General features: G+C 52.6%; 53 protein-coding genes, 2 tRNA genes, 1 rRNA gene and 1 pseudogene (1 of these 57 only partly in view). 29 read left to right on the top strand and 28 right to left on the bottom strand.

Going from position 1 to position 53,053, the window contains the following annotated elements:
• From WCV85_05595 to WCV85_05570, 6 genes are all read right to left on the bottom strand, one after another.
• Positions 1–588, bottom strand: a 16S ribosomal RNA gene (locus WCV85_05595); the annotation flags it as partial.
• 507 nt (positions 589–1,095) lie between these two features.
• Positions 1,096–2,379, bottom strand: a complete 1,284-nt coding sequence (locus WCV85_05590; GenBank protein ID MFA6474322.1) for an MFS transporter — start codon at positions 2,377–2,379, stop codon at positions 1,096–1,098.
• The gene (gene trmD, locus WCV85_05585; protein ID MFA6474321.1) at positions 2,376–3,023 is read right to left on the bottom strand and encodes a tRNA (guanosine(37)-N1)-methyltransferase TrmD; all 648 of its coding nucleotides are present in this window, start codon (positions 3,021–3,023) and stop codon (positions 2,376–2,378) included. The genes WCV85_05590 and trmD overlap by 4 nt, the downstream gene beginning before the upstream one ends.
• A 181-nt stretch (positions 3,024–3,204) precedes the next feature.
• Positions 3,205–3,564, bottom strand: coding sequence for an STAS domain-containing protein (locus WCV85_05580; GenBank protein ID MFA6474320.1), 360 nt, complete (start codon positions 3,562–3,564; stop codon positions 3,205–3,207).
• Positions 3,565–3,844: 280 nt separating this feature from the next.
• Positions 3,845–4,267 (bottom strand): hypothetical protein, encoded by a 423-nt coding sequence (locus WCV85_05575; GenBank protein ID MFA6474319.1) that lies wholly within the window; start codon positions 4,265–4,267, stop codon positions 3,845–3,847.
• Between the two features lie 792 nt (positions 4,268–5,059).
• Complete coding sequence (locus WCV85_05570; protein ID MFA6474318.1) at positions 5,060–5,422, bottom strand: KH domain-containing protein; 363 nt, start codon at positions 5,420–5,422, stop codon at positions 5,060–5,062.
• 376 nt (positions 5,423–5,798) lie between these two features.
• Here WCV85_05570 and WCV85_05565 point away from each other — a divergent pair, with 376 nt between their 5' ends.
• Positions 5,799–6,029 (top strand): hypothetical protein, encoded by a 231-nt coding sequence (locus WCV85_05565; GenBank protein ID MFA6474317.1) that lies wholly within the window; start codon positions 5,799–5,801, stop codon positions 6,027–6,029.
• Between the two features lie 436 nt (positions 6,030–6,465).
• Here WCV85_05565 and WCV85_05560 read toward each other — a convergent pair whose 3' ends face one another.
• The 7 genes from WCV85_05560 to WCV85_05530 form a co-directional block, all read right to left on the bottom strand.
• Entirely contained in the window at positions 6,466–7,002 is a 537-nt protein-coding gene (locus WCV85_05560) for a hypothetical protein (GenBank protein ID MFA6474316.1), read from the bottom strand.
• A gap of 197 nt (positions 7,003–7,199) precedes the next feature.
• Positions 7,200–7,790 (bottom strand): hypothetical protein, encoded by a 591-nt coding sequence (locus tag WCV85_05555; GenBank protein MFA6474315.1) that lies wholly within the window; start codon positions 7,788–7,790, stop codon positions 7,200–7,202.
• Positions 7,791–7,956: 166 nt separating this feature from the next.
• Positions 7,957–8,553: a hypothetical protein gene (locus tag WCV85_05550; protein ID MFA6474314.1), complete on the bottom strand. Its 597-nt coding sequence runs from the start codon at positions 8,551–8,553 to the stop codon at positions 7,957–7,959.
• A 91-nt stretch (positions 8,554–8,644) separates the two neighbouring features.
• Positions 8,645–9,073: a hypothetical protein gene (locus WCV85_05545; protein MFA6474313.1), complete on the bottom strand. Its 429-nt coding sequence runs from the start codon at positions 9,071–9,073 to the stop codon at positions 8,645–8,647.
• A gap of 211 nt (positions 9,074–9,284) precedes the next feature.
• Entirely contained in the window at positions 9,285–9,773 is a 489-nt protein-coding gene (gene rpsP / locus WCV85_05540) for a 30S ribosomal protein S16 (protein ID MFA6474312.1), read from the bottom strand.
• A 198-nt stretch (positions 9,774–9,971) separates the two neighbouring features.
• The gene (locus WCV85_05535; protein ID MFA6474311.1) at positions 9,972–12,635 is read right to left on the bottom strand and encodes a chromosome segregation SMC family protein; all 2,664 of its coding nucleotides are present in this window, start codon (positions 12,633–12,635) and stop codon (positions 9,972–9,974) included.
• A gap of 103 nt (positions 12,636–12,738) precedes the next feature.
• A complete protein-coding gene (locus WCV85_05530; protein MFA6474310.1) occupies positions 12,739–13,386 on the bottom strand; it encodes a hypothetical protein in 648 nt (215 codons plus the stop codon).
• 171 nt (positions 13,387–13,557) lie between these two features.
• Here WCV85_05530 and WCV85_05525 point away from each other — a divergent pair, with 171 nt between their 5' ends.
• Both WCV85_05525 and WCV85_05520 read left to right on the top strand, forming a co-directional pair.
• Entirely contained in the window at positions 13,558–13,707 is a 150-nt protein-coding gene (locus WCV85_05525; protein MFA6474309.1) for a hypothetical protein, read from the top strand.
• A 146-nt stretch (positions 13,708–13,853) separates the two neighbouring features.
• The gene (locus WCV85_05520; protein MFA6474308.1) at positions 13,854–14,135 is read left to right on the top strand and encodes a hypothetical protein; all 282 of its coding nucleotides are present in this window, start codon (positions 13,854–13,856) and stop codon (positions 14,133–14,135) included.
• Positions 14,136–14,225: 90 nt separating this feature from the next.
• Here the strand turns inward: WCV85_05520 and WCV85_05515 are convergent, their stop codons facing one another.
• The 5 genes and pseudogenes from WCV85_05515 to rpmF form a co-directional block, all read right to left on the bottom strand.
• Complete coding sequence (locus WCV85_05515) at positions 14,226–14,588, bottom strand: anti-sigma factor antagonist (GenBank protein MFA6474307.1); 363 nt, start codon at positions 14,586–14,588, stop codon at positions 14,226–14,228.
• Positions 14,589–14,954: 366 nt separating this feature from the next.
• Complete coding sequence (locus tag WCV85_05510) at positions 14,955–15,317, bottom strand: hypothetical protein (protein MFA6474306.1); 363 nt, start codon at positions 15,315–15,317, stop codon at positions 14,955–14,957.
• 485 nt (positions 15,318–15,802) lie between these two features.
• The gene (gene rnc, locus WCV85_05505) at positions 15,803–16,492 is read right to left on the bottom strand and encodes a ribonuclease III (GenBank protein ID MFA6474305.1); all 690 of its coding nucleotides are present in this window, start codon (positions 16,490–16,492) and stop codon (positions 15,803–15,805) included.
• Between the two features lie 6 nt (positions 16,493–16,498).
• Positions 16,499–17,023, bottom strand: coding sequence for a transcription antitermination factor NusB (gene nusB, locus WCV85_05500; protein ID MFA6474304.1), 525 nt, complete (start codon positions 17,021–17,023; stop codon positions 16,499–16,501).
• 60 nt (positions 17,024–17,083) lie between these two features.
• A pseudogene (rpmF, locus tag WCV85_05495) lies at positions 17,084–17,260 on the bottom strand (50S ribosomal protein L32).
• 138 nt (positions 17,261–17,398) lie between these two features.
• Here rpmF and WCV85_05490 point away from each other — a divergent pair.
• The 4 genes from WCV85_05490 to WCV85_05475 all read left to right on the top strand — a co-directional run bounded on the left by WCV85_05490 (position 17,399) and on the right by WCV85_05475 (position 19,556).
• Complete coding sequence (locus tag WCV85_05490) at positions 17,399–17,635, top strand: hypothetical protein (GenBank protein MFA6474303.1); 237 nt, start codon at positions 17,399–17,401, stop codon at positions 17,633–17,635.
• A complete protein-coding gene (locus WCV85_05485; GenBank protein ID MFA6474302.1) occupies positions 17,605–18,030 on the top strand; it encodes a hypothetical protein in 426 nt (141 codons plus the stop codon). The genes WCV85_05490 and WCV85_05485 overlap by 31 nt, the downstream gene beginning before the upstream one ends.
• Before the next feature lie 110 nt (positions 18,031–18,140).
• Entirely contained in the window at positions 18,141–19,133 is a 993-nt protein-coding gene (locus tag WCV85_05480) for a hypothetical protein (protein ID MFA6474301.1), read from the top strand.
• A gap of 120 nt (positions 19,134–19,253) precedes the next feature.
• Positions 19,254–19,556 carry a hypothetical protein gene (locus tag WCV85_05475; protein MFA6474300.1) on the top strand — a complete coding sequence of 101 codons (303 nt, stop codon included), beginning with the start codon at positions 19,254–19,256 and terminating at the stop codon, positions 19,554–19,556.
• A 113-nt stretch (positions 19,557–19,669) separates the two neighbouring features.
• Here WCV85_05475 and gyrA read toward each other — a convergent pair whose 3' ends face one another.
• The 4 genes from gyrA to WCV85_05455 form a co-directional block, all read right to left on the bottom strand.
• Positions 19,670–22,174 (bottom strand): DNA gyrase subunit A, encoded by a 2,505-nt coding sequence (gene gyrA / locus WCV85_05470; GenBank protein ID MFA6474299.1) that lies wholly within the window; start codon positions 22,172–22,174, stop codon positions 19,670–19,672.
• Entirely contained in the window at positions 22,164–22,568 is a 405-nt protein-coding gene (locus WCV85_05465) for a hypothetical protein (GenBank protein MFA6474298.1), read from the bottom strand. The genes gyrA and WCV85_05465 overlap by 11 nt, the downstream gene beginning before the upstream one ends.
• A 3-nt stretch (positions 22,569–22,571) precedes the next feature.
• Positions 22,572–23,222 carry an MBL fold metallo-hydrolase gene (locus tag WCV85_05460; GenBank protein MFA6474297.1) on the bottom strand — a complete coding sequence of 217 codons (651 nt, stop codon included), beginning with the start codon at positions 23,220–23,222 and terminating at the stop codon, positions 22,572–22,574.
• A gap of 90 nt (positions 23,223–23,312) precedes the next feature.
• A complete protein-coding gene (locus WCV85_05455; protein ID MFA6474296.1) occupies positions 23,313–24,185 on the bottom strand; it encodes a hypothetical protein in 873 nt (290 codons plus the stop codon).
• 178 nt (positions 24,186–24,363) lie between these two features.
• Between WCV85_05455 and WCV85_05450 the strand changes: the two genes are divergently transcribed.
• From WCV85_05450 to WCV85_05440, 3 genes are all read left to right on the top strand, one after another.
• Positions 24,364–25,566 carry a S1 RNA-binding domain-containing protein gene (locus tag WCV85_05450; GenBank protein ID MFA6474295.1) on the top strand — a complete coding sequence of 401 codons (1,203 nt, stop codon included), beginning with the start codon at positions 24,364–24,366 and terminating at the stop codon, positions 25,564–25,566.
• A gap of 49 nt (positions 25,567–25,615) precedes the next feature.
• Positions 25,616–27,466, top strand: a complete 1,851-nt coding sequence (ftsH, locus tag WCV85_05445) for an ATP-dependent zinc metalloprotease FtsH (protein ID MFA6474294.1) — start codon at positions 25,616–25,618, stop codon at positions 27,464–27,466.
• A gap of 305 nt (positions 27,467–27,771) precedes the next feature.
• Positions 27,772–28,806, top strand: a complete 1,035-nt coding sequence (locus WCV85_05440) for a hypothetical protein (protein MFA6474293.1) — start codon at positions 27,772–27,774, stop codon at positions 28,804–28,806.
• A gap of 364 nt (positions 28,807–29,170) precedes the next feature.
• On the opposite strand, the gene WCV85_05435 is transcribed toward WCV85_05440, so the two are convergent.
• Positions 29,171–29,247: transfer RNA gene (locus WCV85_05435), tRNA-Ile, on the bottom strand.
• Between the two features lie 159 nt (positions 29,248–29,406).
• Between WCV85_05435 and WCV85_05430 the strand changes: the two genes are divergently transcribed.
• From WCV85_05430 to WCV85_05420, 3 genes are read left to right on the top strand one after another with little or no spacing between them, the layout of a single operon-like run.
• Entirely contained in the window at positions 29,407–30,120 is a 714-nt protein-coding gene (locus WCV85_05430; GenBank protein MFA6474292.1) for a PIG-L deacetylase family protein, read from the top strand.
• Complete coding sequence (locus WCV85_05425) at positions 30,105–30,839, top strand: hypothetical protein (protein ID MFA6474291.1); 735 nt, start codon at positions 30,105–30,107, stop codon at positions 30,837–30,839. The genes WCV85_05430 and WCV85_05425 overlap by 16 nt, the downstream gene beginning before the upstream one ends.
• A complete protein-coding gene (locus WCV85_05420; protein ID MFA6474290.1) occupies positions 30,826–31,566 on the top strand; it encodes an RluA family pseudouridine synthase in 741 nt (246 codons plus the stop codon). Before WCV85_05425 ends, WCV85_05420 begins: the two co-directional genes overlap by 14 nt.
• A 20-nt stretch (positions 31,567–31,586) precedes the next feature.
• Here the strand turns inward: WCV85_05420 and WCV85_05415 are convergent, their stop codons facing one another.
• Positions 31,587–31,814: a hypothetical protein gene (locus WCV85_05415; GenBank protein ID MFA6474289.1), complete on the bottom strand. Its 228-nt coding sequence runs from the start codon at positions 31,812–31,814 to the stop codon at positions 31,587–31,589.
• 324 nt (positions 31,815–32,138) lie between these two features.
• Between WCV85_05415 and rplS the strand changes: the two genes are divergently transcribed.
• From rplS to WCV85_05395, 4 genes are all read left to right on the top strand, one after another.
• Positions 32,139–32,507: a 50S ribosomal protein L19 gene (rplS, locus tag WCV85_05410; GenBank protein ID MFA6474288.1), complete on the top strand. Its 369-nt coding sequence runs from the start codon at positions 32,139–32,141 to the stop codon at positions 32,505–32,507.
• A tRNA-Leu gene (locus tag WCV85_05405) sits at positions 32,508–32,594 on the top strand.
• A gap of 259 nt (positions 32,595–32,853) precedes the next feature.
• A complete protein-coding gene (locus tag WCV85_05400; GenBank protein ID MFA6474287.1) occupies positions 32,854–35,940 on the top strand; it encodes a hypothetical protein in 3,087 nt (1,028 codons plus the stop codon).
• A 227-nt stretch (positions 35,941–36,167) separates the two neighbouring features.
• A complete protein-coding gene (locus WCV85_05395; protein ID MFA6474286.1) occupies positions 36,168–36,584 on the top strand; it encodes a hypothetical protein in 417 nt (138 codons plus the stop codon).
• A 34-nt stretch (positions 36,585–36,618) separates the two neighbouring features.
• On the opposite strand, the gene WCV85_05390 is transcribed toward WCV85_05395, so the two are convergent.
• Together WCV85_05390 and WCV85_05385 are read right to left on the bottom strand one after the other, a co-directional pair.
• Positions 36,619–37,164, bottom strand: a complete 546-nt coding sequence (locus tag WCV85_05390) for a hypothetical protein (GenBank protein MFA6474285.1) — start codon at positions 37,162–37,164, stop codon at positions 36,619–36,621.
• Between the two features lie 54 nt (positions 37,165–37,218).
• A complete protein-coding gene (locus WCV85_05385; GenBank protein ID MFA6474284.1) occupies positions 37,219–37,614 on the bottom strand; it encodes a 4a-hydroxytetrahydrobiopterin dehydratase in 396 nt (131 codons plus the stop codon).
• A 41-nt stretch (positions 37,615–37,655) separates the two neighbouring features.
• On the opposite strand from WCV85_05385, the gene WCV85_05380 reads away from it, so the two are divergent.
• The 8 genes from WCV85_05380 to tgt all read left to right on the top strand — a co-directional run bounded on the left by WCV85_05380 (position 37,656) and on the right by tgt (position 41,827).
• Positions 37,656–38,024 carry a cupin domain-containing protein gene (locus tag WCV85_05380; GenBank protein ID MFA6474283.1) on the top strand — a complete coding sequence of 123 codons (369 nt, stop codon included), beginning with the start codon at positions 37,656–37,658 and terminating at the stop codon, positions 38,022–38,024.
• Positions 37,999–38,409, top strand: a complete 411-nt coding sequence (locus WCV85_05375; GenBank protein ID MFA6474282.1) for an SRPBCC domain-containing protein — start codon at positions 37,999–38,001, stop codon at positions 38,407–38,409. The genes WCV85_05380 and WCV85_05375 overlap by 26 nt, the downstream gene beginning before the upstream one ends.
• On the top strand, positions 38,406–38,825 hold the full coding sequence (locus WCV85_05370; GenBank protein MFA6474281.1) for a nucleoside 2-deoxyribosyltransferase: 420 nt from the start codon (positions 38,406–38,408) through the stop codon (positions 38,823–38,825). Before WCV85_05375 ends, WCV85_05370 begins: the two co-directional genes overlap by 4 nt.
• Positions 38,826–38,872: 47 nt before the next feature.
• On the top strand, positions 38,873–39,358 hold the full coding sequence (locus WCV85_05365; protein MFA6474280.1) for a hypothetical protein: 486 nt from the start codon (positions 38,873–38,875) through the stop codon (positions 39,356–39,358).
• Between the two features lie 66 nt (positions 39,359–39,424).
• A complete protein-coding gene (locus WCV85_05360; GenBank protein MFA6474279.1) occupies positions 39,425–39,847 on the top strand; it encodes an NUDIX domain-containing protein in 423 nt (140 codons plus the stop codon).
• Between the two features lie 4 nt (positions 39,848–39,851).
• Positions 39,852–40,268 (top strand): NUDIX hydrolase, encoded by a 417-nt coding sequence (locus tag WCV85_05355; GenBank protein MFA6474278.1) that lies wholly within the window; start codon positions 39,852–39,854, stop codon positions 40,266–40,268.
• Positions 40,269–40,279: 11 nt separating this feature from the next.
• Entirely contained in the window at positions 40,280–40,606 is a 327-nt protein-coding gene (locus WCV85_05350) for a hypothetical protein (GenBank protein ID MFA6474277.1), read from the top strand.
• Between the two features lie 87 nt (positions 40,607–40,693).
• Entirely contained in the window at positions 40,694–41,827 is a 1,134-nt protein-coding gene (gene tgt, locus WCV85_05345; protein ID MFA6474276.1) for a tRNA guanosine(34) transglycosylase Tgt, read from the top strand.
• Between the two features lie 43 nt (positions 41,828–41,870).
• Here tgt and WCV85_05340 read toward each other — a convergent pair whose 3' ends face one another.
• Positions 41,871–42,098, bottom strand: a complete 228-nt coding sequence (locus tag WCV85_05340; GenBank protein ID MFA6474275.1) for a hypothetical protein — start codon at positions 42,096–42,098, stop codon at positions 41,871–41,873.
• Between the two features lie 530 nt (positions 42,099–42,628).
• The gene (locus WCV85_05335) at positions 42,629–42,841 is read right to left on the bottom strand and encodes a hypothetical protein (protein ID MFA6474274.1); all 213 of its coding nucleotides are present in this window, start codon (positions 42,839–42,841) and stop codon (positions 42,629–42,631) included.
• A gap of 35 nt (positions 42,842–42,876) precedes the next feature.
• Between WCV85_05335 and queA the strand changes: the two genes are divergently transcribed.
• The 4 genes from queA to WCV85_05315 all read left to right on the top strand — a co-directional run.
• A complete protein-coding gene (gene queA / locus WCV85_05330; protein ID MFA6474273.1) occupies positions 42,877–43,971 on the top strand; it encodes a tRNA preQ1(34) S-adenosylmethionine ribosyltransferase-isomerase QueA in 1,095 nt (364 codons plus the stop codon).
• Positions 43,972–44,251: 280 nt separating this feature from the next.
• Entirely contained in the window at positions 44,252–52,030 is a 7,779-nt protein-coding gene (locus WCV85_05325) for a fibronectin type III domain-containing protein (protein ID MFA6474272.1), read from the top strand.
• Positions 52,031–52,053: 23 nt separating this feature from the next.
• A complete protein-coding gene (locus tag WCV85_05320; GenBank protein MFA6474271.1) occupies positions 52,054–52,755 on the top strand; it encodes an ABC transporter ATP-binding protein in 702 nt (233 codons plus the stop codon).
• 5 nt (positions 52,756–52,760) lie between these two features.
• Positions 52,761–53,053, top strand: the 5' portion of a protein-coding gene (locus WCV85_05315; protein ID MFA6474270.1) for an FtsX-like permease family protein. It continues 967 nt past the right edge of the window; the window shows 293 of its 1,260 coding nt (coding positions 1–293); the start codon lies at positions 52,761–52,763; its stop codon lies beyond the right edge, outside the window.

The following is a 53,053-nucleotide window of genomic DNA, read 5'->3' as shown; positions in this document are numbered from 1 at the left end:
GGCCTTCGTATTACCGCTGCTGCTGGCACGAAGTTAGCAGCCCCTTATTCCTCTGGTACCTTCAGAGTTATTCCCAGAGAAAAGCAGTTTACGCCCCGAGGGGTTTCTTCCTGCACGCGGCGTCGCTCCCTCAGACTTTCGTCCATTGGGGAAGATTCTTGACTGCAGCCTCCCGTAGGAGTGTGGACAGTGTCTCAGTTCCACTGAGGCGGGTCGCGCTCTCACGCCCGCTATCCGTCATTGCCTTGGTGAGCCATTACCTCACCAACTAGCTGATGGACCATAGGCCCCTCTCGGTCTGGCTTGCGCCTTTACGCTCCGACCATGTGATCGGAGAGACCATCAGGTATTAGCTCCGCTTTCGCGGAGTTATCCCTGTGACCGAGGTAGGTTACCAATGTGTTACGCACCCGTTTGCCACTCACCTCCGCCCATCGCTACGCAATGGGCTACGGTGAGCAGGCTGGTTGTTACACCCGCCTGCGGACCGAAGCTCTTCACGCAGTGAAGGGCGAAGGTTCGTTTGACTTGCATGCCTAAAACACGCCGCCAGCGTTCATCCTGAGCCAGGATCAAACTCTCAAAAAAGTTTATTGCAGAAAACTTTTAGAAAACTGGGCACACCCCGAAGGGTGCACCGGAAGTATTTCTCAAAACAAAAATTGACGTTCCGTTTGACTTACCACTCTCAAGTTGTCAACGATCATCCACCCCTGGTAATGAAAAACAGGGAGGCCGAGGGCTTCACTGTTTCAACTTCGCTGGGCCAAAACGCCCAAAGGCGTAACGGCGGCGATCACTTGGCAAGGGGGGATTCGATGGTACTGTCGATAGGCAGGGACAGTAAAGTATCGAGCTTTTGCAGCATACCCATGGACGGGAGAGTTGTCAAGGGCGGCAGAGATATGGGTTTTGGTATGGCGGCGAGTGGGGTTGGAGGGTGGGGGTGTGGGATGGGTAGAGGGTATGGGCGACTAACAAAACTCCCCCCCTCCTTTTGAAGGAGGGGGTGGGGGGAGGTAATCCTTACCAGGGAAACGACGTTAAACAAACCAAGAATGAAAAAACTTCTAAGGCCTCTACGACTCTACAGCTCTATAGCTTACGGCTTCTTCTGCTATAGAACACTGCTCCCACAATTGCGGTGAGCGCAATGATCCCACCCAAGGCACTGATGACCACGGGCACGGCCACCACACCACTGAGGGCGCCAATGGCAATGACGGGGACAAAGGCGAAAAGATTTTGGACTGTGTTCTGCAAACCAAACACCCGGCCCTGCTCAGCATTTGGTGTGCGTTCCTGAAAAATGGTTTGCGCGGAGACGAGGATGAATGGATCCGCAAAGCCGGACATGGTTGCAAGCAGTACAACCAGACCTAAGCGAACGCCATCAGGGGTGAAGCCAGGAATCAGGTCTGGCAAGAAATGCGTGAGCGGAACAATAATCACTGCCAAGAGTAAAGCTAGCGCATCCAAGCTCATGCCAAAGGTGATCAGCCGATGCTTGGCCACGCGTTCCTTCAACCGGTTTGCCAGCCACACGCCCACAAGGGTGCCAACCGCGGTGGGGACAATGAAAAGTAGCGTAATATCTCGTACCTGGTACCCCAGGAAGTCCAGAGCAAAGGAAGGCATGAGCGAGGCAAAAGATTTTTCCACGGCAATGAGAATGGACACTTGCAACAGGATAACCGCGATCATCGCATCTTTCCGCACGTACTGCACACCTTCCACAAACCTCACCCACACCAGACGCAAGTGGTGCATGAGCACCAAGCGAGGGCCCGTGAGCTGCGTCAGGTGATCTGCCAGGTGGGGGAGCCGAGCCGTTGCCCAGGCGCCAAGCAGGAAGAGCGCTGCACCAATGGCGTAGGTCGTGGGGTACCCAACTGTATCCACCAACGGCGCGGCCAGACCATACCCAACGAGGAAGAGCGCGTACGTGGTGAGGGTGAAAAAGGAATTCGCAGCAAAAAGTTTTTCCTTGGGCACCACCTGGGGAATGGCAGCAGAAGATGCTGGAGTGAAGAGCTGGGTGATAACGTGCATGCCAAAAGCCACCAGGAGAATACCAATGGTCCACTGACCTACAACCAAAGCGAGCGCAATAACCCCTGCGCGGAGCAGGTTGATGAGGAGCAGGATGCGCCGGCGATCGTAGCTATCAGCAATAACCCCGGCCACAGAGGAAAACAAAATTGGCGGCACACTTTGGAACCCCACGAGAATTGCCACCGCTGCATTGGAGTTGGACTGCTCGTACACCGCCAGCACAAACGCAAAGGTCAGCAGGTTCGTGGCCAACCCTGCCGCAATTTGGTTTGCCCACAGCAACCGGAATGGCCGGATGCGGAGAACTGACGCGTCGACTTTCATACCTTCCGCCGAGTACGGTGTTTCTGCCGCCAGGCGGCAATGACTTTGTGGTCACCAGACAGGAGCTCCTTTGGCACGCGCTTCCGCTTGAACACTTCTGGCCGGGTGTACTGCGGGTACTCCAAGAGCCCAGCTTCCGTGTGTGACTCATCAGCACTCGAAGCATCTTTGCCCAACACCCCAGGCAGCAACCGCGCCACGGCATCAATGATGGCCATGGCAGGCAGCTCACCACCAGTCAGCACAAAATCACCCGTGGAAATTTCTGCGTCCACGTACTGCAGCACGCGCTCGTCCACGCCTTCGTACCGGCCAGCAATGAAGACCAGCTGATCCAGCTTCGTCCACTTCCGAGCCAGTGCCTGGGTGAAACTTTCACCCTTTGCGCTCATCAGCACGACCTTTACCTTGCCGCGCTTTTTCTTGACCGCGGAAATTGCTTTGTACAGTGGTTCAGCTTTCAGGAGCATGCCTGGCCCGCCGCCATACGGCCGGTCATCCACGGTCCGGTGCTTGTCCGTGGTCCACTTCCGTAGGTCATGGATTCGAACGCTGATTTTCTTGCCCTTCTGCGCCCGACCCAGAATGCTCTGCTCCAGGTACCCAAACGCTTCGGGTATGACGGTAATAATGTCGAATTGCATACTGCCATTGTAGCAGACTGGCGGCTCTGCCCTCCCCTCTGTCATCCTGAATCATATGAAGGATCCCCAGACAATGTAAAAAACTTTGGAGATCCTTCGAAGACTCAGGATGACAGTAAAAAAAGGGCGACCCACATTGGATCGCCCGTACACAATACTTTCACCTGTTAGGCAGGACTTGCTACTTCCTTGCATCAGAACTTGAAGTCATCCCCTCCGCAGCCTCCTCAACAGTACTGTACTGTTGGAAAACTTCAGCTAGCCGTGATATGACCATAATTCTGCCAATCTTATCGTTGGTACCAAGGACCATGCAAATTGGCAATTTCGCACCGCGGTACTGCTTGTACTGGTAAATGAGAATGCTTAAACCCGACGAAGGAATCCACGCACATTTGGTGAGATCGATGATTACTCCACGACCGTCGTTTCGAATTTCACTCAGTTGATCATCAAAGGTTGCAATGTCGTGTGGCACGGCCATTCGGCCGTCAATTGCTATGACCAAAAGTGGGCCTTGCGCTTTTACTTTAATTTTCAAAAAACCTCCAATCAGTTTTCTTTGCCCCAACCCTAGCAACTAGCTTCAACAGGGTCAAGGGAATATGAAAAAGCGGCCAGTATGCACCAGCCGCTTCCCAAAAATGAGCTGCCCTCCGTCGTCTCCCTCATGCAATGGGGAGAAACCACCATCAACAAGCCCAATACGTTTCATGAGACCTCCTAGGATCTGCCGAGAGTATATATCTTTGCAAATGAGGGAACAAGGATAAAAAAAGGGCGACCGGTATTCGATCGCCCATGGTGTATGTGTCCCAGGATTACTCACCTCGAAGCTCAGCATCAGTCGCACGCTCTGCCATGTACCTGAGGAGGGCGTTATCGGCCCGCTGCTTCTCTGGACTCTTCGCATACGCAGCATCAGCCAAGTCGACATTCTCAAAGATGGAAAAATTATTGAAAAGTTGCGAGGCAAGCACCTGCTGCAATCCTTCTTGCTCTGGTGTAATGATCAGGCAGAGGAAGAGCTGCGCGGTCTTGTACTTACTCGCATAGTATACAAGAATGCTGCAGGCCGGCGGGCCAAGCTCCTCACATTGAGAAAGGTCAACAATCAGTCCTCGATTCGCCTGAAACGCTTGGGAAAAATACCTGCTCAATTCTGCCGCCTCAAGACCACTTTCCAATCTGCCTTCCACTGCTACAACCAGCAAATCGCCATGCTCTTCAATAACAATGTGCATTTTCTACCTCCAATGTGTATCATTCCTTTCCCTCTGTCTACCATCACCCAAAAAATGCGTCAAGAAAAAGACGGCTGCTCAGAGAGTAGCCGTCTAGGTATGGCTTGAGCGCTTCGCTCTAGCCGCCGTCAGTGGGATCCCGCATTGGGTACCCGCCAATGGTTGGGTCAAGGAGTTGACCTCGCATAATCACCCTCCATCCGAAGGTTCAAGTTTTTTCATTACACAACCTCGATGTTTGTTTGGATATCCCCATACTACACCTGAGAAATAGAAAATCAAGGGCGGCTATTGCTAGCACGCCCTGATAATGAACATGGGTTCTGACGCAGCTTTTTTGGCTTTAGCTGCCGTCAATACCGCCACCGAGCGATCTGTGACAGCCTGTACTGGCATCAAAGAGCTTCTGCGTTTCGCTGCCCGCACCAAGGAACTTTTTTGACATTCTACCTCCAGTCAAAGAAGGGATTTCTTTTCTCTGATCGATAAACAAAAGGTAGCAAAAAGCAAACTTTTTGTAAAGATGAAAAAAAGAGCGGCCATTTGGTCGCTCTTCGGAATGTGCTAAACAGGGTCTCACCCTATTCGGAGTCTTCGGGGTGTCGCAGTGGCTTCTCCCCGCCATCAGGATAGAGCAGCTGCTTCATACTATTCTCCATCTTCCGGATAAAACATGATTTCCTCCAAGGATTTCTGTTCGCCAAAGGGCAATGTCAAAATGAGTATACTCCAGGCAAAAAATCTGTCTATACCAAAAACTCCCGGTAGTGCTACCAGGAGTTTTCTTATTACTTAGAGTTTCAGGTCGTCGGCCAGGTCTTCACTTGGCGCGGCAGCAGGGGCTGCGGGTTGGTCATCCATCCGCTTCCCACCCATTTCCCCTTTGTGCTTGCGGTAGCCTTCGGGTTCGTAGATCTTCATGTTCACCCGGGCATGGTTCTTGGCGCCCACCACCCGCAGCAAGGTGCGAATGCTCTTGGCAGTCTGCCCCTGGCGGCCAATGACCTGACCCAGGTCTGCTGGGTTCACATGCAACGTGCACAGCACACCCATTTCATCCACAATGCGTTCTACCTTTACTTCCTGTGGGTTGTCCACAATGGACTTCACCACAAACTCCACAAACTGCGCGTCTTCAAACTGCTCTTCGGCCATATCGGCGTTGGTTAAACTGGGGAAAGGACTGCCAGGAACCGTGTATCCTGCGACTCTTCAGGACCGGTATCGCTGTGCTAAAAAAATAGCAGAGGTAGGGGAGGGTGTCAAAAGAAGAAGGTATAGAGGTATAAAGCTGCTCCGACGCTTTGGTCGGAGCCCCGAGTGAGTCAGACGAATCGAGGGGTAGAGCTGCCCGCCCGCCGGAGCTTCTGAGCGTAGGGGGGTAGTGGGTATTGGGAAATAAACGAGAAACGAACATGGTCACTCCCTGGAGAGTGTCTTTTTATTCATCGACCAAACCACTCCTTGACACGCAGGTAGCCTTAGGAATAGGCTTGATGCGAAACCAAAAAACTTACGAACTGGAGAAAAAATGCATACTTGCCCACTCTGCTTCGGCCGGGGCACGATCCCGGAAAAACAGCGATCCACTGACCCAGAAGAAAACGCCCGACTCATCCTGGCGGAACGAGCCGCGAAACACGCAATCATGAAGGCCATAGGCGGGGAGCACGCAAACTTTGCTTCACTCGTTCTTGATTTGACTGGCAACGAGGAATTAGCCATTGAAGTGCTCGTTGATGATATGCTCGTTTTTGCCTAAGTGGCAGCAACCCCCCTGACGGAAAATAATTTTTCCGTCAGTTTTTTCTGGGAAATGAGGCCGATTTTAATACCGAGTATTTCTGCAACCATTCGTTATTTTAGTAGGATTGACGATACGCTTCTCACATGTTAGCGTGAATCAAAATTCCATGAACACTGCTCACGAGGAGAAAAAATGCAAAAAAGTAAGAGAAGCATGCTCTACATTTCCATATGCCTTGGATGCTTGTTTTTTCTAGGGGCTTATCTAGCTAGTTGGGACACAACAGTAGTCTGGTCAAGCGTAGGCGCAATCATTGCCACCTGGTTGATTTGCCTGAGGATCATCAAAAAGTCCGCAAACCAAGGTGAGTAACATGCTGGCGTTCCGTGTGGAGCGCCTTTTTTGTACGAAAAAAAGGACAGGTGGGCAGACCTGTCCTTAAAAAATTCCCCTACTGCTTCACAAAGATTGCCGATCCAGTTTGACGAATTCGATTCACGTAATCGGCTATAAAACTTGAGAGACGATCTTGCAAAGTATGACGCTCTTCCCGGCTCATGTACGTTTCTGGATACGCTGCTAAGCCGATTTCAGTGAACAACGAGGCGCAGCACATCAGGAAAAATGGACTTGACGGCGAACACGCACATCCACTAGCATCCACTGTCGTAAACCGACCAACAAACTGCTCCGCAGGAAAATACGCATCAATACAAGTATACGCCTTCGATAATCCCTCAAGATTACTCCAAAATGCGGAGCGCCGCTGTTCTATGTTGAGATCAAAGGTGCTCATGCCCTGATCAATACTGTGCTCCCAAGTGTGACCCATCTGATTGTAGCGTTTGTAGATGAGTATTGCCTTGGAATGAACGACCGTAAAAACAATGAGGTCACCCCGAATTTCCTTCTCATGCAACGTGATCGCAAACCTGACGATAATCTGTTTGCGTGCTAAGGCTAGCAACGCATCTTTTTCTTTAGTCACATTTCCTCCAGTCGCCTAGGTTTCTACCGTCGGCTATGGTTTAAGATTGATTATAATATCTTCAAACTGCCCTAAGAAGATTGTGAATGAACGAATGCCTTACTCTAACGCTGCTTGTAGCAGCATGTCAAATAAAAAAGGACAGCCGATATTGACTGTCCTCTATTTCGTGCCGTTCGTGAACGACGAGAAAAGATCTAGCTATTCCGCAGGTAACGACCGCTTCTCTGTAATTCTTGGATTCTCGCATCAAAGAACCCACTGAAACGAGAGGACAATGCTATTGCGGCATCTTGGCTAAGAATAGCACGTAGCCGAGTTTCAATGGCTGCATAGCAGAGTAAGTGGTGCACTGAACGGCCATCGACAGGAACGTGCGTTGGGACAATATTGCTGGCCTGGCTATGGACTGATGCCAAGGGTTCCAACCAAATTGGCCGACGTACTATCCAATCTTCAAGGTAGGCCCGAAGCTCCTCTACATCTTCACTTTTCCTCTGGTCATACACGCGGAGGCCAATGCGACTTGCAAGGTCGGGATGACATCTACTTTCAAGAACCATGCTTGCGCGGGTAAGCAGGCCGGGTTTTCCGGTAAATGCAGTTGCGAAGCAGACAACTTCAGTTGTAAAGAATGCGCGATCTTCTCTACATGCAGCGAAAGATGCGGCATCCTGGTACTCAACATCCGTGTGCGTTCGAACAACAATTTTAGTCGACGCCAGCTCGAGAAGTGAACTTGATGCGAGCTGCTTTTGCAGCTTAGGATCTTCTTGTGGTGTGGACATGATTCCTCCAATCGCCTAGGCGCACGGGCCATCGGCTATGGTTTAGGGGTGAAATCAAATATTCCCAAATTGCCCTATGAGAATTGTAAATGTACGAATACTCATTTAACACCTTGGGAATATTTTTGTCAAAAAAAAGACAGTCGGGCAGGACTGTCTGGTAATATTAGACTATCATTTTGAGCTGCGTGGTAACCGTATTCCAATTACTTTGCAACTCTTTGAGAAAACCATCGAATCGCTTGAAAAGCACTGAGAGTGCAACTTCTCTCTCTCCCCATCCGCCCTCAATCTCACGAACAAGCAGTGCTCGTAAAGATCCAAATGAGAGCATAAGCTGAATCGAGTACAGCGAGAGCGTCTCGGGGCATTGGTAGGAGAAATCCGACCGTCCAGGATTTTGCATAAGCCGTACCTGTATTGCTTCTTGGGTAACATTACGACCCAACAAGTTGTTTCGGGACCATTCTGACCAAATCTGGTCAAAAAACTCACCATGTTGCTTTGTCTTACCAAAATCCAAAATGGTGCCTAATGTCACGTCAAGTGTCATTATTGGCTTAACTACATCAGTAACGAATTCTGAAAACACTACCTGAATGAGAGGCTTGGTATGAGATGTTTTCTCGGGACTAACCGAAGTCAGTAGCCAAATCTTGCGACGCGGCAAGTGAGGCGGTGAACCCTGATATTCTTTTACTCGAAGGAGCAAACGCTTGGCTTGCAGATGTTTTAAGAAAGCGTCGAGATGTGCATTGTCCATTTTTTCTCCAGTACCTAGGTTGTCTACCGTCGGCTATGGTTTAGGGATTATAGTTCTTGCTCTGCCCAGCAAAGTAGGGTGGAAAGGTTCGTTACCAGGAAATTTCCAGGGTGAAGTAGGTCGCGTTACCGTACGGGTCATCGCTACCGAATGTCTTGTTATACTTTGACTTTGATGTCGCTGTGTATCCCAAGCCTTTCAACTTTTTGAGGAGACCAGACACTAAACCACTCAGGAGAGGACTGAGGTTGTAGTTTTCTCCCTGATTGTTGTGCACGGTAATGGAAACTGCATGCTGACCCCGAGCGGTCGCTGCTGCAATTTGGGGCTGCACGGTCTCCAAAAAGTACGCCGGGGCAAGCTTCTTGCCTTGTAGAATATGTTTGGCCCAATTTGCTTGCGCTTCAGTCTGCTTCTTTTCTTGTGCAACGGTCGCAATCTGCCGCCCACGTTTTGATGCTTTTCGAGCTTGGGCTGCAGTCAAAACGGTTCTCATGTTTCGAACTTGTTTCTTCGCCATATTCTGATCCTCCTAATGGGTTTTCAATGTGCATTCCACCCAGCTTACGTCTGGGGGTGAGGGGTGTCAAATCCTCCTCTGTCATCCTGAGTCTTCGAAGGATCTCCTGAGAATGTACAACCTTCGGAGATCCTTCGCCCCGCGACGGGACTCAGGATGACAGAAAAAGAGCCTCTCGGCTCTCTGGTTCTCTGTTCTACGTTCTAGGTTCCTAGTTCTTCGTTTCTTCCGCTTTCTTCTCCTCCGCCTTCGGTGCTTCAGTAGCTGGAGCCTCTTCCTTCTTTTCTTCAGGTTTTACTTCAGCCTTGGGTACTTCAATCTTTGGCTCTTCTGCATTTGCCGGAGCTTCTTCCTTTTTCTCCTCGGCTTTGGGGGCTTCGGCCTTTGGGGCTGCTGCAGGTTTTTCCTCAACCTTGGGTTCGTCCTTCTTCTTGGCTTTGGCGACCACAACTTTGTCAGCCTTGATAACCCCGGCCGTAACCAAAAGATTGTGCGCGCTGGGGGAAGCTTGGGCGCCTTTGCTCAGCCAGTACTGCACCCGGTCAGCTTTCACTTCAATGGTGCCAGGATTCGTATGTGGATCGTACCAGCCCAAGATTTCCAAAGCAGGCGCAACCGTGTCCCGCTGCTTATCAGACACGATAAAGCGGAAGGTCGCGTGATTCTTTTTGCCAGTGCGGCTAAGTCGGATAGAAACCATAGTGAGGAGAGTGTACTGGGAATGGGGGAATGCGTCAAGAGGGGGCGGGGGGATGAAGGTTTTGGTTTTGGGTAGCGTTATGGATCGGAAGGTGGAGATGGCGGGTTTGCCCCTCTCTATTTTCCTATGACCAAATGCTAAAGGAAAAAACCACTATTGCCCTTATAGCTTTATGGCTTACGGCTTTACGGCTGCTTCCTACTTCTTCACCCCTGCAATGACCTTACCGACATCTTCCATTTTCACGGACAGGAGCTTGGACACGCCGTCATCACCCATAGTCACGCCGTAGAGCAGGGCGGCTTCCGCCATGGTGGCGCGGTTGTGGGTGATGGTAATGAACTGCGTGCGGTGCGCTAGCTTGGACAGAATTTGCGCAAAGCGGATGGAGTTGGACTCATCGAGTGCCGCATCCACTTCATCCAGCACCACGAAGGGGGAGGGATTGGAAGCCAGGATGGCGCAGATGAGGGCAATGGAGGTTAACGCCCGTTCACCACCGGAGAGCATGGCTATGCCGCGCAGGCGCTTGCCGGGTGGGGTGGCGAATATTTCCACGCCAGTCACCACCTTCTCACCCTTGGCTTTTGGCTTCACCAGTACTTCTTCTTCCTCGTCCTCGTCATCTTCATCCTCATCGTCAGCCACGTCCACAGGATCAACCACTTCTTCTTTCACCAATTGCAAGGTGGCATTTCCACCGTTGAACAGCATTTTGAAGTACTTGGTGAATTCTTCGCTCACCCGATCAAAAGATTTTTCAAATTTCTCCTTGATGGTTGCTTCCAATTTCGCAATCCCGGTTTCCAAATCTGCACCCGCCTTGGTCAAATCATCCACCTGCGTGGTGAGGAAAGTGTAGCGCTCATTGGTCTGGTCGTACTCTTGCTTGGCGTTTTCATCAATGCCACCAATGAGTTCCAAATTGTGCTTGGCTTTGGCAATCGTGTCTTCCAGGGCAGCCACGTCCGCATCCGGAACCGTGGTGGCTTTTTCTGCTTTGGCTGCAAGTTCGGCTGGTAGTTCTGCCCGGATTTCCCGGAGTAAATCTTCCTGCCGAGTTTCCAAGCGAGCCAGCTGCACCCGCGCGTCCGCCAGTTTGCCTTCGGCAACCCGCGCTTCGTCCTGTGCACTCCGGGCGGCTTTCTGCAAAGCAAAGAGCGTGTCCCGTTTATCCTGCTCGGTTTGGTTAAACCCATCCAATGCATGGCGCGCTTGCCCAAGTTCTCGATCAACAGTAGCAAGCTGCCCATCCACCTCAGCCTGCGCCTGCGCCACGGCAGCATCCGCCTCAGCTTTGGAGCCAGGCTTCAGCTGCGCCAGCTTCAGCTCTTTGGCGACGTTGGCATGCTCGTGCTCCAAGCGACGCACTTCATCTGCAAAGGTGTGGTCCCGCTCTTCCAGAGCATGCTGCTCCGTGTGCAACGTGTGCTCTTCATTGGCCACCTGTTCCTTCTCCTGCATGTGCTGGTGGAGTGACCGTTGCAGGATGATGAGCTGGGCAGGATCAACGCTGGGGGTTTGCGCAGAGAGCTTGTCCAAGAACTTCGCGGCGCGGGTATCCAGACGGTGCGCTTCCCCGTGCAAAGCTTTCAGCGCGTCAATAGAGTCAGCCGCGCGTACCGCCGCAATGAACTTCTGGTGGCCAGTGAGCACTTCGGCTACTTCCTTGGCCAAGTCTGGCACGGTGAGGGTCGTCCGAGTTTTGAGCGCTTGTTCCGCCCGGAGCAACCCGGCTTCCAATTCTTGAATGCCTTTGGCGTGGCTGTGCAGTTTCTCCTGCACCTCAGCCATGTGCTTGGTGAGCTTCTCTCGTTTCCGGTCGCTGGCTGCACGCTCCTCAGCAATGGCGCTCAGGCGACCAGCAATTTCTGCCTGCCGGTGGGTGAGCCAGGAAACATTTGCTTGACCAGCCTGGGACAAGGTTGCAGCAACTTTTCCCGCCAAGGCAGCACGATCCGTAAGCAACCGGTTCCGCTGGTCAATCAGTTCTTGGTGCGTGCGCTGGAGCTTGGTGAAGTGTTCGTGCCGGGAGCTCCCGCGCTCTTCCGCGTCTACCTGACGCTGAATCTTCTGCAACTCAGCCAACGCGCTTGCCTGGGCCTTTTCCGCACTCTGCAATTCCTTCTGCGCCGCATGGAGTTCTTTGTTCAGCAACGCAACTTTGGCGCTGTATGCCTGCACCTGGAAGTCGCGCAACTCCTTGGCAATCTCTTCGCGGTCATTCAAACGCTTCACCTGCCGGGTAAGGGAGCGGAGCCGCGGGGCAATTTCATCAATCAGCAGCTGCGCCTGCGCCACGTTCTCCCGAGTGGCAGCCAGCTTATTCTCCGCCTGCTCTTTCTTCATTTGGAACGGCCGCACCCCGGCCGCTTCGTCAAAAAACTGCTTACGCTCCATGGGTGTGGCCACCAGCACGGCGTCCACCTGCCCTTGGCCAATGACCGAATAGGTTCGCTGGCCAATGTTGGACCGCGCCAGCAGCAGCTGAATGTCGGACAGTCGGCTTTGGCTACCATTCACCAGGTACTCCGACGTCCCGTCCTTGTGGATCCGCCGGGTGACCGTGAGCTGCTTGTAATCAATAGGCGCCCGGCCTTCGCGGTTGTCCAACGTCAACGACACCTCAGCCATACCCAGCCGGGTTTTCTTGTCCGAACCCGAAAAAATCACATCCTCGCTCTTCTTCCCGCGAATGATCTTCAAACTCTGCTCGCCCAGCACCCAGCGCATGGCGTCAGCCACGTTGGACTTCCCCGAGCCGTTGGGCCCCACAATGGCCGCAATCCCACGCTGGAACAAGAGCTCCGTGCGGTTGGCAAAGGATTTGAATCCCTGAATGGTGAGCTTTTCGAGATACACCGGGTTACAGAAAAACAGCGAGAATCAACGCTAGTAGTGTACCAATTTTATGCTAAGGAAACAATAAAAAAACCGGCGAGTAGGGGACTCGCCGGAGTACAGATTACGATTGGGCACGATAGCCATGCTGCCGAAAAACCCTTTCACCGCCTTCAATATTTGGGCTTGGACGGTTTCCTTTTGCACATTCTGGGCAAAGAGCTTCTGAGGGCCACATTTCATAGTACCTTTCCATAAGCTGGTGGATTGGTACTTCGGCATCCAGCTCGGGAACCACGTGCGAATCCTGGGAGCGATTCAGCAGTACAATTCCTTGCGTCGGCATTCCACCACACGCCTTAACAAGCTTTCCAAGTTTCGTGAGCGTGGTGGATGTGGTGAGGACGTCATCGAAAAGCACAATGTTGCGATTTGCAATGAGTTTGGTTTGTTCTCGTTTAAACCTGAAGACGCCCCCCTCAGCCCGCTCTGCATAGGCAAAGCTTAATCCAAGCAAATCTGCAACCTGTAGCGCATAGTAGGATCCACACCCCGCTCCCACAATCACTGGAGCAGATGAATGAGAATGCTGCACTAACGCCGCTGCTTCGGAAACCAATACTGAGCGTTCCTCCCGCGGCACCAGCCCCGGCACAAAATTGGCGTACGTCCGGGTACAGCAACCATTGCTGAGTTTCACGTGCGTGTTATGGACGATAACACCGACTCGCTCCAGCCGTGCAATCATTTCATCATCGGTATATTTCCGCATTACTATAAACCTCCGTTCCTTTCTCTAAGACGGTTTGGGAAAAATCGATTTTTCTTTCCGTCCAAGTGTAGGGGAGTGCGCTCAGGTCGTCAACCCGACCATTGACAAACCACTTACACTTTGCTACAATTTTTGGAAATTAGGGAAACAAAACTTTTCCTGGAGGAAAGAATGGGAAACGTATTGCAGGGAATCGGAATTACACTGATCATCGGCGCAATGCTTGCCGGGTGCGCCTGGATCATCTTCCGCAAGCGAGAGCAGTGGAAAGAAACTCCCTCACAGTACCGCGGCGTGTACCCCACCAAGCACCGCAACTAGAACACCTACCACTCGTCATCAACAAATGGCGGGGGGAATTTTTATAAATGCAGCCATTGACAGAGGAAGCGCGTTGATTTACGATGTACAATCAAAACAAAAAATTCCTGTATCTACATATAAAATCCATTACCAGGAGGTAAAAAGTGTTACAACTTCTTTTCAACGGTGAGCCCACGACGCTGCAACCAGGCGATTCAATCTGGTTTCCAACAGAAATACCGCAAGAATCGGAACCACTCTTTTCCATCACGCGCGGTAAAGACAATACTCCACTAGATCTAGATCATAGACGCCTTCCGACAACTCTGGACCTGCGACCAGACCCGCGAACCTATAGCCGGTTGGTTGAACTCATTGCAGTCCTTACTGGACTCAAGGCGAATCAACACGGGTACTACATGTTTACGTTCGCTGCGCAAGAATGAAGCACGCAATTTCCCCTCGTCATCAACAGATGGCGGGGGACTTTTTTTACAAAAAAAGCTCACCGAAAAGGGTGAGCTTTTGCCAATGCGTTAACGAGCAGGTTGGGTGTGGAGCGCCTCCAGGTACATATCCAGGGTGGGATAACTTTGGAGCACCTTGTCCAGCTTCGTGTTCAAAAGTATTCCTTCAACTTTTCCAGAAACACAGAGCAGGGCAAGCGTGCAATCAGCATCCCGTATGTACTTCAGAAGGCTAATGAGCAGCCCGAGTCCAGAGCTGTTCATCCAATCAACGTGTTGCAAATCAAGAACAAAGTGCTGTACTTTCTTTTCTCGCAAAAGCTCCTGCACCTGTTCACGAATTCCGAGAGTATCGGGAGAAACCCCAAAAACTTTCACCGTCACGGTAATGACAGCGACTTCTGGTTTCGGATACGCGATGGGAAACAACATTTCTTCTCCTTCCTTGTTGATGAACAGTGTTGAGAAAACCCTATAACTTCAGCTATGGTACGTCAAGCGACCAAGAAAAAGAGCTCGTGGGAGACGAGCTCAGGATTGTTGCTTAGGCTGATCTTTTTCAGCCTTCCGAAAATTGCGCCTTGAAATGAGAACGAGTACGGCAATTGCAATGCAGAGGAGTGCAATTTCCAACGGGGAAATATTTTCCACAGAACCTCCAAAAGAACGACTGTTGATTGTATTATCTCCTGTGGAATGGGAATGTCAATAACAAACACCGAGGCTTGCCGATCCACGGATGGCGAGGGAATTTTTTTGCAAAAAAAGCTCACCCTTTTGGTGAGCTTTGCTAATTGATTATGGGGCAGGCTGCTTATGCAGTGCTTCCAGGTACATTTTCAGAGTGGGATACCTTGGAAACTGAGCCTCAGGATTGACATGCTTGAGCGCAGAATGAACTGTTCTTGAACTGCCCAGTAGGACAAAGACCCGCTTCGCCGCCTGAATGTCCCTGAGGAGAATGGCTAACAGATTCAGACCATGTTCATTAACCTGATGAACCCGACGCATATCAAATGCGATGTCCGTGATCATTTCATCGTGGATATACTCTTGTACCCGCTCGTAAAGCTGCAGCGTGTCGGGAGCATACCCAAAATCGTTCTCATACCAGGTAAATACAGTCACTTCAGGTCGAGGATTCTTCATTGAAAATGACATTTTCACTCCTTTGGTTATGATTAATTTATTTCACATAACCCTAGCACTGGAAGTGTACTTTGTCAATGCTGCCGAACAAAAAGAGCTCGTGGGAGACGAGCTCAGGGGTTTTCTCGTAGCTGACCCTACTCAGCTTTTCGAGAAGTGCGTATAAGGAAAATAACGAGAGCAACGAACGCAACACCTGTGATGATTAGTGCAATAGTATTCACGAAACCTCCTCCTGCCCCCTATGTTGATTCCATTATCGCCTGTGGAACAGGAATGTCAATAACAAGCAACCCATCACTTACACAAAATGGATTCCGTATTACAGCGGGATTGCCGCGTCACTCAAGGACTCGTTCCTCGCAATGACAGAGTTGTAGAAATGACGATTTGCAAATAACAAACCCCGCGCACAGCAAGCTGTGCACCTACATTTTTTACCTACCACCCTCACCCTCCAACCCCACTCGCCGCCACACCCAAACCTTTTACCCCCCTCACCATCCCTTCACCTTGCACCCAGCCGCGGCAGCAGCCATCTGGGCCTCTTGCTTGGACGTGCCTTCACCTTCCGCGACTTTTTCATCGCCAATGAACACGCCCACCACGAAGTTCCGTGCGTGGTCTGGGCCGGATTGGGACAGTACCTTATAGGTCGGAGTCACGCCCATGCGCTCTTGGCTGGCTTCCTGGAACTGGCTCTTGGGATCCCGGTACAGTTGATTTTCCAAAATGTACTTGAACTTGGTGAGCACGTGGTCAGAAATGAACTTCTCCGCCGCGCGGTAGCCCTGGTCCAAGAAAATGGCGCCCACCACTGCTTCAATAGCGTTGGCCAGAATAATTTGCCGCGCTTTGGAATTCTTGTCCCGGGATTCACCGCGGGAGAGGTAGAGGTAGTCATCCATGCCAATGCCAGACGCAATTTCGGACAAGGTCTTGGCGTTCACCAAGCTGGCGCGCCAGTTGGTCAGCTCACCTTCGGGGTTGGGGTAGGTTTGGTACAGGTACTCCGTGACGACCAATTCCAGCACGGCATCACCAAGAAACTCCAGACGCTCGTTGTGCGCCAGGGGGAATTCGGGGTGCTCGTTGAGGTACGACCGGTGGACAAAGGCTTGCTTCAGGATCTCGGGGTTCTTGCACTCCAAGCCCATGGCATTGGCAAACTCCTGGACAGGTTTCATACAGACTTATGCAGCAGGTGGCGGGGACGCAGGGGGCATCTCCGGTGGCTTCTCGCCCAGCATGCGCTTCACATTCTCTGGGGTAATCACCTGGCTTTCCGGAGTTTGCGCCTGCGTTTCCAAATGGTCTTTGAAAATGGAGCCCAGCACACCGTTCACAAACCGGCCGGAAGATTCGCCGCCAAAACTCTTGGCTAGTTCAATGGATTCGTTAATTGCCACTTTGGGTGGCACTTCCGCCGTGGAAAATTTCAGTTCAAAAATCCCCAGGCGCAGGACGTTCCGGTCAACATTGGTGATTTGATCAAGTGGCCACTCTGGGGCGTACTGCACAATGAGCTTATCAATCTCGGGTTGGTGCTTCAGCACCCCACGCACCAATCGCAGGGCAAAGTCATGGTCGTCAAAATCTGGAGCAAACTCCAGCTTGTTCTTCTCAATCAACGCCTCCGGATCCGCAGCATTCCCATTAAAATCCCACTCAAAAAGCGATTGGAGGGCAATGGTACGGGCAAGGTGCCGGTTGGACATAGCTTACCGGCTAGCGCGGCTGTCGCGCTTCTTGGTTCGAGCTGCAGTCCGTGCATCTTTGTCCTTGAGCTTCAGCACATCGCGGCCCTTGTAGAACCCGCAATTCGCACACACGCGGTGGGGCAGGATGGCGGATTTGCACTTGGGGCAAACGGTGAGCGAGGCAGCGGAAAGGGCGAAGTGCGCAGCGCGCTCGCGTTTGGATTGTTTGGTTCGGCGTTTGGCAGGGAGACCCATAGGAACTAGACGGTAAAGGAAAGGACGTGATAAGTCAATCCTACTGCATTTCCTGGCACTTGGGCAAGCCATTGACGTTCTGCCCCAGGAAAGGTACAACAAAGGGTACGAAAAATGATCTTTTAACAAGGAGGAAATATGCCTCGTCTTCACCTGACAGATGAGCAAATCAGCGCGCTCTTAGCCCAAGCTGGGCTATTCCGTGACCCAGCCGGCTGTGACCATGCAGTCGCCCAACCAACCGGAGGAATCTGGGATGCGCCTGGTCATCCAATTCATGAGAAGCAAAGCCACGTGTGCGCAGACTGCGAAACTTCTCGGACACTCCGGGTTACACCTTTTGTGTGGCCAATCCTGAAGAAAGTGGGGGAGTGATGCTGGAGAAGTTACGGCCCTTTAAATGGGCAATTATCGCGCTTTGCGTTGGGGGAATCTTCGCCCTTCAAAGTAAGAGCTCTGCTTGGGAGGACAGTGTAACGGAACTGATCAACAACTACCTGACAAAAGTTTCGCCAGGCGACAGCACATCTCTTGGGAGCGCAGCTGCTGACTCAATTTATGCGCAGGGCTACCTGACCGGGCAAAGTATTCTCTCCCAATCCGATATCCAACTAGAAAACCAACGGGTTCAAAAAGCATTCGACGCTCTTCCAGATAGCTCATTACTCTTCCTGGACTTGTACCTTCTTGGTGTGGAGCAGGCGATTGCTGATCAAAAGAAACAGCAAGAAGCCAAACCACGCAGGCGTGATCGTGATGATGAAGTCTAAAGCACCTTTACCCGTCTCCCCTCTGGAGGCGGGTCTTTTTATTGACACGAATCATTGCCAGCGTTATAGTATCTTGAATCAAAAAGAACTTTAACATTTGGAGGTAAAACATGCAAAACACAGAAACACGCAAGCCTATTGAGGTGCTGTCAGTTGGCGCGCAAACGAATCGAAACAAACGGGGACTACTCCTGGAGCAACAGCTCGGGGAAATCGAAGCCTCGCTAAAAACCACGCACGACGAAGACAAATTCCGGCAGGAGATTATTGCCGGCTGTGAAGTTGATATTCCGTGTGGGAAAGATGAGCTGAAAGCAGCTGAAAGGAAAAATTCCGTGACCCAAGGTCAACTACAAGCCGAGGCGCGGGAGGTCCAAACTTTTGAAGATAAAGTGAGAAACACTACAGGGTATACCCCCATTGCCGTTATTCCGGCAGAGCTATGGAAGAACTTCTGCATAAAGTGCAATCTCTGGCGCTTTGAACATTTGGACGGGGAATCCAGAACTTACGTCAATGACGAATGGTCAGGCCACATTCATGGAACGCGTGTATTTACTATCGTCCTGTGGGTAATTGCGCTTATCGTTGGCTGTATTGCTCTTTTCAACGATAGCCCAACAGTCACCGGGGTTTGTATTATTGTCGCTGGCGTTGGCATACTAACGTCAATCGTTCTGAAAATCATCTCTCTCAACATGAAGATGACGTCCAGAAGATTTCTTATGGCACTCCAAGATGTTTGGCCCTGGCATATTGACGAAAAGCGGGATAGAGAGCAAAAGCAGTTCAGCTACCAAGTGCAGCTGCCAAAACCACCTATCGGATTTGCGCAGAAACTTATTAAACTCAAACAGTGCGGCTTACAGCCATGCATTGCCGCAACCCCTGAGGCACTGACCATTCATTTTGACAAGCCGAAACGAGAAGCGCGGGAAGTGGACTGGGCTGAACCTGTTCTGTATGTGACCAATGCGCAATCGCAACCGTCGAATAACACAGAGCTGGTTGCAATTCTGGACCAATTCGGCGACTTCCCGGATGAAAAAGAAGCTGTCCGTTTGGCTTGGGAATGCTCAGAACAGTACTACGCAAAATTCTAAGGTACTTTTACCCGCCCCCAATCTGGAGGCGGGTCTTTTTATTGACAGCACTGTAGCGCCAAGGTAAGGTTGGCGGAACGCATTGAAATTGAAAATGCACATTTGCCATACGAGGTTCCCATGGAATGCCCACGCTGTACTGGGGAGAAAAAAGGTGAGTTGAAAGTCCTCCGCAACACTCCTCCCGAGCATCGTTTCTTAGTCTGCGATGTTGCAAGACACTTTTTTAAAATCCCGGTGGAAATACTAATGAGCCTGGAAGGACCGGTTCCCACGGATCTCATTTTCTCACCCCGATCGGTGGATGCTGCACTTGGCCATGTATTCATCTCCAGCGGGGATGAAAACGAGCTACAACAGCTACCCACCATTGAGACCTACCGACAAGTGCTTGGGCTACCACCAAGCGCTCGGAAAGACTAAACAAACACCCCTCGTCACACAACGAGGGGCTTTTTTTCATTTTCATAAAGTCACTGCAAAACCAAAGCCCGGGTCAGGGGACCCGGGCTACCCACGTTGGTCATTTCGAAAAATTATACAAAGGTAACTGAGGCCACGCTGTCCTTCACCTCTTTGAAGCGCATCAGGCGCACACCCTGCGTGTCGCGGCCCAGGACAGAAACTTGCTTCAGCGGCAAACGAATGACCTGACCTTTTTCAGAAATGATGACCACGTCTTCTTGCTCGCGCTTGGCATTCACAATGAAGGCAGAAACAATCTTCCCGGTCTTCTCGGTAATCTTGGCAGTCTTGATGCCGGAACCGCCGCGGCCCTGGATGCGGTACTCCTTCAGGTTCGTGCGCTTGCCGTAGCCTGCGCCCATGATCACTAGGAGCTGCTCGTTGGTGCCGGCTTTGCCTTCGGGAATAATGTCCATGCCCGCAACCATGTCACCGCGCTTTAGGTTCATACCGCGCACGCCACCAGCGGTACGGCCCATGGGGCGGACGGACTTTTCCGCAAAGCGGATGCTCTGGCCATTCACGGAGACCAAGATGATGTCATCCTTGCCACTGCTGGGCTTCACCCACTCCAGCCTATCTTCGGGCTTGAGTTTGACGGCAATGAGCCCAGAGCGACGCACGTCTTTGAAGGCAATAAGTTCGGTTTTCTTAATAGTGCCTTGGCGGGTGAGCATGATGAGGTATTTCTCTTCAGCAATTTCCGCCAGGGAGAGGACTGCGGAGACTTTCTCGTCAGGCCCCAGCTGCAGGAAGTTCACTACGGCTTGGCCTTTGGCCGTACGGGAAGCCTGTGGCACATCGTAGGCCTTCAGCTGGAACACACGGCCGCGGGTGGTGAAGAACAGCAGATCCGCATGGGTCATGGTAGCGAACAGCTGTTCCACGCTGTCTTCTTCCTTCGTGGTCAAACCAATGACGCCTTTGCCACCCCGGCCTTGGGTCTTGAAAGACTCCGGCTCCACCCGCTTGATGTACCCATCGCGGGTAAGCATGATCACCGTGGCTTCGTTGGGAATAAGATCTTCTTGCCGGAACTCACCCACCGGGTTGGGGTTCACCACCGTGCGGCGGTCATCCCCGTACAGTTCCCGAATCTCCGTCACCTCTTTGGAAATGACGCCGCGGATGCGCTTGGGGCTGGCCAGCAAGGCTTCCAGCTCTTTGATGAGCTGCAGCTTCTCTTTCAGCTCTTGCTCAATCTTCAGGCGCTCCAGGTTGGCCAACTGCTGCAAGCGCATTTCCAAAATCGCCACGGCCTGAATCTCACTGAGCTTGAACTGCTTCATGAGGTTCACCCGAGCCTCATCTTTATCTTTGGACTTCTTGATCAAGCGGATGACCGCGTCAATATTGTCCACGGCAATCTTCAAACCTTTGAGAATGTGGACGCGCTCTTTGGTCCGGTCCAAGTCGTACTGCGTGCGGCGACGAATCACCACCACGCGGTGCTTGATGTACTCTTCCAGCACGCCCTTCAGGTGCAGCACGCGCGGCTGAATGCCATCCACCAAGGCCAGCAAATTCACATGGAACGTGGTTTGCAAATCCGTCATGTCGTACAGCCGGTTCAGCACCTTCTTGGGGTAGGCGTCTTTCTTCAGTTCAATAACCACGCGCACGCCGTCTTTGTCTGACTCATCACGCAAATCCCGAATGCCTTCCAGCTTCTTGTCCCGCACCAAGTCGGCAATGTGCTCCAGCAAGCTGGACTTGTTCACCTGGTAGGGAACTTCCGTAACGATAATGTGGTAGCTGCCATTCTTCGCTTCCACAATGTCGGTCTTGGCGCGGATCACAATGGCGCCCTTACCCGTGGTGTAGGCGGCTTCAATTTCTTTCCGGTCAAAAATCGTCCCGCCGGTGGGGAAGTCGGGACCAGTGACGAACTTCATCAGGTCATCCACCGTCGCCTCAGGTTCAGCAATCAGGTGGACAATCGCATCGCAGAGCTCCCGCAGGTTGTGCGGAGGAATGGACGTGGCCATACCCACGGCAATACCCACGGCGCCGTTGAGCAGGAGGTTGGGGAGCGCGGCCGGAAGCACGGTTGGCTCTTGCCGGCTGCCGTCATAATTTGGAATGAAGTCTACAGTGTTCTTCTCAATGTCCCGCAGCATCTCTTGGCTGATCTTCTCCAAGCGCGCTTCGGTGTAGCGCATGGCCGCAGCAGAGTCACCGTCCATGGAACCAAAGTTCCCTTGGCCGTCCACCAATGGATAGCGCATGGCAAAGTCCTGCGCCAAACGCACCATCGAATCGTACACAGCCACGTCACCATGTGGGTGATACTTACCCAGCACTTCACCAACCACGGTGGCCGACTTGCGGTACTTGGCCGCGTGCGTGAGTCCCAGGTCTTTCATGGCGTAGAGAATGCGCCGGTGCACGGGCTTCAGTCCGTCCCGCACGTCCGGCAACGCGCGCGCCACAATGACGGACATGGCGTAATCCAAGTACGACGTTTGCATTTCCTCCACAATTGGCCGGGCACGAAGCTGGCCAGTGTTGAGGCTAAGCGTGGGTTGTACGGGCTTTGAGGCTGGGCTGGACTTAGGCTTAGGCTTAGGAGGCATTGGTATTCGTCTGGCTATTTACATTGGCGGAATTCGTATTTGCAGCAGGGAAAATTGCCTCACGGAGCTGCTGCACCTGCTCTGGGGTGGGGCTGTTTGGATTGATATTTTTAATAGAATCTCGGGGGTCATCCTTCCCAAACTTGAACAGGTTGCGCACCTGCTCCGAGAATTTTCCAAAAGCCGGGCTGGAACCCTTCTGCGATTCCAGCACCGAAGGGAGGGTGACAATCCACAGGAAGACAATGAGACCGGTCACAATACCCACAGACCAGAACACCAGCTTGCGGCGACGCTGCATTTCCTCGGGGCTCAACGGAGCCGCCATGCCGCGCACGCGTGGTGCCTGCTTCCGGCGCTTCGGGTTTGGGGTAATAGCGTCGAGGGAGGGCATACCTTACGCGTCTGGTTTGAGAATGACCACTTGGGTTTCTTCCTGCGGTAAATCTTTTTTCACAATTTTCAGCTTATCCGTTGGTTCGCTCTTCACGCCCATGACTTTAATAAATGCGTCCACGCCGGCAATGGGGAAGCGCTTCTTGTCCATGCCGTGCACCAGGTAGTGCATGGGAATGACAATCCGGGGTTCCAGCTGGGTGATGATATCCGAGGCCGCCTTGGCGTCAATGGTGTAGAACCCGCCCACGGGGATGAAGAGAATGTCCACACCGTTGAGCTGTTCAAACTGCTCGTCTGTGAGTTTGGGTTGGCCAAGATCACCCAGGTGCGCCAACTTCAAATCATCTGCTTCCAGCCGGTACATGGTAATGCCCCCGCGCTCCGTGCCCTGCGTGGCATCGTGGAAACCCGCCACACCTTGGGCAAACACCCCACGCACTTCATACTCGCCTGGACCCTTGGCCACAAAGGGCGAGCCACTGACGCCTTGCAGGTAATTGTGGTCAGCATGGTCGTGGGTGATGAGTACAAAATCTGGCGTGACTTTGGGCAATTTCAAGCCCACCCCAGGCTCGTAGGGGTCAATGAGGACAATGGCGTTTGCGGTTTGGATTTTGAAGCAGGAGTGACCAAGCCAAGTGATGATCATGGGGATTTTTTCGGTTCAAGGAAGGACGAGAAAAACGCTCGCCGTCCTCTGCAGCGTAGCAAGGAAACGCTCTGGAATCAAGGGCATTTTTCAGGCAGCGAGCGGCAAATTCGTATCCACATCATCCGTGTTCGGCAGGTCATCCTCAGCCTTGACATTCCCCGCCTTTGCCGCTGCTTCTGCTTGCACCAACGCTTGGAAATTATCTTCAGCAACCGGTTTCCCGGGGTCAGCAGAGGCTTTTGCCTGCGTCACGCCAAAGACTGGCACCACCGTGGCTTTCTCCTGCTGTTGGTGACCCAACTGTGAAGCCATACCTCCACCCAGTTGCACTGGCCGAGGCGCGCCCGTTGTCGTATTTCCTGGAACGGCTTTTGTGGAACCTGGATTCACTGTACCAGCAGTTTTCGTATCACCAAAGACGGAGCTCTGTGCTTTGGCAGCATTCGCCGAACCAACCACATCTTTGGGAACCACGGAGGTAAGTTTGTCTCGTTCTTCTGCGCTGTGGCGTATGTTCAAATTCTTGATTGCCGCTTGCCGGCGTTCCAGGCGCTGCTTCTCTTCTAGGGACGGTCCCGTAGTCTGCGTTTCTTTCGCCTGCTCTTCTCGTAAGTACTCCAAGCCATGTTCGCCCAGCATTTTGGGATCAAAATTCTGAATGGCGTGATCCCCCTGGTGCAACTTGGCGTGCACCATTTCTTTGGCGAACCCAGAAACTTTATATTGAGGATGCTCCTGAATATGCTTCAAGAACGAGCCCAGAAACTTCTTGGCTTGGTGGGTGGTAACCGTTTTTTGAAAACGCACCTTCTCAATATGCTCCACATCCGCATGTTCCATCAATTTTTTGAACTTCATGGCCGAAATTGGCTTGTCCCCGTACTTACTGGTGATAGGCGAAACCAGCCGTTGCGCATTGCGGAGGAGGAGATCGGTTTTGATTCCAGAGATCTTTGCCATGTCCATACTATACCAAAAAAATACACTTCTGTCAATTCTTGCAAAGATTTCCAAAGCAGCGTACTCTCAAAAAGCTCATTCCTATTCCTTACGCATCCGCAATCGTGGCGCTAGCGTGCGCTGCGAGCCCGTCCAGCAAGCTTTGCTGGAGCGTGGTTAAGCATTTTTTTTGTTCTCTATGACCGATCAACATACGTCAGCCGCGTTTGCCTCGCTCCTGGAATCCCCAAACCAGCCCACCCTGCCCAAAGTAGGGGATGTGGTGGAAGGGACGGTTATTGCGCTATCCAAATCTGAAGTCCACCTGGACATTGACGGGATTACCACCGGGATTATCCGGGGGAAAGAGTTGGTGGATGAATCTGGTGAAACCGCAACCTTAAAAGTTGGGGATCGTGCCCAAGCAACGGTGTTAGACATGGAAAATGAGAATGGAGAAATGGAACTCTCCTTCCGCTTGGCCGGGCATGAGAAAGCCTGGGGCGAATTGGATGCCATCCTCAGTGAGCGCAAACCCGTGGATGTGGTGGTGGTTGCTGCCAACAAAGGTGGACTCATGGTGAAACTTGGCCGCATTGACGGCTTCTTGCCCGTGTCCCAGCTCACGCCCGAACACTACCCCCGCGTGGAAGGCGGCGACAAATCCCGCATTTTGGAACTCCTGAATAAATTCATTGGCCAATCTTTTGCCGTGAAGGTCTTGGATATTGATGAAGAAGCCAGCAAGCTCATTGTCTCGGAAAAAGCTGCCTGGGAAGAGCAGCGCGTGGAAACGCTGAAGCAATTCCAGCTGAACCAAATTGTGGAAGGGAAAATTACCGGCGTGGTGGACTTCGGCGTCTTCGTGGGTTTTGGTGACGGACTGGAAGGCTTGGTGCACATTTCCGAACTCGCCTGGCAGCGTATTGATAATCCCAAAGGCGTCTTCCACATTGGCGACGATGCCAAGGCAATGATTATTGGCATTGATGGTGCAAAGATTTCCCTCTCCTTCAAACGTTTGCAGGATGACCCGTGGGCCCAAGCCGCCGAGCGCTACAAAGTTGGCGACACGGTGAAAGGGAAGGTTGCCCGCTTGAACACCTTTGGCGCCTTCGTGGAACTGGATGACATTGTCCACGGCCTCTGCCACATTTCTGAACTCTCACATGACCGGGTGAAGGATCCCGGTGAAATTGTCCGCCCAGGCGACGTAAAAGAATTCAAAGTGATTTCCTTTGATCCCACCCAGCACCGCTTGGGGTTGTCCATGAAGGCTCTGCTACCAGAACCAGAAGGAAAGAAAGCGGATGAAGAAAAAACAGACGACACCGAAGACAAGTCTGAGACCGAAAAAACAGCAGCGCCAGCCGAAGCAGTGACTGAAGAAAAAGCAGAGTAGGGAAAGTTTACCTACCCCGGCTGATTTACCATACTGACGCAACCTTTCTATGAAAAACCTTAGCAAAAATATCCTCATTTTCGTGGTCGCCCTGCTGGTCATCTCCTCTGTCTTCTCGTTTGTGGGAGGTGAGAGCAGCAAACCCAAGTCCATGCCCTTGAATGAACTGGTAGTGGCCATCCAAAAAGATGAGGTGAAGCAAGTGCAGGTGGATGGGGAGAAACTGAACATCACCCTGAAGTCTGACGAGAAGCGCACGGCCTACAAAGAGCCGGCGGATTCCTTCACCACGGCGTTGAAAAACTACAACGTGGCACCGGAGAAAATTGCCGCCATTGATTTGCAGGTGAAGCAACCATCCAGCGGCTCGGTGTGGCTGGGCGCCATTCTGCCAATCCTCCTGCCCTTAGCATTGTTCATCTTTTTCTTCTGGTTCATGATGCGCCAAGCGCAGAACGTGAACAACCGCGCTATGTCCTTTGGCCAAACTGGGCCCAAGGAGCAGCCAGACCAGCAGAAGAAGCGGGTCCCCACCACGTTTGCCGACGTGGCTGGCGCGCAAGAAGCCAAGACCGAACTCATGGAAGTTGTGGAATTTTTAAAGTTCCCCAAGAAGTTCACCGCGCTGGGTGCAAAAATTCCCCGTGGCGTGCTGCTCGTTGGCAGCCCGGGCACCGGCAAAACCTTGCTGGCCAAAGCCGTGGCAGGTGAAGCGGGTGTGCCTTTCTTCCACATTTCTGGTTCCGAATTTGTGGAAATGTTTGTGGGCGTCGGCGCCTCCCGCGTGCGGGATCTGTTCCGCCGCGCCAAGAAAGCTGCCCCGTGCATTATCTTCGTGGATGAAATTGACGCCGTGGCACGCCAGCGCGGTTCGGGCTTAGGCGGCAGCCATGATGAACGCGAGCAAACCCTCAACCAAATTCTGGTGGAAATGGACGGCTTTGATACGGAGACGAATGTCATTGTCATTGCTGCCACCAACCGGCCTGACGTGCTGGACCCCGCCTTGCTCCGCCCTGGCCGCTTTGACCGGCGCGTGATTCTGGACCTGCCTGACCTGAAGAGCCGGGAAGCCATTCTGAAAGTCCACAGCCGCAAGAAGCCATTGGCGCCTGACGTGAACCTGCAAAAAGTTGCGCAGCGGACACCGGGCTTTTCCGGGGCTGATCTGGCAAACTTGCTAAACGAAGCTGCGATCCTGGCTGCCCGCCGAAATTTGAAGCAGGTTGGGCAGAATGAGTGCCTGGAGTCTATTGAGAAAGTCATGCTGGGGCCGGAGCGCAAGAGCCACGTGCTGAGCGAGCAGGAGAAGAAGATCACCGCCGTACACGAAGCCGGGCATGCGCTGGTGTCTGCCAGCTTGCCGAATGCTGACCCGGTGCACAAAGTGTCGATCATTTCCCGTGGCCAGGCTGCTGGGTACACGCTGAAGCTACCAGAGTTTGAGAAGAAGCTGCACAGCAAAGCCGAGTTCATTGATGACCTGGCCGTCATGCTCGCCGGACAGGTGGCGGAGCAGGAAGTCTTTGGCGACATTACCACGGGTGCCCGGAACGACCTGCAGCAAGCCACGCGCTTAGCACGGAAGCTTGTGACAGAGTTTGGCATGAGCGAGCTGGGCAGCCGCACCTACGGCAACAAGGAGGAAATGATCTTCCTGGGTCGGGAAATTACCGAACAGCGTGACTACTCCGAAAAAGTTGCGGAAAACATTGATGCTGCTGTGGATAAATTCCTGAAGCATGGTCACGAGACTGCCAAAAAAATTGTCCAGAAGTCCCGCCCAGCTTTAGATGCGATTGTGGCGAAACTTTTGGAAAAGGAAACCTTGGAGCAAGAAGAGTTTGCCGCACTAGTCAAGCCATTCCTGAAACCAGTACCAACTCCAGTGACTGTCTAAGATATTGTACAATTCGAAGTACAAGGCCCCGCTCTACCCGAGTGGGGTTTTTGGTTTCGGAGGAACGGAGGACGAAAATGTAAAACCAAACCCCAGCGCGGTGCCGCTGTGCCCGCGCGCCCTCCGGGAAAAAACTTTGTGTCAATGGGCCAACTCTGTTTACACCTGATTCGTGACCAACGATCTTCGCACCCTAGAGAGGGTGCTCTAGGGAAAAATTTTTTACACCGTCCCACCCTAACCCTCCATCCATACTGCTATCCATACCCTTACCTTCCACCCCAGCAAATGCTATACTTTTACCCATGGAGGAAAAACCCATCCAAAAAACCATCTACCTGCAGACTATCCGCGAGGCGTGGCGCATTGCCCGCCGCCACAAGTTCCTGTGGTTCTTTGGGTTTTTCGCTGTCCTCATGAACTCTGCCCTGGTCAGTGGTATTGACTCCTTCCTTACCAACCTTTCAATTATTCAGAATCAGGGTGAGAACCTGGCGCAGGCAAAAATCTTCTACCAATCAGAAACCCTGTCATTCATTCTGAATAACGTATCGCAGTTCTGGAAAACCGTGTCCGTTGCCAACATTCTCACACTACTCATCGTCATTGGCATTTTCGCTTTCTTCATTTGGATGTCTGTCCTCTCCCAGGGTGCACTCATCACCGCTACGGAAAAACTCCGCCGCGGAAAAATTGTGCAGCCAGAGGAGAGTTTTCGTGATGGCGCCCGAACCTTCTGGCCCATTTTCTGGTTGAACATTCTGCAGCGTGTGGTGACCACTGGTGCTGCTATGCTCATTGCCGTGCCCTTAGTCTCACTGTACCTCAGTAACGGTCAAGAAATCTGGGCAACCACCCTGGGGATCATTACCTTCATTATCCTCGTACCGTTTGCGGTGGTGGTGGGCTTCTTACTGCAGTTTGCCTCGGCGTACGTGGCGTTGCGTGGCCGCACGGTTCGCCAAGCAATCAAAGATGCCTGGCACCTCTTCCGCCAGCACTGGCTTGCGAGTGTGGAGATGGCCATCATCCTCTTCCTCATCTTCACGGTTATTGTCGTTGCCTTTTCAACGCTGTTCTTCCCGCCAATCGTCAACCTGTTCATCTCTGACAGTGCCGGATTCCTCAGCGGCCTTGGAAACTACATTAATGCGTCGCTGGTGATCACGCTCATCATCCTCTTCCTGTTCGCGGGCATCTTCTGGTCCTTCCAGTATGTTGCCACCACGCTCTTCTTCCTTAAGCTAGAAGAGGGTGGCGTCATGTCGAAACTCGTCCGCTGGTTTGGCCACTGGGGACACGTGGGACAGAAACCCAAGCTAGTCACAAGAAAAGTCTAGGGGAGGGCAACCGACGCAAAAGTCCAACCATGAATCACCATGGCTGCATTGTTGCAGACTGGAAAACATGCTGTAGCGAGTATACTGTGTTGTTGTTCACGTGATGAGACGCAGTCCCGCAACTGAATGAGCACCTTGTCTCTATTTTCTTTCGGGGTCCCCATGAAGCAGGCACGGACCGACCGAAGGGAGGGAGTACGGCTTCATAGGGTAAAGCGAGGCTTTGCCCTATGGTTGGAGCGAGTCACGCAGCAGCGGGACGCGCGGAGACCGCAGGGCAAAACGAGCTGGTGGGCGCGCTAGGACTCGAACCTAGGACCAGGTGTGTACCTGCCCGCCGTACGGATCTGTACTCCAAAACTGTTGGTGCGCGCCCCTGGACTCGAACCAGGAACCGGTCGTGTATAAGACGACTGCTCTAACCAGTTGAGCTAGGCGCGCTTCAACAATCAAGGAATATAAGAATGTGCTACTCTACGCCGTACTCCGGGAGGCGGGTAAGACACCCGCTCTACCAACTGAGCTACGCGCCCATGCCCACTCCCCATACTACGAGTATTCCTGAACTGTGCAAATACCCCCATGGGGTATACTGGGATTATGCAGGTTCCATCATCACACCCCATCCTTGGGAAACGCTTGCTCATCATCACTGCCCACCCAGATGATGAGAGTTACGTTATGGCCGGAACCTTAGCAGCGAATGCAAAGGCGGGTGGACAGAATCTCCTGGTCTGCGGCACGAAAGGGGAGCAGGGCGTCTCACACGTCCGCCTACCCATGACCAGCCACGAGCTTGCCGCCTGCCGTTGCAAAGAGCTGGAACATGCTGCAAAAATCCTCCGAGTCACGAAGCTGGTCACCTGGAACTTCCCTGATGGCCAGCTCCAGAAGCACGCCGTGGCCTTTGGTAAAAAACTTTTCACCCTGGCAAAAACTTTCCAGCCAGAGGTTGTAGTCAGCTTTGGTCCTTGCGGTATTACTGGCCACCATGACCACGTAGCCGCCGGCGAGGTTGGGCGGAAGTTGGCCAAAAAACTGCAGCTCCCATTTGCCGCTGCCGTTCTGCCCCCACGCGTCCAGCGCAACGCCAAAGCGTTCCTGTACGCCCGCCGAAAATCACCCAACTACGCCCGCACCATCCACTTTCTCCAGCCCAACCTCACTATCCCCATCAACGCTGTAGTGAAACGCCGCGCCGTCTGCTGCCACAAATCGCAAATGGATGGCCGTGCTGCATTTACTGGATTCCCGGCGTATGTGGTCACAGCGCTGCTCGCAAAAGAGTACTTCCGTATATGGTCACCCAAGTAAAAAACCACCCCACCATCCAAAAAATCCTCCAAGCGCTACCCACAACAGCAGAACTTTTTGTCGTGGGTGGATCGGTTCGGGATGCACTCCTCAACCGGCCCACGACTGACCTGGATCTGGTGGTTCGCAACCTGCCAATTGACGAACTTCGTGCTGCGCTTCAGTCCATTGGTACAGTTGATGAGAAAGGTGCGCGCTGGGGCGTGCTCACGCTGACCATTGGTGATGAAGCTGTAGACATTGCGCTGCCTCGGAGTGAACAAACAGATGCAAACGGCGCGTACCACGACACCCAGGCTGTGCCGGACCCTGAGCTGCCAATGGAAACTGACTTGCAGCGCCGGGACTTCACCATCAACGCCATGGCCGTCAATACGCGAACCGGAGAACTGGTTGATCCTTTCCATGGACAAGTGGATACCAACCAGAAAACCCTGCGAACCGTGGGAAACCCAGAAGTACGCTTTGCTGAAGATCACACCCGCATCCTCCGCTGCCTGCGTTTTGCCACCCAACTGGGATTTGCCATAGAACCCATTACGTGGGAAGGTCTCCGTACGGTCGTCCGCCAGGCGGGCCAGCTTCGTATCCCTAAGCGTATTTGGGAACAGGAGTTTGCCAAAGCCCAGGATGACCTGCCAACCCTCCACGAATGGCTCCGCAAAGCCGGAATCGAACCTGTTCATGCTTTCACCCAGCACCACTATGACAAAAAATGAGAGCAAAGAAGTGGTGCTGGGTGAACCACACATTATTTCTGAAACCCCTGACTACCTTATCCTAGATAAACCCAGTGGTTTGCTGGTGCATGCTGCGCCGCAACATCCAGAAGCAGACACCTTGGTTGATTGGCTACAAACCAAGTACCCGGAAATCCAAGGGGTGGGTGAAGACCCCGAACGCCCGGGCATTGTGCACCGTCTGGACCGGGATGTCTCTGGCGTCATGGTCGTGGCGCGCACGCAAATGATGTTCGACCATTTGAAGAAGCAATTCCAGAATCACGAGGTGGAAAAAAAATACCTGGCACTGGTCCATGGCGTGCCTGGCAAACCAGATGGAACCATTTCCTTCCCCCTGGGTCGTTCGCGCCGTAACGCTGGCCGCATGGCCTCCCAACCCAAACCCACCGACCACACCCGAGACGCCGTGACGCACTACGCGGTGAAGGAGCAATTCACCCACCTGTCACTCTTGGAAGTAACCATTGAGACTGGCCGCACCAACCAAATCCGCGCCCACCTGCTGGCTTTTGGTCTGCCAATTGTCGGCGACACCGTGTACGCCAGCCGCTGGGTAAAGCAAAAAGTTGCCTTTGACCGACCTTTCTTGCACAGTTGGAAACTGGGGTTTGCCGACCTGTCGGACGTCCGACATGCCTTTGAAGCGCCGCTCCCGCCAGTACTGCAGGACCTCCTGACGAATTTACAAAAAAGGCCTCAGTAAAACTGAGGCCGGTGGTTGTACTAGGGGGTTGCGAGCTCATCGCCCGTTCGGAGGTAGGCAAAGATACTCGCGATTTCTGTCCTTTCCCCACCATCAGGGGTGAAGAGCCGGGGTGAGGAAGCGTCGGTCCCGTGAAAGTTACTAATGTCCCGAATAACAACTCGAGGCGAGGGACACGCTTCTGCAGCAGCTTGTAACGCTGCCGCATTATTGTCGTGGCTATCAATCCAAAGAACTGCGTATCGCATTTTTCTCCTTTCTCCTACCGAAATGCGTCTAACAGGTAATCATTGATTGCCCGAAACAATCCGCGTCTGCCGGTGTCAACGTACATGGAATCTCCTACCAGCTTGAGCCCTGATGGAAGGGAAGATTCCCTAGGTACAATTTTGGCCCCAACCGTGGATTCGACCGATGAATCCTTAGCCTGGAAAGGTTCATTCTTTTGCATGTATCCTCCTCATTTGCCTGTATAGTACCAAGAGGTATGAATTCGGCAACGGGTGCCGTACGATGCCTTCAATGTCTAGCCCTTGACGAACCCTGCCACAATCCGTACACTGCTACAGCATATGGATATCATCCGCGAAACCGCTAAAGCCAAACAACGCACAGACCTGCCTGTCCTGAAACCAGGTATGGTGGTGAAAGTGCACCAAAAGATTAAGGAAGGCGACAAAGAGCGCATCCAGGTCTTCGAGGGTACTATTTTGGACGTTCGCCATGGCCAGGGTTTGCATGGCACCTTTACGGTCCGCAAGGTTTCCGAGGGGATTGGCGTGGAACGCATTTTCCCTGTCCACGCGCCCACGATTGCGAAGATTGATGTGGTGAAGCAATTCCGGGTACGCCGCGCAACGCTGTCTCACCTCCGCAAGGGGTACCGGAAGCGTTTGAAGGAAGTGCGGAAAGACACAACCAAGCAAAAGGCAAAAGCCTAGGCGGACGTGGTGCAATTGGTAGACACGCTACCTTGAGGTGGTAGTGCCCGCAAGGGCTTGGAGGTTCGAGTCCTCTCGTCCGCACCACTCGACGCGTCCCTCGCTGATGCTCGGGTTTTGTTCGTGGTCTGAGACCAGCTCGTTTCGCGCTCACAGTTCCGCGTGAGCCGTTTTTTACGTCTCCCGCTACTCCGTCACTCGAAGCCTCGCTTTATCCAAAAGCCCCAGGATTTGACAAAATCCTCTATATTTGGTTAGATTGCCAGTCAAACACAAATAACCACATTGCATAGGAATGTAATGTGAAGAATGCATTTTTCACAATTCAAACACAAGGAGAGCAGCAATGCCACTACCCGCGGATGTAAAGCAAATCCCGTTGCAACCCGGTCAATTCGCATGGTGCCGAGATGAGAAATCTGGCGGCTTGCGGATGTACGTCGGTCCATGTCGGCTTACGCCAACTGATGACGACGTATTTTTGAGACAGGATCCAGAGAACCCCAGCCGGCTTATTGTCGCCGCGAGTCTCGCTGAAGCGGTGCAGGACTTCGTAACCATCAGGCCTGGTGTGTATGCAGTCGTCCACAACCCCGTAAAGGCGTTGAAAGAAAACTACCCGAATGGGCAGTTCACCGCTGACAAAAACAGTCTCGAGGCGCTGAACTACGGCAAGACAAAAGTCCTGACTGAGGGATACTTCCCAATATGGCCTGGGCAGCGAATTGAAATTCGGCCGATGCACGAGCTGCAATCGAACGAATACCTCATTGCCCGTGTCATCGATGAACACAGTGTTGATGAGCAAGCACCATTCTTCTCGCTCACACAAGAGTGTGCGACCATTACGGCCGCAGTAGCCGATGCAACAGCCTTGGCTGCACCTCTTGTTCAGAGTGGAGAAGAAGGGAAGAAGGTGGAGCCCAGCGATGGAACCACTGAACACGTGGAAGGAGAAGACAAGCCCCCGGTTGGTGATGCAAACAATCAACCGAAGGCAAATGAAACAGCGAAGCCAGTTCCAGCGGTACGCTTAAGAACTGGCCAGCAGATTGTCATCCCGGGTTCCAAAACGCCGATCTACATTCCGCCAACCGGCATAGAAGTTGTCCCGGATACATCCATTGATGATTCCGGCCGACCCGTGACGCCAAATATGGCGCGTCAACTCCTGGAAAAGTTCGAACGTCAAAGCGCTGATGCTGCTGCGACGAAAGGATCATCGGCTCAACGCGGAGGACCATCCTACGCCACAACCGGGATTGAACCGGCAGTAATTATCGGCAGACTCCAAAAAAAAGTGCAAGCCGGCGAACTAGACGTCCTCGGCTTGAAAGCAATGCTGCCAACCGACCAAGCGTCGATGTTTCTAAAGAACGTCCAGAGAGCAAGAGAAAGCTCCTACACTGACCAGAATGCCATCAAGTACGCTCTTGAGCAGCTGCCGACACCTACACTCACCAGAATGGTGGAATCGGCAAAACTATTTGAGGAACCTGACCTCAACCTGCAGGAAGGAACTATCAGTGGTGTTGCCGTTGACGATCTGAAGTTGATCGCTGAAGGTCCGCGTTTGGTACGCCAAGCCGTGGTCCTGGGCCCAACTGAATACTGCGTCCTCTTGGACGTCGATGGACGACCGCAAATCCACAAAGGACCGGGCCGCGTATTCCCTGGACCGTACGATCGATTCCAGACCAAGGGCTCACGCAACCGGGTGTACGATGCGTACCATTTGCGCAGCGATCGTGGCTTACTCGTCCGCATCATCGCGGAGCGAATCTCCAAAGATGATCTGACCAAGGAACTCCCCCAGGGCTTGCCCGGCAACGTGCTGGACAAAGTCACGTTCTTGAAGGGTGACGAGGTCTTCATCGCGGGTTTTGATGCATATTTAGTACCATCGAACTCATTCGAGGTCATTGACCCTGAATCGCGCATTCCCCACATTGGGAATGACCACGCGAAGGTATACGTCCAAGCCATTGGTGTCGACCAGAAAAGTGGCGTCTACGTGATGAATGTCGAGACTGGGCAGATTGAACTGGTCAAAGGGGAAAAAAAGCTCCTCCTTGATCCGCGCAAGCACAAGCACGTCCACCGTAGCGTTCCGGGCCGGGCCTGGAACCTGATGATTGGCCGCGCTGAGCCACACAAAATGGTGTCTGACACGGAAATCGTCAAAACGCCGTGGGCACTCTCCATTATTATTCCCAATAATGAAGCAGTGCTGGTCACCAGCAAAGAAGGCCGTCGGGTGGTTATTGGACCGTGTACGGAGCTCCTCGGCTACGAAGAGTGGCTTGAGAAGCTCACGCTGAGCGCTGGCCGGCCGAAGTCCGAAGTAAGGAAGGTAGAAACCTGCTTCCTTCGGGTCAGCGGCAATCGGGTTACAGATCGCATCGATTTGGAAACCTCTGACTTCGTTACCATCAAGGTGGATGTCAGCTACGGTGTGACATTCAGAGGTGAAACCAGGGAGGAGCAGTACAAGTGGTTCGACCACCGCAACTACGTCCGCTTGCTCTACACCCACTTGCGAAGTCGCCTTCGGGCTGCCGCACGTGCCAAGTCGCTCATGGAGTTGCAGCCGATCATTCCGGATTTTGTGCGTGATGTCGTTCTCGGTTCGAAAAAAGAAGGAGAGCACCGCACAGGATTGAAGTTGGCGAACAACATGCTCGTTGATGAAGTTGAGGTTCTGGAAATCGCTATACCCGACGACGATGTCGCCGGCGTGATGGAAAAATCTCAGCGCGAAACAGTCATCCGACAGATTAGTGATGCAAACCTGAAAGCAACACTCGAGTCGAACAAGCTACGTAATACCGTGGCTGATGAACAGGTGGAGCTCGACGAAGCAGCGCTCATCCGAAAATCAGAACTTGGCTTGAAACAGAACGAAGTTGACCACAACATCGCGAAAGACAAGGCTGAGAAAATGCACGAGGTTGCTCTACTCGCGAGAAATAACGAGGATGCGGTGCTTGACCAAAAAGCGGACAAGCAACGCGAGCGCGACAAGAAGGCTGCGGATCAAAAACGCGATCAATTGAAGAGCGACGAGGAATTGCAAGAGGAAATCGTGGAAGGCAAGAATGCCTTGCGCGTGAAGCTTGAGCAAGAACTTGCCAGCATTCAAAAAGATCTCGTTGGTGCAGGTGCTGATGCCGTGGCGAAGCAGTTTGGTGCAATTCAGACCGGACTCATTGAAGCCCTTGAGGGTCTCGGCGACAAGCAGGTACTAGCTGCGCTCGCAGAACACCTGCCGGAAGCTGGGGGCGCTCTGGGATTTCTGCTTGGCCAAGGTGGCCTAGAGTCAATCAAATCGATGATTGCTGGCACGCCGCTTGCTCAGGTAATTGAGAAGTTGGGTGCGGGCAAGCCTCGGTCGCAGCCAGACCAGCCCAATGCTACTGGCTCTATCCAGTAAGCAACTATCGGCAATACGTCATTCGCACATTTCGGGTTACCTGCAAAGGTAACCCGTTTTTTATTTTGAAAAATATTTTAATACAGCACTGTAATTCCTCTGTGACTTGTTTTTTTCGCACGCTTCGCTATACTGCACTCTCCGCAAAAAAATCTAACCTAAGAAAAATCATGATCACTGTGCGCCGACCTACCCCGAATGACGGAGACGCTATTGCTCGCCTTTTCATGGCAAAGTATCGCTTCAGTTCCTTGGAAGAAGCCAAAGATGCTTTTGAGGGCGAATGCCGGCACCAGCACATGCGCATTGCTCTGGATGATGAGCGGGTTATTGGCATTATCTCCTGGCGACCCCAAGGCGCGGCACACCACGGCGTGGCAGAAGTGACCCGCTTGGCCGTGCTACGGAATTACCCTGACCCCGTGGGCATAAAGGAGCAGCTCTTTGACGCTGCCCTCGCCGAAGCAGACTGGTATTTCCACCAGCGCAACAGCAGATTACACAAAGTCTTCTCCCTCATCCACGCAGACAACCAGCACCTGAAGCACTTCTTTGCTACCAAGGGCATGGAGCAGGAGGCGGTACTTCGGAATCACTTCCGCTTTGGCATGGATGAGCTAGTGTACTCGATGTTCGTAGCGTAAAAAAAGACCACACGAGTGTGTGGTCAGTAATACATTATGCATCTTTTGGCCATGAGACAATCCAAAGGTTGTCTTGATTTTCAAAAGAACTGTGTACGGTCGCCCCTAAATTTTTATACCAAGCCAAAATTGGTAGCTGCGATACAACTCCCCACACTTGCCCTTGCTCTTTGCGAATGGAGCGAAGGACGCGACGCATCAACACATTCCCATGTCCACTTTGACGATGAACGTCCCTAATTTGCAGACAAGAAATGTACTGATAGCCTTGCTCATTCAATGCAGCAGCGATTTGGCGGTTCTTGGGGTCTTGGAATACTTCGGGTGATCGTGGAAAATGCAAGATGCTACCAACAAACGTTCGCGATCGATCAGGAGTCAAAAGCTGCAGAGGGACAATTTCTTCATCGTGCCGACATAGTCTTTGCAAAAGTTGGTCACGAAAATGCTCGCGGTTTGTAGCATATTGTAAGCCCTGTAATGGCTGCAGCCAAGGAATTTCGTGCCCGAACTCTGCCATGAGGGCGAAAAACTGAATGACAAAAGCACGGCTACGAAGTGATTGTGCGCTGAGGATCATGTTCCCTCTCTCTATCTATAGGATTTCACTTTTCAATGTTCAGGGCTGCCTATCTTAAACTGCAATCAGTATTTTGTCAATCTTCGCAGCGAGAATAAAGTCATTCTCATGCAAGCCGCCAATAGCATGCGTCCACAAGGTGAAGTGGACCTTATTATAGTGCACGGAAAAGTCTGGGTGGTGACCTTCGGCTTCTGCCACCTCTTCCACTTTCCGCAAGAAGGCCATTGCCTCTCGGAAGTCTTTAAACTTCACTTCCCGTTGGAGTGTAGCCACATGTTGTCCGTCTTCCGTTGATAAAACCACTTTCCACTCTGGCACCTGCGGAAGTAACTTCTGCACTTCGACATCCGTCAGCGTGGGTACGCCGCCTTCACACGGAACGCACTTTTTGGTTGTTAGGGTATTTTCCATATGCGTCAGCGTAGCCTGGTAGAGGCGGATGAGCAAGGCTTGCTCCACCCAAGCTGAAACGGTATGGTAAGGGCACTATGCGCCACATTCCTGCATCACAAACTCCTTGGCAGCACAAACCCGGCTACAGTAAGCGCATCTACGCCACGCCGGAAGATTTGCAGCAACCGGGCTTACTGGTTCAAGAGCTCCGCATTGCGCCTGGGCAGGTTGCGGAAAACCACTACCACAAACAGCAGACGGAAATCTTCTACTTCCTGAACACCGCGGGGGAATTTAGCGTCAATGGAAAAGTCATCCCACTCCAGGTGGGCGACGTGCTCATTGTTGAACCAAATGATGTGCACGAAGTTCGAAATTTGAGCAAAGAAGACTTTTGCTACGTGGCCTTTAAGTTCAATTTTGTGGAGAATGATTACTTTGAGAACGAAAAAACAGCAACATAGATTCACTCTCACCGCAACCTTCAATGCTTCACCAGCTGAAGTTTTTGACGCACTTACGGATAGTAGGAAACTTGCTGCCTGGAGCGGTGAGGGAATTGTCCAACCAAAAGTCGGCGGGCGCTTTGCCATGTTTGACGGCTGGGTGAGCGGCAAAGTTTTGGCCTACAAGCCCGGCAAAGAACTTGGGTACACGTGGAAAACAACTGAGTGGGCTGAGGCGTGGGAACCGTCCGAAGTGCGCTACACTTTTGCGAAGACCAAAACCGGCACCAAAGTGACACTCACGCATGCGAACCTGCCAAACGCCAAAGAAGCCCGAGAGCACAAGGTCGGGTGGTCGGAGCACGTGTTTGAACCTTTGGCGGAATATTTTGTAAACCAATGACCATCTACTTCGCGGGTTCCATCCGCGGCGGCTTGCCAGATCGGGAACACTACCAAAGACTCATTTCATATCTGCGACAATTTGGCCAGGTGCTGACGGAGCATGTGGGTGATTTGGAACGTTCCACCAAACGCGAGGACACCCAAACCATCCAAGAAATTTACACTGAAGACCTACGCTGGCTTGAACAGTCTGACGTGGTTGTGGCAGAAGTGACCACGCCCAGCCTGGGTGTGGGGTATGAACTGGCGACTGCGGAGCGCTTGCAGAAGCCTACGTTGTGTTTGTACCGCCCCGGCCCAGACCGAAGTCTTTCGCTTATGGTACGGGGCAATCCATATTTCACCGTAGGTGAATATCAAACGCTGTCTGAAGCAGAAAACTACATCCAGAACTTCCTCTTGGCAAAAAGGTAGAAATGGCATAAGGTCAAGAAAAGAAAAATCAATTGGAAGGAGTATATGTGAATATCGTCATTTGTGGGTCTTTGAAATTCTACAATTTTATGCAGGCTATTGCCCAAGAACTGCGAAACGCTGGGCATAGCTGCCAGGTGCCAATCCTCGTAGAGGGCGTGAACTACTGGGACGAAAATTCTACGCATCGTGTGCAAGCCAAGAAAGATTTGGATCTCATTCGCGAACATATGCGGAAAATTGAAACGGCGGATGCAATCCTGGTGGTTAATGTACTGAAGGACAGTATCGAAAACTACATTGGCGCCAATACCTTTGGGGAAATGCAGTACGCGTTCTACCTGCAGAAGCCCATTTTCTTGCTCAACCCCATACCTAACCAGCCGTACATCGCGGATGAGTTGGCCAGCATGGACATCGTGGTTCTCAACAATGATCTAACAAGAATCTCTGAAACCCCAAAAGCGCCACACGCAGAACCTCGCCACCCGCAGCCGTTGGTCACTGGCTCTCGACATTGGAAAAGGCGATAAAATTCCCAATGGATCGTTACACAACCGGGTTGCCCCAAGCGCCCGGTTTTGTTGTACACTATTTGTATGACTCCAAAAATCTTCGTGGCCATGAAAGCTTTCATCACCTTCAATGGAAAGGTGCTTATTCTCCGTGAGTCAAAAAAGTATGAGGAGGGTACCAATGCCGCCCGGTATGACATTGTGGGCGGCCGCATTCCACCCGGTGAACGCTTTGATGAAAGCCTGCGCCGAGAAATCCGGGAGGAGACAGGTTTGGAAGTAACCCTTGGCCAACCTTTCCATGTAGATGAGTGGCGGCCAGTGGTCAAAGGTGAACCCTGGCAAGTGGTGGCAACGTTTTTTGTGTGTGAAACGAGCACTGACGCAGTTACTCTGAGCCAAGACCATGATGACGCACAGTGGATTGATCCGAAAGACTTCCAAAAGTACAATCTCATCCCAAACCTCATTCCCGCGTTTGAGGCGTTTCTCAAACGCAACAAATAATTGTATGGCTGATGTGGTACCTACAAATCGACCTCGTGTAGGCGTTGGGGTTATTGTCATGAAAGATGGCAAGGTCCTCTTGCAGAAACGAAAGAGTCTCCACGGTAATGGAACGTGGGCTTTTCCAGGGGGACATTTGGAGTATGGTGAAACCCCGGAAGAATGCGCTTTGCGAGAAGTGGCTGAGGAGTGTGGGGTAGAAATAGCCAATCTCCGCCGCGGGCCATACACCAATGATGTCCACGAAAACGAAGGAAAGCACTACATTACCTTGTACGTCATTGCTGACTGGGTGAGCAAAGAGCCGCAAGTTCTGGAACCTGAGAAGTGCGAGCGCTGGGAATGGTTTGGCTGGGATAAACTACCTGAACCACTGTTCCTGCCCATTACCCATTTGCGGGAGCAGGGGTTTCGTCCTTAACATAGAGGTGCATGCAAAAACTTTCACTTCAAGAACTCACCGCTCTCATTCTGGAGCAAGCAAAGCAGAAAGGCTTTGGCACACAGCCGGACGAGGTGCATGTGGCGGAAAAAATTGCCCTCATCCATGCCGAGGTGAGTGAAGCATACGAAGCGTACCGACACAAAAAACTGGACGGCCCGCACGGTTTTGCTGAAGAGCTGGGTGACGTCATCCAACGTGTCCTGCACTTAGCTGGTGTCTTCAATATTGATATGGAAAAAGCTATTCTGCAAAAATTGCAGAACAACAAAGATCGAGAATGGAAATGGGACGAGATGCATGAGGGGCATGCATGATTATCATTCCGGCGGCCACAGTGGGCCGCCCTTGGGTATTTATCAAGTGCGGGCGGCTCTGCCTGCGCTTTATGCTAGGATATTTTCATGATCACCTTTCGTATCACGAAAACATCCAAGCGGAGCCAGGCACGGCTGGGCGTGCTAAAAACCCCGCACGGCACGGTACAGACACCCGCCTTTGTGGCTGTTGGCACGCAGGGCGTGGTGAAAGCCCTGACCATTGACCAGGTTCGCGCCACGGGCACGCAATTGGCGATTTGCAACACCTTCCACCTTCACTTAAAACCAGGCGAAAAAATTGTAGCCAAGCACGGCGGCTTGCACGCTTTTTCCAAACTCCCAGTGCCGCTCATGACTGACTCCGGCGGCTTTCAAGTTTTTAGTCTGGGCTTCGGCCGAGATTTGGGCGTGGGAAAAGTGAGCAAGTCAAATGGAGCAAAAGTGAATCTTGGCCGCCAACCGCAACGCGTGAAAATCACCGACCGCGGTGTCTGGTTCCAGTCACCCATTGATGGCAAAAAACTTTTTCTGGGTCCCCGCATGTCCATCCGCATCCAGCAAAAACTGGGCGCGGACATTATCCTGGCCTTTGATGAGTGCCCGCCACCCCATGCCAGCCACGCCTACCACGCGGCGTCATTGGAAAAAACGCACGCCTGGGCAAAAGTCTGTCTTAAAGAAAAAACTTCGCGACAAGCATTGTACGGAATTGTGCAGGGTGGACCGTTTAAAGATTTACGCATTTCCAGCGCAAAATTCATTGCGAGCTTACCCTTTGATGGCTTTGCTATAGGCGGGGAGTTTGGCGGCAGCACGAAAACAATGCGGCAAATGCTCAGCTGGGTCAACGCAGAACTCCCTGAGGCGAAACCGCGGCACTTGTTGGGCATTGGTCATATCAAAGACATTCCTGAAGTAATCAAATCCGGCGTGGACACGTTTGACTGCATTGTACCCACGCACTATGCCCGCCATGGCACGGCATTTACCAGCAAAGGAAAACTGGACGTATCCAAGCGAGCGTTGCTGAATGATAAAAAACCACTGGATCCAACCTGCCAGTGTGCTGTCTGCAAAACCTACTCCCGCGCATATCTGTGCCACCTTTTGCGTGCGAAAGAAATTACTGGGCTGACATTGCTCACCCAGCACAATCTCTTCTTCTTCAATACGCTGGTGGCAGAGTACCGACAACTCATTGTGCATGGAAAAATGTAAAGAGCCCCATTTGGAGCTCTTGAAAAAAGATTGCCTGTATTTGTCATTGGTAGATGGAAAACAGATACCAAATACTTGCCCCGAAGATAATGAATCCAACGACAAGCAGCGTTGCTGCAGTGGAAGGAACTTTGGTCGCAAGTTTACTATCCCATTCCAACCAACCGTCTTCTCCGACAAAAAGGCCGCCAATGGTAATCGCGATTGCGCCGACAATCATACCAATGAGGGCAAGTCCCTCCCCAAAACTTATTGGGACGCCGTGATACATATTTTTCCTCACTTTTTGAATGGACGTTTTAAGTATTTAAGTATTATACCGCGCGCATAAACTGTCAATAGCAATGGGATGGCTGTGGTAAAAGAAAAAAAATAAAAAAGCCACGATCTACGTCGTGGCAAATAATAACTACGATTCTTACGGAAAGGCGCGAATCAATAAAATACCAAAACTCACTACTACACAACCCAGACACGTAATGGTAATGAACTTTGACCTGCGAACCTCTGCGCGTAATTGCCTCAACTCTGCATCACTGGCTGAACCTGTACTTGCTTGCAATGAGCTCAAGCAAGCAAACCAGCTAATGAGACCATAGAGCGTGCCGCTAAAACTCAGCACAAACAAAATACCGAACAGACTCATACGTACCTCATGCTTTCAATGTATTTTTCCTTTTCTGTACTATACTCTTACTACCCTGGAAGGGTCAACCGTAATATATCTCGACTCTATGTCCAAAAATTCTAACCAATGTACTTACAAATAAAAAGCTCCCGGAAATCCAGGAGCTATGCTTTTTAGGACACGAGCCGTCCTACTACTGGAACATAGAAAATGAGCGAGAGCGTTGGACCAGCCGCGCACCACAGTCCTTCGCGGATGCTGCGCCAATCCCTGCAACGCATTCCTTGCACAAGCATCTGGATACCACTGAAGCATCCCAGGCCAACCAGAAACAGAATGACGACTGAAACGACTGCAACCGTGCAGTACGTAAGCACTTCAAACACTGTAAACCTCCTTGTTGGTTTCCCACTATTGAACTATGCCTAACACATTTCGTCAAGCCCCAAAGAGCTTTGTACGTATTGTGAAGCAGTACGACTATACACTCCCCAAGGAGCTGATTGCCCAAACCCCAGCGCGGCCACGGGACAGCAGCCGGCTTTTGGTGTACGACCGGAAAACCAAGCATGTACAATTTGACACTTTTCGAAATCTTGGAAAATACCTGCCAAAGAATGCCATGCTCGTTTTCAATGAAACGAAAGTCATTCCCGCCCGGCTGACCCTCACGCGAAAAACCGGAGGCAAAGTTCGCGTGCTCTACGTTGGCACAGCTGGAAAAAATATACGCGTGCTGGCTGATCGGCTGCTGTCCCTGCCCGCCAAGCGAGGTCAGCCGAGCCAGGCGGGTGCTGCCGAACAATTGACCCTGGCGAAACAACTCTCCTTCACGGTGATTCGACATGCGAAAGGTGAGTACATCCTCAAACCGTCGTTTCCAGTTACCAAACTCTTTACGGTTTTGGAAAAATTCGGCAGCACGCCGCTACCGCCGTACCTGAAGCACTCACCGTTAACTGAAGCTCAGCGTAAGAAAGAATACCAAGCAATCTTTGCCAAACGTAGCGGCTCCGTGGCCGCGCCCACGGCGTCATTACACTTTACCAAACGTTTGCTCGCTGATCTGAAGCGACAAGGGATTGGCATGGAATACGTAACGCTCCACGTGAATCTTGGCACCTTTGCCCCGCTGACGCCGGAAAAACTCAAAACCAAAAAACTCCATGCAGAAACTTTTGCCATTTCGCCTACTGTTGCTCAGGCGCTGAACAAAGCAAAGCTGCAAAACCGTCCAATCATTGCCGTGGGCACCACCGTTGCCCGAGCCCTAGAGTCTTCTGTCAGAAATGGCAAACTCAAGGCAGGAAATGACGAAACCCGCCTCTTCATTCAACCAGGCTACAAATGCCAAATGGTGAATGGACTCATAACGAACTTCCACGTTCCGCAGTCTAGCTTGCTCATGCTGGTTGCTAGCCTGACCGGGCGATCAGAACTCATGAGAATCTACCAGCAGGCAATCCGCAAGAAGCTGCGTTTCTTCTCCTTTGGGGACGGAATGTTGGTGAAATAGGAGATTATCAATATTTGACAAAAGTCGATTTTTGTTATACAATATACATACAGTTTCCAGCCAAAATTGGTTATAATTCCTACTAATTAGTAGAAGTTCTTCTGCGTAAAATTTTGGCTAAAGTTAGCTAAAAATACACCAAAATCCCATGCCCCGTTCTAGCTTGTCGGCACGAAACGGCAAAAAAGCAGCGAAAAAAGGCCTGAAAAAGTCAAATTTTTCGCTGAAATTAGCTAAAAAAACCCCTCGAGCTCCTCAGAAACCGAAAAAACCGGTTACTTTGTCAATTCCGCTAAAAACCCGGTCTTTCCACAAGCGTACCAGCAACAATACAACGTTGACATTCGTGGGGTTTTTACAGAAAACACGAGGGTACGCTACAAAAATTGTTTCAAGCATCAGAAATAGCCGACCACAGGTAACCAAGGCGCAAATCTCGATCCAAGAACATCACCGACGCTATACCGTGGCTGCAGTTGTTGTCCTCGGAGCGCTAGGCATGATCTTTGCGGTTCGCAGCATCCTGGCCGTTGCGGAAACGCGAGTTGTCTCTAGCCAAGCGGATTGGGAAGCGGGAGAATTTTGGAACAACACCCTGGACACTGCAACCACCCCAGGGAGTTTGACCATCAAAAGCGGCGGGGTTGGCACCTGGGATGCCAGCACGCCGGGTTTTCCAGAAAACCTCCGCGGGAACTACGGTCTGGCTTCGGAACCAGCTGACATTGGTACGGACCTGACCACTGATGGTAGTTACGTATACATGATTGTTGGTGGTCGGCAACCTGACTTCTTCCGGTACAACCCAGACACGAACACCTGGAAGCAACTTGCTGATGCGCCCACGCCATTCCTCTATAGCAGCGCCATCACCTACTACGACGGCGCGATTTACGCGATCAACGGAAATGACGGACTTTCTACGACAGACGCAACCGGCGCATTCTTCAAGTACGACATCTACACGGACACGTGGTCCACGCTAAGCAACGCGCCAGATGTATGGGGCTCAACTTCTGCACAGGGTGGCGCGGACATTGAAAGCGGGAACAATGGCAAACTCTACGCAGTCCAAGGCGGTGGGCAATCAGGCTTCTTCATTTACGACACGCAGACAAATGCCTGGTCCAGTGGTACATCCGTGCCAGACCCGGTAAACGCAACCACGTCACACCCCCTAATCTTTTCTGACACTGCATTCACCATCGGGAGTGATACCTACTGCACAACGGGGTGTATCTATAGCGTTCTGGGTAGTAACCGTTTCTTTTTCCGTTACGACCTTGCACTTGAGCAGTGGTTTACAAATTTTCAAAATTTTCCTTCGTACACTGGTACTGGCAACATCGCAGCGGGCAGTGCCATGGCATTCGATAACACGAATGACGACATTTACGTCTTCAACGGCGGGAACACGGAATTCGTGAAATACGATGTGAATACGATTTCTGGCTCGGGTGGCACCTGGGATGCGAATGCCGCCGCGACGGAAAATACCCAACGGGCCACCGCAGCAGGCGCATCCATGATCTACCTCAATGGGTACGTGTACGCAACTCTGGGTGGTGTTCCAGAATTTGTTCGGTACGATGTGGGAACGCCAAAGTGGGACGCAATCATCACGCAAGCTGCAACCAGTACTACGGGTGATAATCTCATCGCTTACGTACCAAACGGAGCAGATTGCAGCGACGCGTCCGGTTGCCTATTCGTGGCGCAAGCAAATGCGGCGGCTCCCATTCGCCGGTACCTGATTGGCGCCCGAACCTGGGCAGCCAGTGTGAGTAGCACGCCTGCTGCGCTTTCAACCGGCTCTGCAATGTGTTACGACGGAAGCGGAAACTTATTCATTGTCCGTGGCGGTGGCAGCACCAATACGCAAGTGTATAACTTCCCCATAAACGCAGCACTGGATCAAGCCTTCAGTACGCTTACTGCTCCTGCCGCTGCTGGCGCTGGCGCAGATATTGCCTGCACTGCTGACAATCGCTTCTACCTGCTCCACGGCAATGGCGGTGTCCTCTTCTCCTACTATGACGGCCAGGCTCTTCCTTCACCGACGTTTGCCGCGGAAAATGCCATTAACGCAAATGGTGAGCCGTACCTGAACGTGTCTTACGGCGCTGCGTTGGCAAGCAATCGGACCGACGTGGCCGACGCCACAGATGTGTACGCGCTCATTGGCAATGGCCGCGGCGTCTTGTTGAAATTCAACATTGCCGGCGACACGTGGGACGAGTTAACCAACATGCCGACAGCGCCAGGCACAAACGTTGCCGGGGCACAGTACACCAATACCATGGTGTACGACCGAACAGATAACCTCTACGTCTTCCCTGGGAAGATGAGTAAAGAAGTCTGGCGCTACGACATGAGCGGTAACTCCTGGTCACGTGCTGCGGATGCGCCGGTTCGGCTGGGTCGCTCCCATGGGGTAACGCATGGGAACGCGGCGGGAACCATGTACCTCATGCGCGGTGAAAACTTCAACGGCATTCACAAATTCAATTTTGAAACGGATGCGTACATCCCCGCCGCCACCTGGGTCTCCGCGCCCATGGATCTGCACTACGTCAGCTCCTTCACGTCACTGACCAGCAACGCCACGTTGAATGGTAATACTATAGATTTCTCAACCCGGTCGTCCGACGACGGCGCCAGCTGGAGCGCCTGGGCGAGCGTGAGCGGCACGACCATTGCCTCGGCTGCTAATCGCTACATCCAGGTGAAAGCGCAGCTGAACTCTGCCGCTGGGGATGACGCACCCGTGCTGGATGACTTCACTATCACCTACGAGAAAGACAGCACGGCGCCTGCAAACCCAACAGTGAGCGCTTGGACCTCCAGCGCAAAGACCACAACCTTAGCTACGCCTGCCACGACGTTTGCCACCAACCCATACTTTGAATTCACTCCACCCGCACAGACTGAGTCACCAATTTCTGGTTACTACGTCGCCTGGACTAGCGGCGCAAGCTGCAGCACATTCAATCCTTCTACCAGCGAAGACTACTTTCAAACCGGCACAACCTATACGGTGAACAGTAGCGTGGTCAATGGGACACAGTACTGTTTGCGCGTTGCTACCAAGGATGTGGCTGGAAATGTGAGTAGTGCTGCGAACCTCTTCCTCTACACCTACACGGGTATTAGCCCAGCCGCAACCCGGCAGTGGAGCAGCCAAGCTGACTTCGCCTACACCGGCACCACGGCAACGGATGTGAACACCAATGCAAGCAGCGGCACAGCCTTGCAGCTCTCAGCAGTGAGTAACGGCGCCTGGTCCAGTGAGGCACCGCTCCCAGCTGCAGTCAGCAACGGTGCGGCAATTGTGGGTGATGGAAATGGCAGCCTGTACATTCTCCGTGGAGCTGGGCAGCAAACCTTCTACCACTACAACATCAACACCAAGGTCATCACCGCAAAAACAAACTATGGTGCCGCCGTGAACACGGGTGCGAGCGCGGTGTTCGTCTCCAGCGGAGCAACCGGTTGCGCTGACGCAAGTGGCTGCGTGTTTGCCACCCGTGGCGCGACGACGACGGAGTGGCGACGGTACGACATTACCGCCAATACCTGGACCGCCGCCTCACCTGGCGCTGGGTCACTTACTGTACTTCCACTCACTGCCGCGAATGGCGCATCGCTGGCGTACAATGGGTCGGATACGATTTACTTCCTGGGTGGCAGCACGGCGCCCAGCACCCGATTCTACAGTTACAACTTGGGAACAGGAGTGTGGACGCAACGCTCTGACGTGGACCAAACAGTTGGCCTGGGCGGCGCGTTATCCTACGTTCCAACGAACATCGGCGCCTGCACTGCAGCCGGTGGCTGCGTGTACGCCACCCGTGGAAACAACACGTCCCACTTCTGGAAAGGTACTATCGCCTCCAGTGGAGCTGTCACCTGGTCGTACACCACGAACATCCCAGTATGGACAGGTGACGGCGCGGCTATTCGTCGAGTGGGCTCCTACCTCTACCTTATCCGAGGTACGGCAAGTAATGGTTTCTACCGCTTTGACCTGAGCACCAGCACCTGGACAAGCATGCCAACGTTGCCAACGATCAAAGGTCAAGGGAGCGAACAAGGTTTGGCCTACGATACCGCCACAAACACCTTGTACTCGCTCCGTGGGTACAACGTTGAAGCTACGGTTCTAGCCTTTGACATTACGCGGAACCTTTGGAAAGGCACAGCTATCCCACATGGCTTCTCCACCGCTGGCTTTAGCACAGGCACAATGGCCTATGATACGCAGACTGGATACGTCTACGCTGGTCGGGGCGTTACCTTTAGTGACTGGTGGCAGCTGAATCCAACCACGAATGCCTGGCTCCGCAAAGCAGACGTTCCGCACACACTCTCCACGGGTGCCGATGCGGAGTACGTCAACCACGGTACAGATTCCTACGATGGTGTGTACGTACTGACAGGAAACGAAGCGCAAGGTGACAACGTTGGTTTCTTCTACCGATACAACCCAACGACCGATGTGTGGACCCGTTTAGCAAACACACCGGGTGAACCAACTGCGGGCGCAGACTTGGTGTGGGACGGCACAAACACCATCTACACGGCTCAGGGTGGCACGACGGCGTACTACAAATACGTCATCTCCACAAACACGTGGTCGACGGTGGCCTCCACCATTCCCGTCCTCAACGGGAGCGGTTCATGTGCCGTACGCATCAACGTGAGTGGAACGGACTACATCTACCTTACACGTGCCAATAGTCAGGCAAATATATACCGCTTCAATATTGGTACGGAAACGTGGGATGCCGCTGCAACAGTGGAGAGCGCCCCAGCTGTCCTTGTGGGTGCTGATGCATGCGTGGCAGATGGACAGGGAAACATCCTCGTACCACAAGGTACCACGAACACGAACATGTACGTCTTAGACCCAGACGGCGATTCGAACGGGGTATGGACCACTCGAGCAGTGCCACAGACGTACACCAATGGCCAATTAGTCATGACCACGAACAACGTGATTCTGGGAAACCGCGGCACCAGCACGTCAGCCATTGACCGCTACATTGTAGCTACTGCGAGCACGGGCTACGAAGACTTTGGCCAGTGGACCTCAGAAATTCTGGACTTTGGGGCAGGGCTGTACGGCTTCGGTGGCATTGCGGTGAATGCGGCTGAAGCGACGAACACAACCATGACCGTGGAAACCCGAACGTGCAGCGACGCGGGTTGCGCAGCCAGCGCCACGGATAGTCACTGGGGCTCGTGGACTGCGGTGACAAACACCCATCCAGTGGGAACTGTAAAAACGTCCACGGTGGCGTCCACGCTGGCACGGTACGGCCAAGCGCGCATCACGTTCCGTTCAGATCAAGTAGCAACGCCAACTATCTACGACGTCACCTGGTCATCCTACACCGACGGCACTGACCCCACGAACCCAGTGAGTGCCGGAGCGTACACCGATAATGGGAAGACCGTCAGCATCAACCCAGGTGACTGGACCAATGATGCTACACCCTACTTCGAGTGGACGGGGAGTGACAATGCTGGTGGCATTGGTTTGGAAGGCTTCTACGTCTACTTTGGGACAGACAACAGCTGCACGGATCCGTCTGGTGCGGCGTGCAACGCCAGTAACCTGGCGCACGTCAGTGGCTCACACTACTACGCAGTTGCAGGTGACGGCGTGACCGGTAGCTGGAATGCGGCGTCGCAAAGTTCCACCGCGCTCACCTCCGGCACGTACTACTTGAAAATCATGTCCCGGGATCGCAATGCCAACGTGACCGACGCGGCAGTGACGGGCTTCACCTTCCAAGTAGACGTGGCAAACCCCAGCGCGCCAGGGAGCATTGTGGCTACCCCGGCTGGGTACTCGTCACTGAATAGTTTTGGCTTTACCTGGACTGCGGGGAGCGATACCGGCGGCTCGGGCATCAACCAGTACTGCTACACCACCGAAGGTCCTGGTGCGACCGAAACCTGCGTTAGCGCAGCCACCCTCTCCATTGCAAACATCCAAGCCTACCAAGCGCGAGCCAACGTCTTCAAAGTGCGGAGCCGTGACCTAGCAGGAAACTACTCCTCTGCCTACGCACCAGTGAACTACTACTTCTCTGGGAACACGCCGGCAGCACCGCAGGGCTTGGTGGTGACTCCCACGAGCCAAACGGATAATAATACCTTCTCCTTCTCCTGGGGCTTGCCCAGTAGCTGTCTGGGGCAGACGCCGTGCGATGCGGCGGACATACTCCGGTACTGCTACACCTTGAATGAACTGCCATCAGCAGATACGTGTGGCTACAACACCGCCGGCAGCGCCACCCCCAGCCCAGATGGTGGCTGGACCACCACCACGCAAACCGCGGACCGAAGCCTGGCCGCCTTCTCGGCTGCGACCAAGCAAGGAACGAACACGTTCTACCTGATTGCCGCCGATGCAATTGGAAATATTGACTACACAGCCGTCGCATCAGTGGACTTCACTTTTACCTCCACGGCACCCGGTGCGCCGGGCAGCGTGCAAGCCATTGACTCTTCTGATCGCTCCACCAAACGGTACTCCGTAACCCTCACCTGGGACGAACCCACAGACAAGGGCTCAGGCGTGGAGCAGTACGCCATCTACCGCTGTACCAAAGAGTCAGCAACTGCAACGAATTGTGATGGCCCATCCACAACCGATGAACCACCCACGAATTACAGCCGCATTGCAACCAACAAAACGCTGGGCTACCTGGACCTTGGTTTGGACAGCACCAAAGTGTACGCGTACTTCCTCCGCGCGGTTGGCACTGGCGGCGCACTCTCTGGAAATTCCAGCATCGTAGCCGAGCAGCCCGAAGGTCGGTTCACTAGCCCGCCACCAATTGTGGAGGGGCCAATAGTCGCTCCAGACTCTTTTGCTGCGGTCGTGACCTGGCGCACCGAACGTACTGCCTCGTCCTTCGTTGAGTTTGGAACGACGGTTGACGCGCTCTCCAAAGAGCAGGGCACGGCAACCCAGATTGACGCGCATGAAGTCCGGGTAACGGGCTTGCAACCAAAAACCACATACTTCTTCCGGGTGAAGAGCATTGACATTGATGAGAACATTGCCTACTCCAGCATTGGCCAATTCACCACCCTGGAAGCGCCCCGCGTGGAGAATGTGAAAATTACCGACATCCGGTTAAACGATGCCATCATTTCCTGGACATCAACCAAAGAAGCAACGGCAATTATCCAGTACGGCCCAACGACAGACTACGGCTTCACCTACACCGCCGCTAGCGGCTTCAGCAGTACGCATACTGTAAAATTGGAAAACTTAAAAGACTCCACCACCTACCACTTCCGCCTGGAAGGTGTGGACCGAGCCGATAACCCAATCGCATCGGACGACTACAACTTCACGACCCTCACCTTCCCAAAGATTTTGACGGTCTCGGCGGAGAACAAAGCAGAGGGGCAGACAGAAGTGAAGTGGACCACAAACGTGCAGACGACCTCAGAAGTGGAGTACTACAATGAGAATGCTGCTCCAAAAACCCAGGGCAACAGCTCGCTGGTTCGGGAGCATAGCATTCTGGTCTTCGGTCTGGAAGACGCCACGGAGTACAAGTTCAAAGTCCGTGGTCGCGACCAGTTTGGCTACGAAGCCGTCTCTGGCGAAAACAAGTTCCGCACCTTGGAAGACACCACGCCGCCTGTTATCAGCGAAGTGAAATCTGAGTCCAATACCGTGGGCTCTGGTGACGCGGCAAAAATCCAAATTATCGTCTCTTGGAAGACCAATGAGCCCACCAGCTCACAGGTGCAGTACGGTGAAGGCCTCTCTGGTTCCAGCTACAGCGCAGAGACCGATGAAAATGCCGAGCGCGTCCGCGACCACCTAGTGGTCATTGGTGGCCTCACGCCAGCCAAGACCTACCACTTCCGGGTGGTTTCAAAAGATAAAGCAGGAAATGAATCCAAATCCCAAGGCTACAGCATTCTCACCAGTCGTGCTCGCCAATCCTTCCTGCAAATCGTCATTGGCAACTTGGAAGACACCTTCTCCTGGCTTGGAGGCGTTGGGAACCTCTTCGGTGGATAGGGAACGCCTGCTACACTAGTACTATGGCCACAAAGCCGCTCATCACGGTCAAAAATGTCATTAAAGAATTCCGCTTGGGCAAAGAGCCCGTGCGTATTCTCAAAGATGTGTCGCTGGAAATTATGCCGGAGCAATTTGTGATTCTCCTGGGCCCGTCTGGCAGTGGGAAGTCTACCCTGTTGCATACCCTCCTGGGCTTGGAGCATCCCACGAGTGGACAGGTGACCATCGCGGGTGAACGCTTGGATCTGAAAAAACCAGACGACCTGGCGCGCTTTCGCTTGCACCGCATTGGGATTGTGTACCAGAAGTCAGACTGGATTCGCTCGCTCACGGTGCTGGACAACGTCGCCTTCCCCTTAGCAATCATGGGCGTGAAACGGAGTGAACGGGAAGCACGCGCCATGGCGCTGCTCAAAAAGTTTGACATGGATCAGCGGGCAAAATTTATTCCCTCCGAACTCTCTGGTGGTCAGCAGCAGAAAGTCCAGCTCGCCCGTGCATTGGTGAATGACCCTTCGATCCTCGTCGCCGATGAACCAACCGGCAACCTGGATACGGAGTCTGCGGAAAAAGTGATGCAAACCTTTAAACAACTAAATGAAGAAAAGAAATTGACCATTATCATGGTCACCCACAACATGGAGTACGTGCACTACGCTTCCCAAACCATTTACGTGCGCGATGGGAAAATCCTCTCTGGCACCGGTACGTTCCTGAGCTAAGCCCTATGAAATTCGGCTACATCATTTACTTAGCTGCCTCCAGCCTCCGCATGCGGAAGCTCCGGTCATTCCTGACCATCGGCGGCATGGCCATTGGCATTGGCGCCATCGTCTTTTTAGTAAGCTTAGGCTTTGGCTTGCAAGCGCTCATTGTGAGCCGTGTCACGAACGTCGCGGCCATTACCGTACTTGATGTCAGCGTCGGTGCTTCAACCATCTTAAAAATTAATGAGGAATCACTGAAAAAATTCCGTGCATTGCCAAACGTCATTAGCGTCAGCTCCTCAATCTCTCAATC

Source organism: Patescibacteria group bacterium (genome assembly GCA_041665345.1).
GTDB lineage: Bacteria > Patescibacteriota > Patescibacteriia > PEXW01 > PEXW01 > JBAYJA01.
Note: the sequence above shows the minus strand (reverse complement) of the source record. Positions and strands in the feature narration are given on the sequence as shown.

Excerpts from the sequence above, each read along its gene's own strand:
- WCV85_05480 (MFA6474301.1), top strand. The coding sequence starts at position 18,141 with ATGCAAAACACAGAAACACGCAAGCCTATTGAGGTGCTGTCAGTTGGC.
- rnc (MFA6474305.1), bottom strand. The coding sequence starts at position 16,492 with ATGAAACCTGTCCAGGAGTTTGCCAATGCCATGGGCTTGGAGTGCAAG.
- WCV85_05425 (MFA6474291.1), top strand. The coding sequence starts at position 30,105 with ATGGTCACCCAAGTAAAAAACCACCCCACCATCCAAAAAATCCTCCAA.
- rplS (MFA6474288.1), top strand. The coding sequence starts at position 32,139 with ATGGATATCATCCGCGAAACCGCTAAAGCCAAACAACGCACAGACCTG.
- gyrA (MFA6474299.1), bottom strand. The coding sequence starts at position 22,174 with ATGCCTCCTAAGCCTAAGCCTAAGTCCAGCCCAGCCTCAAAGCCCGTA.
- trmD (MFA6474321.1), bottom strand. The coding sequence starts at position 3,023 with ATGCAATTCGACATTATTACCGTCATACCCGAAGCGTTTGGGTACCTG.
- WCV85_05515 (MFA6474307.1), bottom strand. The coding sequence starts at position 14,588 with ATGTTGTTTCCCATCGCGTATCCGAAACCAGAAGTCGCTGTCATTACC.
- nusB (MFA6474304.1), bottom strand. The coding sequence starts at position 17,023 with ATGTCCAACCGGCACCTTGCCCGTACCATTGCCCTCCAATCGCTTTTT.
- rpsP (MFA6474312.1), bottom strand. The coding sequence starts at position 9,773 with ATGGTTTCTATCCGACTTAGCCGCACTGGCAAAAAGAATCACGCGACC.
- WCV85_05450 (MFA6474295.1), top strand. The coding sequence starts at position 24,364 with ATGACCGATCAACATACGTCAGCCGCGTTTGCCTCGCTCCTGGAATCC.
- WCV85_05575 (MFA6474319.1), bottom strand. The coding sequence starts at position 4,267 with ATGCACATTGTTATTGAAGAGCATGGCGATTTGCTGGTTGTAGCAGTG.
- WCV85_05380 (MFA6474283.1), top strand. The coding sequence starts at position 37,656 with ATGCGCCACATTCCTGCATCACAAACTCCTTGGCAGCACAAACCCGGC.
- WCV85_05565 (MFA6474317.1), top strand. The coding sequence starts at position 5,799 with ATGCATACTTGCCCACTCTGCTTCGGCCGGGGCACGATCCCGGAAAAA.
- queA (MFA6474273.1), top strand. The coding sequence starts at position 42,877 with ATGCCTAACACATTTCGTCAAGCCCCAAAGAGCTTTGTACGTATTGTG.
- WCV85_05510 (MFA6474306.1), bottom strand. The coding sequence starts at position 15,317 with ATGTCATTTTCAATGAAGAATCCTCGACCTGAAGTGACTGTATTTACC.
- WCV85_05455 (MFA6474296.1), bottom strand. The coding sequence starts at position 24,185 with ATGGCAAAGATCTCTGGAATCAAAACCGATCTCCTCCTCCGCAATGCG.
- WCV85_05395 (MFA6474286.1), top strand. The coding sequence starts at position 36,168 with ATGGCAAAGTATCGCTTCAGTTCCTTGGAAGAAGCCAAAGATGCTTTT.
- WCV85_05390 (MFA6474285.1), bottom strand. The coding sequence starts at position 37,164 with ATGATCCTCAGCGCACAATCACTTCGTAGCCGTGCTTTTGTCATTCAG.
- ftsH (MFA6474294.1), top strand. The coding sequence starts at position 25,616 with ATGAAAAACCTTAGCAAAAATATCCTCATTTTCGTGGTCGCCCTGCTG.
- WCV85_05355 (MFA6474278.1), top strand. The coding sequence starts at position 39,852 with ATGGCTGATGTGGTACCTACAAATCGACCTCGTGTAGGCGTTGGGGTT.
- WCV85_05415 (MFA6474289.1), bottom strand. The coding sequence starts at position 31,814 with ATGCGATACGCAGTTCTTTGGATTGATAGCCACGACAATAATGCGGCA.
- WCV85_05530 (MFA6474310.1), bottom strand. The coding sequence starts at position 13,386 with ATGCGGAAATATACCGATGATGAAATGATTGCACGGCTGGAGCGAGTC.
- WCV85_05320 (MFA6474271.1), top strand. The coding sequence starts at position 52,054 with ATGGCCACAAAGCCGCTCATCACGGTCAAAAATGTCATTAAAGAATTC.
- WCV85_05440 (MFA6474293.1), top strand. The coding sequence starts at position 27,772 with ATGGAGGAAAAACCCATCCAAAAAACCATCTACCTGCAGACTATCCGC.
- WCV85_05350 (MFA6474277.1), top strand. The coding sequence starts at position 40,280 with ATGCAAAAACTTTCACTTCAAGAACTCACCGCTCTCATTCTGGAGCAA.
- WCV85_05370 (MFA6474281.1), top strand. The coding sequence starts at position 38,406 with ATGACCATCTACTTCGCGGGTTCCATCCGCGGCGGCTTGCCAGATCGG.
- WCV85_05360 (MFA6474279.1), top strand. The coding sequence starts at position 39,425 with ATGACTCCAAAAATCTTCGTGGCCATGAAAGCTTTCATCACCTTCAAT.
- WCV85_05550 (MFA6474314.1), bottom strand. The coding sequence starts at position 8,553 with ATGGACAATGCACATCTCGACGCTTTCTTAAAACATCTGCAAGCCAAG.
- WCV85_05570 (MFA6474318.1), bottom strand. The coding sequence starts at position 5,422 with ATGGCCGAAGAGCAGTTTGAAGACGCGCAGTTTGTGGAGTTTGTGGTG.
- WCV85_05460 (MFA6474297.1), bottom strand. The coding sequence starts at position 23,222 with ATGATCATCACTTGGCTTGGTCACTCCTGCTTCAAAATCCAAACCGCA.
- WCV85_05545 (MFA6474313.1), bottom strand. The coding sequence starts at position 9,073 with ATGGCGAAGAAACAAGTTCGAAACATGAGAACCGTTTTGACTGCAGCC.
- WCV85_05340 (MFA6474275.1), bottom strand. The coding sequence starts at position 42,098 with ATGTATCACGGCGTCCCAATAAGTTTTGGGGAGGGACTTGCCCTCATT.
- WCV85_05555 (MFA6474315.1), bottom strand. The coding sequence starts at position 7,790 with ATGTCCACACCACAAGAAGATCCTAAGCTGCAAAAGCAGCTCGCATCA.
- WCV85_05490 (MFA6474303.1), top strand. The coding sequence starts at position 17,399 with ATGCCTCGTCTTCACCTGACAGATGAGCAAATCAGCGCGCTCTTAGCC.
- WCV85_05525 (MFA6474309.1), top strand. The coding sequence starts at position 13,558 with ATGGGAAACGTATTGCAGGGAATCGGAATTACACTGATCATCGGCGCA.
- WCV85_05590 (MFA6474322.1), bottom strand. The coding sequence starts at position 2,379 with ATGAAAGTCGACGCGTCAGTTCTCCGCATCCGGCCATTCCGGTTGCTG.
- WCV85_05430 (MFA6474292.1), top strand. The coding sequence starts at position 29,407 with ATGCAGGTTCCATCATCACACCCCATCCTTGGGAAACGCTTGCTCATC.
- WCV85_05475 (MFA6474300.1), top strand. The coding sequence starts at position 19,254 with ATGGAATGCCCACGCTGTACTGGGGAGAAAAAAGGTGAGTTGAAAGTC.
- WCV85_05420 (MFA6474290.1), top strand. The coding sequence starts at position 30,826 with ATGACAAAAAATGAGAGCAAAGAAGTGGTGCTGGGTGAACCACACATT.
- tgt (MFA6474276.1), top strand. The coding sequence starts at position 40,694 with ATGATCACCTTTCGTATCACGAAAACATCCAAGCGGAGCCAGGCACGG.
- WCV85_05400 (MFA6474287.1), top strand. The coding sequence starts at position 32,854 with ATGCCACTACCCGCGGATGTAAAGCAAATCCCGTTGCAACCCGGTCAA.
- WCV85_05465 (MFA6474298.1), bottom strand. The coding sequence starts at position 22,568 with ATGCCCTCCCTCGACGCTATTACCCCAAACCCGAAGCGCCGGAAGCAG.